The sequence below is a fragment of the Leeia speluncae genome, from assembly GCF_020564625.1.
In the GTDB taxonomy this organism is placed as follows: Bacteria; Pseudomonadota; Gammaproteobacteria; order Burkholderiales; family Leeiaceae; genus Leeia; species Leeia speluncae.
In genome coordinates, this window is record NZ_JAJBZT010000008.1 from 1 (window position 1) to 57671 (window position 57671).

The following is a 57671-nucleotide window of genomic DNA, read 5'->3' on the forward strand; positions in this document are numbered from 1 at the left end:
GGTTCATTATCGAAACTTGGTTGCATGAGTAAAAAGGCCGCTTTCGCGGCCTTTTTACATTATTTCAGTACAACCGAGCTAATATCTAACCGTCCAAACGGGCTCACTTTAAATCCACTCACGTTTGGGGTTGTCACCGCTGCATTGAGTGGGTGCGCTAGCGGAATCCATAGCCCTTGGTCACGAATAATCTTTTGAGCAGCAACATACAATTTTGTACGGGTAGGGATATCCGCTGTTTTTTGACCATCTTGAATGAGCTTTTCTAGTTGAGGATCGCAGTAGCGTGCAAAGTTAGTGCCTGATTGCACCGCGGCACAACTAAATTGTGGGGTTAAGAAATCATCTGGGTCTCCGTTATCGCCAACCCAACCCATAAATAGCAGGTCGTGTTCACCGGCTTTGCCGCGTTTGATTAGCTCACCCCATTCCAACGTTTTAATTTCTGCTTTAATACCAATTTTTGCTAAGTCTGCTTGCAGTAGTTCTGCACCCGCCTTTGGATTTGGGTTGGTAAAGGCTGAACTGCTTCTTACCCAAAGTGTAGTATCAAAGCCATTTGGAAACCCTGCTTCAGCTAACAGCTTTTTCGCTTTTGCTGGATCATAAGGATAATCTGGCAGATCTTTTGCATAACTCCATGTGCTTGGTGGGTATGGGTTATTCGCAGAAGTAGCTGTACCGTTAAAGACCGTTTTTAGATAGGTATTCTGATCGAATGCCAGGTTGATCGCTTGTCTAACTTTTGTGTTATCTAACGGTTTGTGTTGGGTATTAATCGCTAAAAATGCGGTACCAAATGAACTTGTGGTAACAATTTTTACCGCTTTATCTGCTTGTAAGCCTAACCATTCCTGAGGCTTTGGTGACAAGGCAATTTGGCATTCATTCGCTTTTACTTTTTGAACACGTACTGCGCTATCTGGCGTAATGGCTAAAATGAGCCTATCTACATTTGTTTTTTTACCAAAGTAAGAAGGATTGGCGACATAGCGTACCACCGCATCTTTCTGGAATGATTTCAGTACAAATGGACCGGTGCCAATTGGTTTGCTATTTAATTGGATTGCATTGCCAGATTTGAGTAGTTGGTCTGCGTATTCTGCAGAGTAAATAGAGGCAAATCCCATCGTCAACTTACCGAGGAAGGTGGCTTCAGGTTTCGATAATTCAAATCTGACGGTATTGTTGTCTACTTTTTTAATTGACTTAATTAAAGCCGGTAATTGAAAGGATTGGGCATGTGGAAATCCATTCGGGCCGACAATCTTGGCCCATGGATGATTTGGATTAATCATTCTTTCAAATGAAAAAATCACATCATCCGCTTGTAATAGTCTTGTCGGTTTAAAGTAGTCTGTCGTTTGGAAACGTACATTTTTTCTTAAATGAAAGGTGTAATTTAAACCATCAGCACTGACTTCCCAACGTTCTGCAAGGCTTGGTACTACCTTACTTTTAGTAGCGTCAAAATCGACTAAGCGATTAAAAATTAGATCTGCAGAGGCGTTGGTAGTCGTTAATGAGTTGTATTGCACCACATCAAAGCCTTCCGGGCTTGATTCTGTGCAAATAGTAAGTGGTTTTGCAAATGCAGCAGAGGAAAGGCTAAAAAGGGCAAGGCTAATTGCGGTGATACGGAGTCTCATTCTTTGGATTCCTATCAATGATAATTGGATGACCGATTCACTGAAATGATCGGATTGAGTAATGAATATTTTATAGGCTAATGAATGTAACGCAAAGAACAGAATACGAAATGCATATTCCATTTGGCAAGAATAGTTGAGGAAAGTTTGATAAAGAGGAGAAGGCTCCTCTTTATCAAATATTAGAAATAGCGAATTACGTGGGTTTAACCGGTTGTGAATAAACGGTAATCGTAAAGGTTTTGCCTTCCGTTCTCTCAAATTTTTGAATTTGCAAAATCTGAGGCTGGGTTAGCACATGATCATGTGATAGCAGTAATACACCATCAGGTGTTTTCAGATCATCCGCTAGTTTCATTCCCGGTTGTAAATCTGCTGAGCGAATAATCTTTGTACCGGCTGCGAGTAAGGCATCTGGTTCTTGAAGAACTAGCTCAAATATTGCAACCACGGAAGGATCGTAACGGACTTTCTTATTTTTTTGTAAAAAGGCGAGTGCATCTTCAGGAGATAGCGAATGGCCAATGAGTGTCCCATTTCTGAGTGATTCGAAATCACTCACCACTGCTAAAATTCTCGCCCCAATAGGTATATTTTCTCCTGCTAAGCTATCAGGGAAGCCTTTTCCATCATATCGTTCGTGTTGATGGCGAATTAACTTTGCTGGGTTAGTCATTTGCTCGATCGGCATTAAGGCCATTTGTGCCTTTTCAGGATGCGTAGCAAATACTAATCGTTCTTCGGGTGTTAGTTGGTCAAATGGTTTTTTCAGAATTTCGTCTGGTAGGCTGATTTTTCCAATGGCATGGAGCAACCCTGCGATCATTAGTTCTTGTGCTTGCGCCTCGCTCAATTGCATTTTTCTCGCAAGACGACGGCCAAGTTCGCCAACACGATTCGCATTACCCGCCATTGCTCCTTCTCGCATTTCTAAGAAATTGGAGAAGACTTTAAGCATGGTAAAGAAGTTCTTTTTCAGCCTTTCTTGGGCATTTTCCAAGAACAAAACAGTTTGTCTCAGCTCTTCAGTTCTTGCATTGACCTCGCGCTCTAAATTCTCGTTTAAATGACGAAGTTTTTCATTCTGCGAATGGGTTAATGCTTCTAACCGAGCTTTTTCTTTTTCTAATTGTTGGTACTCTAACGCTTGAGCAACCGTGTGGAGTAAGTCTTGTTCTTCCCATGGTTTGGATAAATAACGATAGACCCCACCATCATTAATGGCGGCAATCGTAGAGGAAAGCTCTGAATAACCGGTTAGAAGAATGCGTAACACATTCGGCCAGCGTGTTTTTACTTGTTTTAAAAACTCAGCGCCAGTCATATTTGGCATTCTCATATCAGAGATAACCAAATCTACGGATTCTTCTTCTAGAATGCTTAGTCCCATTGCACCGCTTTCTGCTGTCAGGATACGATATCCGACAGGGCGAAATAACCGGCGAAGAGAGGACAGAATATTTACCTCATCGTCGACAAGTAAAATGGTAGGAACATTTTGTTCCTGACTTGCACCAGCAGCGGTTTCTGGTACTAAGGTTTCCATGATCCTTTACTCCATTAAAATGGCATCAACTTGATGACTAATCACTTCTAACTGATTTTTCCAATTAGCCATTTTCTCTTGGTCTAATCCAAGAAAGCGAATTAAATCCCCCGGAAGTTGATCAATCGGAGAAAACGTTTCTGCAGCGGTTGGACAGGTGTAGTATCCCACCAACTCTTCAGCACAAAATACAACGCCAGCGACCGGTCCAATGGTTGCTGCTTCACCCACATGATGACTTTTAATCGCCTGAATGATCGGCTCTGGGAAATGCCAGTTTAATGCTAATTGTGAGCCTAATTCAGTATGATCAAATCCAAAGAAAGATTGCTCCTTCGCTAAAATCCCTGGGCCGTGGCATTCCTCATGAACCAAGCTCACAAATTGATCAGGGAATTCTGTAAACAGTACTAACGTACCAACATCATGCAATAAGCCCGCAACAAAGCTAATCTCTTTCTGACAGCCCGTTTTTTCGGCCAACCATTCTGCACAATACGCAATCATCAGATTGTCTTTCCAAAAGTGCATTAAGTCCTTTTGATCTTTTGCTTGCTGGCTGAGTGAAATACTAATAGCTAGTTTTTTCACGGTGCTCATGCCTAATACCAGTATAGCACTTTGAATACTGGCTACTTTAGACGACATCCCAAAGAATGAAGAATTAGCGAGCTTTAGCAATCTGGCGGATAAGGCGGGATCATTTCCGATTTGATGCGCTAAAGTTTCTAATGTGGTTTCTTCTTTGTCCAACTGTTGAATTAAGGAAATAATCACATGTTGCGAGCTAGTCAAAATCTGCTGTTGTTGGATGATTTCATCAATCGTTTTCATGATGAACCCTCCATGGGATCTGGCATGAGTACAAATAATCTTCCTCTAACCGATTGTTCGGTATGGGCTAAATCTTGTACCTGTACCCAAATTTTTTGCTGATTAATCATGATGGCGCTAGATTTTGCATTACTTTCCAGAGAAAGCATCTCTGAAGGTAATAGGGCGTCCGCTGATTGACCCGGCATGCTAATTTGGTTGAATATTTTTTCTGCACTCAAATTGGCTAATACAATATCGCCTTCCATCGAAACGCCGATTAAGCCAACCGGTAAGCTCTCAATAATCGCTTGCGTGGTTTCTAATGCTTCTACATTTATTTTGTTAAATTGCTCACTTAGCATCAGTTGCAATTCAGCTTGGGTAGATAGCAGCTCATTTGCTTCTAACAAGTCTTGTTGCAAAATCTTGTTTTGGATCAGAATGTCATGAATTCGAAATGCATCCGTCACGGTTGCACGTAAAAAGTCATCATCCCAAGGCTTGGTAAGAAATTTATAGATAGAGCCTTCATTAATCGCATCGGTGACCGATTTCAAATCGGTATAGCCAGAGAGAACAATCCGAATACTATCTGGGCAAATTTCTTTTGCTTTGGCTAAAAACTGTACGCCAGTCATGCCTGGCATCCGTTGATCAGAAATAATGACCCCGGGTTGATGGTCTTTTAAGATCTCAAGCCCCGCAGCCCCGCCAACAGCACGATGAATCTCATACCCATCTTGCCTTAGTAATCTATACAAGGCGGAAAGGATATTTTCTTCATCATCAACAAGAAGAATGGTCTGAGCCATTTTCGTTTCCTCAGGTGTTCTGTTGTTTTTCAACAGGGAGATTAGAGCTATCTAGGATGATATTTTCTGCATGAACGGGGGAAATATCGCCTGCTGTTTCAAAGCCCGCTAATAGTTTGCGCATTTCATCCGCTAGATTTTTGTTCTCTCGTTTAATGGTGATATCGGCTAAAACCTCTAAGACATGAGTAATTAACTCTACATCATTCCATGGTTTTGTCACAAAACGGCTAATACCCACTTCGTTGATTGCCCTTAAAATTGCCTGCATATCTGCTTGTCCAGACAAAATAATCGATGCAGTTAAGGGCTGAATCAGGTTTAGATTTCTTAAAAAATCGACCCCATTCATTTCCGGCATCCGATAATCCGAAATCACTAAATCAATTGGATGCGTTTTAGCGTAGGTGAGTGCCTCTACTGGCGAATCAAAAATATCCAAGCTAATTTGAAAAGCAGATTGATCTGCTTTGGTTAAAAAGCTTAGCTCTCGTTTAACCGCATGGAGTACATTTTTTTCATCATCAACCAGAATGACTTTATGCATTTTCTACTTCTCCTTCGGCTTCTTGTATATTCACTTCACGTTTGATGGGTAGATGAATCGTAAAGCAGGTGCCCACGCCCACTGTACTTTCTACATCGATATGGCCGCCGAGTTTCTTCATAATGCCAAAGACAAGAGACAAGCCAAGGCCAGTGCCTTGACCAACTGGTTTAGTGGTAAAGAAGGGTTCAAAAATTCGTTTGAGATTTTCTTCCGAGATGCCATTGCCTGTGTCTCGAATAGATAACCACACATGCTGATCATCTTTTATGCCGCTACTAATGGTAATTGTCCCAAAACTATCCATGGCTTGCGCTGCATTGACTAAGATATTCAGGAATACTTGGTTTAATTGGGATGGAATGGTTTCGATGCTAGGTAGTTCGGCATAATTTTTAATGACTTCCGCTTTGTATTTAATTTCATTCCAAACCACATTCAGTGTCGAATCCATCCCCTTGTGAACATCTACTACTAACCATTCTCCTTCATCTACATGAGAAAAGTCTTTTAGGTCCTGCACGATATGTTTAACACGTTGGATACCATCTTTTGATTCAGTGAGTAAGGCGGAAATGTCTTCCAATAAAAATTCTAAATCGACAGTCTTTTTCGCTTTCACTAAGGAGGCTTGAATGTCTGCTGGCAGTTGTTTCTCCGCCTCTTGGTATTCATCAATGAGCTTTTGAATATCCAAGAAATACTTGCCTAAAGTATTGAGATTGGAAGCCACAAAGCCGGTTGGGTTGTTAATTTCGTGCGCAACACCGGCTGCTAGCTGACCAATCGCTGCCATTTTTTCAGACTGTAACAGTTGGCTTTGTGTATGTTCCAATTGCTGGATTAACTTACGTTGCTCTTCTTGTTCTTTTAGTAGTTTCTTCTCGGCTTCTTTACGTTCGGTAATATCTCGAATCACCGCTACCGCATGCCATTGGCCATTACGCTGAGTTGAGGTAATCGATACTTCCACAGGAAAGGTTTCCCCTTGGTTATCTCTTGTGATCACCTCTACCGTTTTGCCTACTAAATTGGCCGAACCTGCTAAAGTAAGATCAATCCCCGTTTCTTTTTTGTTCCCTGTATCTGGTTGAATCAGGTCATTCAGTATCCGTCCCAGCGCTTCAGATTCGGTATACCCAAAGATGTTGCTAGCAGCAGGGTTCCATAACTCGATTTCGCCTTGTCCATCCATCATGATAATGCCGTCTAAAGCACTCTGAATCACACTCGATAACATTGCTCTCGAATCAATTAAGGCGTGTTCAGCACTTTGGCGCTCCAGCACTTCTTCAACCAAGGAGGCTTGAGTTTCTTTTAACTCTTTAATCAAATTATCTTGTTCTGCTTGCCTTGCCAATAATTCAGATTCCGCATGTTTGCGGGCAGAGATGTCTCTTAACATCATCTGCAGCATAAAACCTTCTTCTAAATGCATATTGTTGACGACCACTTCGGCAGGGAACCGGCTGCCATCCATTTTTTGAAATTCAAACTCAAAGCGGTGCCGCCCCTTACGGATGCAAGTCTTTAATTCTTTTAGGAATTTTGTGAAAGAATGACTACCATCTGGTTGATGTCTTGGGAAAAAATCTTTTAATTTTCTATTCAGTAATTCGCCCGATTCTTTCGCTGCAAACATAGATTGGGCAGCATGATTCACTTCTGCTACACCGTGGCGATTAATCACAAAAACGCCATCTAAATTAGAAAGAAACAGCATTTCAAATCGCTCGGCCATTTGCCAGATTTCCATCTGGGCCTGTTCTCTTTGTAATTCGGCTTCTGCTTTTTGTTGTTCTAGCGTTTTTTGCTTTAGGGCGAGTTCATCGATATGCCGTAGTAAGACATACACGCCACCCCAAATGAGCACCGTAAAGACAAGCAAGAAGAAAAGGGACTGGCTAACCGCGCCAATTAAGACATTTAAGATTAGCGATAATAAAATGATGACTAAATGATTAGCGGAGAGGTGCGATGGCAAACGCATGAGACGTCTCCTTTTAGGTATTTTTTCGTTCTCCATAGTTTTACTCTAGTAAACCCAATGGAAAAGTCAAAAAAAGCCATCAAATGAGACGCTTACATCAAGTTAGTCTACTGACAGATACTCTTTAAGTATTGTGCGGCATAAAAAATATCCCGCTCAATTGCTCGTTTAACGCCTGCAGGATAGTTTTGCTTTAATGCGGTCATTACTTCTGCGTGCGCATCATTCAACCCTTTTGCAAACTTAGGATCTTCAAATAGACGATTGGAAATTGGTCCAACTTGTAGCCAAACAGTTTCGATCAATTCAAGTAATAGGGGTGAGCCACTGGCTTTATATAGAATCAGATGAAAAAGCTCATTCGCATCCAAATAGGCTTTTGCGTCTAGTGTTTCTAATGCTTTGCCCATTTCCACACAAAGAGAGACAAGCGTTGCTCTTTCAGTCTCACTAATACGATGCGCACCTAATTCTGCTGCTTGCCCTTCAAGCATCATGCGAACTTGCAAAACATCTTCAAATTGAGCTTTATTGAGTGCTGGTACCGTCATGCCACAATTGGGAATATTCACTACCGCATGTTCTGCCGCCAAGCGTTGAAGTGCGGCGCGAACGGGCATTTGGCTGACACCTAATTCATCTGCAATGGTTTTGATTTTTAGCCGATCTCCGGGCAAATATCTGCCCACGGTCAACCATTGTCTAACCGTTTGGTAAACGTGATCTTGAATGCTATCCGCTTCATTTGTTTTCATAGAAAATTTGGATGAAAAATGGGCTATATATCGGTCGCGCAGAGTCTAGCGGTTTATGAAAAGCTTTGCATCAAAAAAAGCCCACTAAGTTTAGGTTTAGTGGGCTATCTAGACTAGCAAATTGCCGAGATACATTCTTCAAACGTTTGTGTTAGTCGATCCACATCATGTTCCGTGGTATCTGGGCACACTAAAATCATATTGTGAAACGGTGTGATGAGTAGCCCTCTATTTAGTAAGTAAAGATGAATAATATGTTCAAGCTCAGGAATTAATATTTTATCTGCCTCACTGCCATTTTTGGGCGGTGTATCGGTAAACTGGAATTCGGTTCTTGCGCCAATTTGTGTCACACACCAAGGTAGATTGTGGTTTTTAATCGCTTGATTTAGTCCTTTCTCTAATCGCGTTGCCAGCGTAAACATGTATTCATAAGCAGCGTCTGTCATGACAAATTCTAGATTTGCGCGCATGGCAGACATCGCTAGCATATTGGCCGTTAATGTCGTGCCTATGCCGCTATGTCCGGTCGGTGCATTCCGTTTTGCTGCTTCGGCCTGATTTGCTAAGGCTTGGCTAAATCCATAGACAGCACAAGGAACGCCGCCGCCAACCGGTTTCCCCACAACCAACATATCAGGCTGTAAACCATAGGCTTTTGTATAGCCGCCAGGTCCGGTACTAATCGTGTGGGTTTCATCAATTAATAATAAGGATCCATACTTTTTGATGATATTTTGCGCTTTCTGCCAATACCCGTCTTTAGGGAGCACCATACCAATATTGGTCATGGCTGGTTCGGCTAAAACGCAAGCAACATCACCTGCTGACAGCGCTTCTTCTAATGCTGCCAAATCATTAAATTCAACGACTTTAGTAAACTGGGTAAGATCGTATACTTGGCCAAGCAAGCTGTCTCGTTGTGTGGGAACACCATCAATCAAATCGACGAATACATCGTCTACTGTTCCATGGTAGCAACCATTAAAAATCAAAATTTTAGATCTACCAGTGGCTGCTCTTGCCCAGCGGATGGCAAACCGGTTGGCATCCGTTGCCGTCATCGCAAATTGCCAAAAGGGGAGACCAAAGCGCCTTGCTAATTCAGCCCCCACCCAGGCTGCATCTTCTGATGGCAACATGGTGGTAAAGCCTTTTTCGGCTTGTGCAATTAATGCTTTGGCGACAGGTTCTGGTGCATGTCCAAACATTGCACCCGTGTCACCTAAACAAAAGTCGACATAATCATGTCCATCTACATCGGTAAAGCGCGCTCCTTTAGCGTGAGAGACAAATAAAGAGAAGGGTGTAGACCAGTCATTCATCCAATGAAGCGGCACACCAAACATTAAATGTTTGGCTGTTTCTTGCGATAACGCTTTCGATTTTTGCATACGACTAGCAAAGCTCGCTTTTTCTGCCTCAAATAACTGACGAGCTTTATCCCAATTAATACCAACAGAAGTCATATTCATTTTCTACTGTCTCACACATGGAGTTGTAAATGTTCGCGTTCCCAGGCAGTGATGCCTTTTTGGAAGGTTTCATATTCTTTCTCTTTTACCGCACAAAAAGCTTCTACAAATTGCCGACCGAGAACTTCCGAGAGTTCCTCGCAATCCAGCATCGCAGACACTGCATCATCCAAGCTTCTAGGAAGCTCATAATCCAGATCATATGCACTGTCTCGCATCGGTTCCGACGCTTCTAAGCCTTCTACCATGCCTAAATAACCACACGCTAAGGTTGCCGCCATGGCTAAGTAGGGGTTCACATCAACCCCGGGGACACGATTTTCTAATCGCCGAGCTTCTGGGTCAGAGTTGGGAACGCGAATACCACAAGTTCGGTTGTCATAACCCCAACGGACATTAATCGGCGCAGCGGTAAAGCGAGATAATCTTCTGTAAGAGTTCACATATGGCGCAAACATAGGCATGGCATGCGGCATGTATTTTTGTAGACCAGCAATATAATTAAAGAAGAGGGGGCTTGCGGAACCATCATTTAAAGAGAAGATGTTTTTCCCTGTTTGGTTATCCACAATACTTTGGTGAATATGCATGGCACTGCCGGGTTCATGCTCCATTGGTTTTGCCATGAAGGTGGCAAAAATATTGTGACGATAAGCAGTCTCTCTGACGCAACGTTTAAACAGAAATACTCGGTCTGCCAAATCTAGCGGATCGCCATGAGAAAAGTTAATTTCCATTTGGCCTGCGCCAACTTCGTGAATTAATGTTTCAACGCCTAATTCCGCCTCATCACAAAAATTTGAAAGATCTTGGAAAAAAGGATCGAACTCGTTCACCGCATCAATAGAAAAAGACTGACGCCCAACTTCTGTCCTGCCTGCCCGACCAACAGGCGGTCTTAATGGCTCATGCGGATTATTATTTTGTGCGATGAGATAAAACTCCATTTCCGGTGCAACGACTGGTTTCCAGCCTTTGTCGTTATAAAGCTTAATAATTTTGCGCAATACTGCACGAGGGGAGAGGGCGACTCCTCTGCCGTCAAAATCAACACAATCATGAATCACCACGGCAACGGGTTCAATTGCCCACGGCGCTTTCCGAATGGTAGCTGCATCGGGTACGCAGACCATATCTGGGTCACTAGGGCCAACAAATCGATCTAAATCGGCAAATTCGCCATTGACCGTAATCATTAACACGGCCTTAGACATCTTCATGTTGTCTTCTGCAACAAAAAGATTTTTTGGCACAATTTTGCCTCTAGCAATGCCTGTCATATCGGGAATAACACATTCTACTTCATGAATTTGATGTTCTTGTAAAAACTGCTTGAGCGATGCTTCCATGATTCACCTAATATTTGATCAAAAAATTGGTTTGATCAAGAAAGCTATGTGCCTCCTGAAGCTGCTTTTTTCGCATTAACAAACTTTTTCATCTCAATATACTCGATACGCACTGTTTTTACTGTAACCAACATTTGATCAAATTGCAAATTTGATCAAATGTGTAAATGAGGGCAATAGCAGTGTTTGATCGAAATCAGAGTGGCGCACTACAAAGCATGATATGCTGCATTGCAATATGACTAAGGGGTAAATAGGATGGCTGCTAATCGCAAAAGAACAATTTGTGATCCAAACGGTTATTGTCCTGGCGTACGTTTGATGGCAAAGCTCTATAGGGCTTGGGATGTCAGGAATAGCGCCGGAAAAGTGGGTGAAAACAATGCAACAAATAAGGCTAAATCCACAGAATCTGCAGCCACTTCAAGCAAGGGTTAAGGCTTGAATATAAAGGATTTCTTCCATTCGCATGAAATATGCCATTGTAAAGAATGACAAGATGTCTTGACTCAAATTCTTACGCCACTTAACATGCGGCGATCCGTAATTATTTTCAAAGGGCAGGCCGCCGCATGACATTTCGCTCCCTGCTAGTACCAGCATCATTATTGCTTGTTACTGTTAATGTCCACGCCACAGATGTGGTTCCTGAACAAGACATCCAGCCTCCTGCGCCTATTGAGCATCGTCTCATTCCTCATAACTACCGTGTAGTGGGGGAAACTGACAGCGTACTAAATAACGCACTCCAAGATGATTTATGGGAACGTATTCGTGCTGGCTTTCAAATGCCATCTTTAGATGCGCCGATTGTGAAAGATCACGAAGCATGGGTCATAAATCGTCCAGATTATTTAAAACGAGTGACAGGCCGTGCTCGTCGCTATCTTTATTACATTGTTGATGCGCTAGAAAAGCGTGGCATGCCGACTGAATTGGCTCTGTTGCCTATTGTTGAAAGTGCCTACAACCCCACCGCTTATTCACCAGCACATGCATCTGGTTTGTGGCAATTCATCCCCTCTACCGGCAAGACTTATGGATTAGAGCAAACTTGGTGGTATGACGGCCGTCGCGATGTTGTCGCGGCAACGGATGCTGCGATTAACTACTTTGACTACCTCTATAGCCTTTTTGGTGACTGGAACTTGGTACTTGCATCCTATAACTGGGGTGAAGGTGCTGTTGGACGTGCGGTGCAGAAAAACCGTGATAAAGGTTTGCCGACTGATTTCATGAGTCTCAATATGCCTGCTGAGACGAGAAATTACGTGCCTAAACTCATGGCATTAAAGAATATTATCTCAGACCCATCTGCGTATGGCGTTAAGCTAGATCCTATTCCAAACCGCCCGTACTTTGTCACTGTCGCGCCAAATCGCCATATTGATACCAAACTTGCCGCTCAACTAGCGGATATGACTGTTCAAGATTTTACAGATTTAAACCCAGCGTACACAAAGCCTGTCATTGCGAGTAAAGATACTAGACGTATTTTAGTGCCCGTAGATAAAGCCGATAGTTTTTTAACTCGATTAGCAAACTATGATAAGCCGACTTTATCTTGGCAGGCCTATGGTACGCGCAAAGGCGAAAAGCTAACTGATATTGCAGATTCGCATGGCATCAGTTTAGATGAGCTGCGCAAATATAATAAACTTTCAACAAAAACCAAGGTAGCAACGGGCCAAATTTTGCTCGTACCCATGTCAGATGATGATAACAACCCACTGGCATTAGCAAGCGCGGCGCCAACATTGGCAAAGCCAGTCCCGTTAAAAACACAACGAAAAGGATTTAAGCCTTCTCTAGTGCCTGATCCTGCTGTTACTACTCCTGCCGTTATTGCGTTACAAGAAAAAGGGCAAATTGCTCCCGCTGTTACAGTGAAGGAAGAGCCTAAAACAAAACCTACAAGGGTATCTGTACAGGTGCTAGCGGCAACAAAGCCTGCAGAGCCTTCTACAAATGTGGTTTCTGTTACAAATACGGATAAGAATGCGGTAAGTAACACCAACAATAGCGCCGTTACTTTGGCTTCAACCAGTACCAATAAAGTGGAAAAGGGTAGTGTAAGCAAGAATTCAAATTCACCGGTTGTATTAAGCGACAGTGGAATGATCAGACCCGTTGCGAAAAGTGAATCGAAATCTGGTGGCATTATCATGGCGGTTGCCGCACCAAATAATGCAGGTATAAATAACCCGTCTAAAACCAGTATTTCTGATGGCAAGCCAACTGCTGATAATATCAATATGAACAATATGGGGGGCGTGCAAACAGTCGCTTACTCTTCAAGCTCATTAAGTGATAATCAAGCCAACACCGTTCCAAAAGCTGCGGATGTGAAATCAGCAGATGCCTTAGTGGTAGGTAGTCCAGATAATACTTCTGCAAACCAAATTGCAATGTTGCAACTAGACCAGAAAGAATTGCCACCTCAAAAATCAAAGGCTGGCGAGAAAAATTTAACGGTTGCTACAAGTTATACTGTTGTCCAAGGCGATACGTTATATAGCATTGCGAAACGCAATAATCTGACGACCGATGAGTTGGTTAAATTAAATAAGTTGGATGGTCATGGCATTCAACTCGGTCAAGTATTAAAGCTTTCAACTGGTAATCTTGCACAGGCTAAATCAGATAGTAATAAAAAAGAAGAAGACAGTAAGCCGTTAAGCGCTAAAGATAAAGCGAAGTTAGCAAACGAGTCTCATAAGCAAGCTGAGCGTGAAAAAGAGAAGTCGACTGTATATACCGTGAAACAAGGAGATACCCTGTATAGCATTGCTAGAAAGTACAAGGTAACGCCTGTTGAATTGAAAAAGTGGAACGATATCCCCAAAACTTTGCAGCCTGGGGATAAAGTGAAAGTGCTAATTACAAAGAGTTAATCACTTTGTAATGGAGTATTGGTGGTGTTGCTGCTGTAGCCTTTGCACAATGCCATCACGCTTTTTTCCGCTTCTTTTTGGAAGTTGACGCGTAGATTTCCAAGTTCTAGCAAGTCAAGTAAATCCCTAACTGCTTTCGTCGGGTTAGCTCTTTCCCATAAGCCTACTGTTAGCGCGTTTAATGCTAAGAGTAGGTGACTGCCTTCACCTGGTGTAATGCCAGTAATTTTCTTGTCCAACCAGCCACCACAGGTAATCAGCTTAGCAGCTAATAGTTGTTTGAACTCTAAGGTCTGGTTGAGTTCCGAAGCCTCTTCAAGCATCTTATTTAGAATACTTGCCATTGGAAGGTAGTGAGGGTTGCTATCATGGTAGTTCAAAATCCATCTCGCCAGTTTTTCTGGCGTTAGATCGCCACATTCAGCAAGGAAGACTTCAAGACTATCCCAGTAGGCAGTGGAATGGATTGTCACTAGGTGAAAATAAATTTCTTCGCGCGAAGCGAAATATAGATAAACAGTACCTTTAGCTAACCCCGCTTTTTCAGCAATATCATCTACTTTTGGTAGTTGATATCCACCCAAAAAAAGCTCTAAAGCAGCTTGAAGAATAGTCTGTCTTTTGACGATCTTAGAGGATTCGTCTCTTGCCCGTTTTTGCACTTTCGAATTCATGGTCGTTCCGGAAACTGAAATTCTTTTTTTGTATTTAAAATTTTATGTCCAATTTTAATTTGTAGCAGATATTTTAAGAAAGTCTAGAAAAAGTTTTTAAATTATTTCATTTTTATGTGATTGCGATAAAATGCAAATTGACGCTTACGTAATCGTGATGCGAATTCCTTATTGGTAACTGAGGTGAGTCATGGTCGATTTACATCATAATACGAAAAAACTCTTTACGATCTCTGATTTATCAAGAGAGTTTGATGTAACTACAAGATCGATACGTTTTTATGAAGATGAAGGGCTGCTCTCTCCTGAAAGAGTGGGGCGGAATCGATATTATTCTCCTAAAGAACGTGTCAGATTGATGCTATTGTTAAGAGGTAAGCGACTAGGTTTTTCTCTCTCAGATATCAAAGAGTTGTTTGATATCTATGATGCACCTGGCGAAGAACCGAACGCATTAGCCCATTCGATTCGCTTACTGCAGTCGAGAAGGACATTACTAGAACAACAGCGCAAAGATATTGATGCCGTTTTAAAGGAAATCAATAGCTTTGAACGCCAGTGTAAAAAGACATTAACGGCAATGGGAGGGCTGGAATTGTTAAATTCTAACAATTCCGCATAAAAGAGGGCTTGAAACATGGCGGCCCGCCCCTATCTCCTGTGGGTCAGTTGTTAATCCGTTAAATGGAAGAGTAGACAAATGAGCAGCAATAAAGAAACCCTAGGATTTCAGACAGAAGTTAAACAGCTTCTAAAACTCATGATTCATTCTCTTTATTCGAATAAAGAGATTTTCCTTCGTGAGTTAGTGTCAAATGCATCAGATGCAGTGGATAAATTACGCTTTGAGGCGATTGAGCGTAGCAGTCTCTTAGCGGATGATCCTGAACTGAAGATTTCTATCTCATTTGATGCGGAAAAGCGTACGCTAACCATAGCCGACAACGGTATTGGAATGAGTCGTTTAGAAGTCATTAATCACATTGGTACTATTGCCAAGTCTGGTACAAAAGAATTTTTCGAGAAGCTATCTGGTGACTCGCAAAAAGATTCTAATTTAATTGGTCAGTTTGGTGTGGGGTTCTACTCTGCCTTTATTGTGGCAGAAAAAGTTACGCTCACAACTCGCCGTGCGGGACGTCCTGCTGCTGAAGCAGTTAGATGGGAATCGCTAGGTGATGGCGAGTACACATTAGAAGATGTTGAAAAAACCGGACGTGGAACGGAGATCGTTCTTCATATGCGTGAAGGCGAAGACGAGTTCCTCAACGAATGGCGCTTGTCAGGCATCATCAAAAAGTACTCCGATCATATTTCATTGCCGATTCAGTTGCATAAACCAAAGCGTGACGAAAAAGGCGAGCTAACCGGTGAGCAAGAGGTCGAAACAGTGAACTCCGCTTCTGCCATTTGGACACGTAACAAGTCCGAAGTGACAGAAGAGCAATACATTGAGTTCTATAAGCATGTCTCTCATGACTGGGAGCCACCGCTAGCCTGGTCTCATGCGCGCGTAGAAGGCCGCCAAGAGTACACTGAACTTCTATATGTACCTAAACGCGCGCCATTTGATTTGTATGATCGCGATCATAAGCATGGCATTAAGTTATACGTTCGCCGTGTTTTCATCATGGATGACGCAGAAAAATTACTGCCAAATTATCTTCGATTCATGAAGGGGGTAATTGATAGCAATGATTTGCCTCTCAACGTTAGCCGTGAAATTTTACAGCACAGCAAAGATATCGATGCAATCCGCGCGGGTTGCGTGAAAAAGGTACTTGGCCTACTAGAAGACTTAGCAAAAGATGAGTCTGATGAAGGCAAAGAAAAGTATGCAACCTTCTGGAAAGAATTTGGTACTGTCTTTAAAGAAGGTATCGGTGAAGATTTTAGCAATAAAGAAAAAATTGCCAAACTTTGCCGATTTGCTTCTACATCGCTAGATAACGAAGATCAAGCTGTATCTCTAGATGCTTATATCGAGCGTATGAAAGAAGGCCAAGACAAGATTTACTATGTGACGGCCGACTCTTTCACTGCAGCAAAAAACAGCCCTCATTTAGAGATTTTCCGTAAGAAAGGGGTAGAAGTCTTACTGCTTTCTGATCGAGTCGACGAATGGATGGTGTCTTCACTGACCGAGTATGCAGGTAAAAAGCTTCAGTCTGTAACCAAAGGTTCTTTAGACATGGACGCGCTTGCTGACGAAGCAGAGAAAGCTGAGCAGAAAAAAGCGGAAGATGATCTAAAAGACGTGTTGGTGCGCGTGAAAGAAGTGTTAGGCGATAAAGTGAAAGATGTACGCGTTACGCATCGACTAACTGATTCTCCTGCTTGTGTGGTGGTAGATGACCAAGATATGAGTGGGCATTTAGAGCGCCTACTAAAATCGGTTGGCCAGCAAGTGAGTGGTGCAAAGCCGATTTTAGAATTAAACCCAAGCCATGCTTTGGTTAAACGATTGGCTGCAGATGGTTCAGATGACGCATTTAAAGAGTTGAGTTTGGTGTTGTTTGAGCAATCTTTACTGGCTGAAGGTGGTCAATTGACTGATCCTGCAGGCTTTGTAAAACGCGTTAACCAACTGTTTCTTTCTGGTTTGAACTAATCTGGCATCGTGCATCAAAGAAAAACGCCAGTTCTTCGGAACTGGCGTTTTTTTTTGTGTTTTTCTATCAATTAGGTATTTAATTTTTTACCTAATAATAAGATTGCTTCTCTATTGCTTGGTGAAAAAACAACCTCTGCAGCGGTCTCCCAATTTACCCATCGATAACTGATATGTTCTTTCGCCGCAAGGGTAACAGGTTTTGTTGTTGGCAATTTAAAACCAAAAACATGCTCGGTATTGGAGGTAACGCCTGGTGCGTAACGATGACGCCAAGTCTCATATATCTCGTATTGGTTTTGAATGTGCCAATTCGTTAATTCACCATCGTTAGGTGTAAACCCCGTTTCTTCCGCGAGTTCTCTTGCCGCTGTTTCCTCAATTTGCTCGCCGAGTTCGATGCTACCAGTCACAGACTGCCAAAAACCAGGTCGATCGGCACGTTCGATTAATAACACTTTAAGATCCGAAGTGTGTACCACGATGAGGGTAGAAATAGGTTGCTTGTAGGTCATATAACTAGTTTCTATTTTCGAATAATGACTTTTTTGAAGATTTTACCTTGTTGTTTTGCTGTCAGCGGAATATTTTTAGGCTAGACTAACTTTCTTACCTATATTTGGTAGATCGCTGGTTTTTTACTGATATTTTCTAGGCAAAATATCTCAGTCGGTTATAATGCTTGGCTAGAAGAAAAACGAGCGATAGCGACTTCTAGCGAAGTCGTTCCCCCCCACGACAATCAAAAATGCAGGAGCTAGCATGGATGAAGAGTTGCGCAAAAGCGCACTGGAATATCACCGTTACCCAACCGGCGGAAAGATCCAGATTTCCCCAACCAAGCCAATGATGACCCAGCGCGATCTAGCGCTAGCGTACTCACCAGGTGTTGCAGCAGCATGTGACGCCATCGTCGAAGATCCAAATGAAGCAATGACATTGACCGCTAGGGGTAACCTAGTTGCCGTGATTTCTAACGGTACTGCGGTATTGGGTCTTGGTAATATTGGCCCATTGGCTGGTAAGCCAGTCATGGAAGGTAAGGGCGTTCTCTTTAAGAAATTTGCAGGTATCGATGTATTCGATATTGAAGTAGATGAAAACGATCCTGATAAATTGGTCGACATCATTGCTGCATTAGAGCCAACTTTTGGTGGTATTAACCTTGAAGATATCAAGGCACCAGAGTGTTTCTATGTTGAGCAAAAACTTCGCCAACGCATGAAGATTCCAGTCTTCCATGACGATCAGCACGGAACGGCGATTATTACTGCGGCGGCAGTTTTAAACGGCTTGCGCGTAGTAGGTAAGGAAATCGGCAGTGTAAAACTAGTTACTTCAGGTGCTGGTGCAGCTGCTGTAGCTTGCTTGGATCTTTTGGTGGCGTTAGGTGTAAAACAGGAAAATATTCTTGTTTGTGACTCTAAAGGCGTGATTTACAAAGGCCGTGACGAAAAGCTAGATGCTTCTAAAGCGCGTTACTGCCGTGAAACCGATGCGCGCTCGCTAAAAGACGCGATTGCGGGTGCCGACATTTTCCTAGGTCTATCAGGTCCTAAACTAGTTACCCAAGACATGGTTCGCAGCATGGCTGACAAACCATTAATCTTGGCGTTGGCTAACCCAGATCCTGAAATCTTACCGCCATTAGCGAAAGAGGCTCGTCCAGACGCAATTATTTGTACTGGCCGTTCTGACTTCCCTAACCAGGTAAACAACGTACTTTGCTTCCCATTTATCTTCCGTGGTGCCCTAGATGTTGGCGCAACGACAATTAACGAAGAAATGAAGCTAGCGTGTGTTCGTGCAATTGCAGATTTGGCAATGGCAGAACAAAGTGATGTGGTTGCCTCTGCTTACGCAGATCAAACCCTATCATTTGGCCCAGAATATCTAATTCCAAAGCCATTTGATCCTCGCTTGATTATTAAGATTGCGCCAGCCGTTGCGAAAGCAGCGATGGACTCTGGCGTGGCGACTCGCCCAATCGCCGATCTAGATACCTATGTAGAGAAACTGACACAGTTTGTTTACCGCACAAATATCTTCATGAAGCCAGTATTCGCGGCTGCGAAAAAGGCGAAGAAACGTGTGGTTTACGCAGAAGGTGAAGATCAGCGCGTATTGCATGCGGTTCAGGCTATTGTGGATGAAGGTTTAGCACAACCAATCTTGATTGGTCGTCCTGCCGTTATCCAGCAGCGTATCGAAAAGTTAGGTTTGCGTATTCGCCCGGGTGAGCATTTTGAATTAGTGAACCCAGAGTACGATCCGCGCTATCGTGATTACTGGTCTCTATACTATGACATCATGCAACGTAAAGGTGTCACTGTTGCGGATGCTAAGCGTGAAGTGCGCCGCCGTGTGACTATGATTGCCGCATTGATGGTTCGCCGTGGCGATGCAGATGCAATGATCTGCGGTATGATGAGCCATCATCATAATCACTTGCAGACCATTCAAGATGTAGTGGGTTATGCACCTGGCGCAAAAACCATGGCAGCAATGAATGCTCTCATTCTGCCAACCGGTAACGTCTTTATTGCGGATACCTATGTAAACCATGATCCATCTGCAGAACAATTAGCAGAAATTACGATCATGGCTGCCGATAGTATTCGTCGTTTTGGTATCGTTCCTAAAGTAGCTTTGTGCTCTCACTCTAGCTTCGGTAGTATCGATTCTCCTTCTTCTCTGAAAATGCGTAAGGTCCTTGAACTAGTTAATCAACTAGATCCAGAACTAGAAGTTGAAGGTGAAATGCACGGTGACGCTGCATTGAGCGAAACGGTTCGTCAGATGACGTTCCCGAATTCTCGCCTAAAAGGTGCGGCTAACTTGTTGATTATGCCAACACTAGATGCGGCTAACATTTCATTTAACTTGTTAAAAACAAGTGTAGATGGCGTGACCATTGGCCCAATCTTGCTAGGTGTAGATAAGTCTGTTCATATCTTGACGCCAACTGCATCTGTTCGTCGTATTGTGAACATGACTGCATTGGCAGTAGTGGATGCAGTAGCAAAAGGCTAATCTAGCTTAGTCTGGCGCATTGAAAAACCCCAGCTTGCTGGGGTTTTTTATTTTCATTTTATGAAGACAAGGCATGATGGAATCTTATACTTCCGTTATACTTTATAAGTAGTTTGTTTTTTTATGCAGACTTGATTGATCCTCTCATCATTTTGCTTGTCAAATGTGATGAAGATGACGAATTCAAATTAGCGAGCAGTTTTCAAACGAAAGGGAGTATGTAATGGCTGAAGACCTAAATGACCCGTTCAAATTGTTTCGCGACATGTGGAAGCCGCTTGAGATGACTGGTGCAGCATCATCTGGCGTACCGCCGATGTTTTCAGTTGAAGATCTTGAAAAGAAGATTAACGAATTGAAAGTCATTGAAGGGTGGCTAACCGTTAACGTTAATATGCTGCAAATGAGCATTAAGACAATGGAAATGCAGAAAGCAGCACTGCAAACCTTGCAGCAAGCTGCAGCTCCTGCAGACCCAAATAAACGATAGTCCCAACGTTATTGATTGGGCGATATAGGCGTACATATGAGTATGTTTGTTGATACTGTTGAATTGCCTCCAGGCAAAATTCCAACATTACGTGTAATGACGATGCCAAAAGATGCGAACGCATATGGTTCTATCTTTGGTGGTTGGATGATGTCTCAAGTTGACATTGCTGGTGCTGCTGAAGCGACTAACCTAGCAAAAGGTGCGGTCGTGACCGTGGCGGTCAATGCATTTCAATTTAAAGAACCCGTTCATGTGGGGGATTTGGTTAGCTTTTATGCTGAGCCGCTACGTGTTGGTAGAACTTCTGTCACGATTAAAGTGGAAGTCTTTGCAGAGCGACATCCTGAAAATCCGATAGTGGTGAAAGTCACGGAAGCGACCCTAACGTATGTTGCGGTAGACGTACAAGGCAAACCGCGCGTCATTGTCAAACCGGAATAAAGATTTCGAGCCTTCTATCCTCTGTTTAAAATAATTCAATATGACGCTTACTGAACTACGCTATATTTTAGCGGTTGCAACAACAAGACATTTTGGGCGAGCTGCGGATGCTTGTTATGTTAGCCAACCCACCTTATCTGTTGCTGTAAAAAAGCTAGAAGAAGAACTCGGTGTTCAAATTTTTGAGCGTAATGGCGAGATCACGCTCACCCCTTTGGGCGAGCAAATTATTCAACAAGCGCAAAGAGTGCTTGAAGAGGCGGATTCTCTCAAGCAAATTGCAAAAGCCGGGCAGGATCAATTATCTGTTCCTCTTCGCCTTGGTGTGATTTATACCGTTGCTCCTGGATTACTACCCCATTTGATTCAAAAACTAAAGCCAATGGCGCCGCAGATGCCATTGCTGATTGAAGAGAACTACACCAGTAAATTATGTGAGCTTCTCCGGCAAGGAAAGTTAGATGCAATGATCTTGGCCTTGCCTTTCAATGATACCGGCTTTGAAATGGTGTCTATGTATGATGAGTCTTTTGTTGTCGCGACGCCGGTTAATCATAAGTGGGCGGAAGAGTCTGATCGTTTGCCCCCAGCTAAATTAGTTGAGGATGATGTTTTATTGCTAGGGCAGGGTAATTGCTTCCGTGATCAGGTACTACAGGTGTGTCCTGCGCTAAATAGAGGTGGTCAGGCAGGGTTACAACGTACATTAGAAGGCTCCTCTTTAGCCACCATTCGTCAGATGGTTGCTTCTGGTTTAGGGGTAACTGTCTTACCTGCTAACGAAGTAGCTGAAAACGAAGCTAGCTATAATCTAATGAACATCATTCGATTTGAGTCGCCTGAACCAACGCGTCGCATTGTGCTTGCTTGGCGCCGTCGTTTCCCGCGTCCAGATGCGATTGAGGTCTTACAGAAGGCCATCCGTCAGTGCCCTTTACATGGGGTGACTTGGATAGAGCCAGAGCCGACACTGAGTTAAGTGTTTGATATAAAAAACCAAAGGGCGCTATTTGCGCCCTTTGGTTTTTTAAAGCTGTTCACTTACTGCCAGACTATTTGCCCAGTCTTAGGTTATTTACTGCGTCGTTATAACAATCTAATAATTCTTCTTGTGAAGAAATAGAGATTTTCAGATCGTGCAGTAAGCCATTATTTAGGCGGTATACCCAACCATGAACCGTCAGAGGTTGGCCACGTTGCCATGCGTCTTGAACAACGGTCGTTTGGCAAGCATTTAATACTTGTTCAATAACGTTGAGTTCGCACAGACGATCGCTTTGCGTGATGATATCTGGTTGGGCAGACATCAAAATTTCGTGTTTTTGGTTGATATCATGGATATGTCGAAGCCAGTTATCTACCAACCCAACACGCTTACCTTGTAGGGCCGCATTGACACCACCGCAACCATAGTGCCCACAGACAATGATGTGCTTAACGGCAAGCACATCTACTGCAAATTGAATGGTCGATAAGCAATTTAAATCGCTATGGACAATCAGGTTTGCAATGTTTCTATGAACAAATACTTCGCCTGGCAATAAGCCAATCAGTTCATTGGCAGGAACACGGCTGTCTGAACAGCCGATCCAAAGGTATTCTGGTGCTTGCTGTAATGATAGTTTTTCGAAAAAACCAGGATCACGCTGATTCACTTTGTCAGCCCAGCGTTGATTGTTTTCAAATAAGGTGGTTAACGGTAATGACATATTTTTCCTCGATCGGGGAACTTTCATCCGGTTCGGGGGGGCTATGCTAGTGTAGCGACAGCCGGAATGAGCCCACAGGGTTGGTGTTTTTGTGGTAAATGAAACCGAAGTTGAACGCGATGGTAGGCGAGTTTTAGATACTAGGCAACCCTAAATGTAATAGGGCTTTTCAGTTGGCGCTCACTTTGCCTAAAAATGGCAATTGATTGTCGAATCTAGGAAATTTCATGTTTGGATGGCGTTTATTTTGGCGAGATTTAAATAAAAATCGCCTGATGGTGTTTACCTTGCTGGTTGCGGTTTGCGCAATGGCAACGATTCAATTTGTGTCAGCGAGACTAAGTGCAATTGTTGAAACACAATCTAGCGTGCTCTTAGGTGGAGATGCCTTAGTCAGTGGTGACAAAGCACTTCCTTCGTCACTTCAAAATAAAGCCCATGAAATGGGGTTAAAGACAGCCAATGGCTGGTTGTTTCCAACAATGGCACAGACTGAAAAAGATGCCATGTTAGTGAGTGCAAAAGCGGTAGAAAGTAGTTACCCCTTACGCGGAGAGTTAACTGTTCTATTGGCTAATGGAAATACGGTAGCCGCTCGTGCCCCTGCAAAAGGGTCTGTGTGGGTAGATAAAGCAATTCTAGATCGACTCAACCTAAAATTAGGTCAGCGCATTTATGTTGGAGATGCCGCGTTAAGCATTGCAGGGCAATTAATTAAGGAGCCTGATGCGCGGTTTAATTTTAATTCTTTGTCACCTCGCTTGATGCTTTCAGCCGCCGATTTACAGACCTCAGGTTTAGTGCAGGATCAAAGCCGTATTAGCTATGTATTGATGGTGGCAGGTGAGTCACCTGCAATGAAGGTCTGGAGTAGTTGGGCTAAGTTACATTTGCCACAAGGGGCGAGAGTCGAAGATGCGACCAATACCCGTGGCGATTTAAAACCTGTGATGGATAATGCGCAACGCTTTTTAAAAATGGCGGAAGTACTAGCAGTGGTGCTAGCACTATCAGCAGGGATGTTATCTGCAACGCAGTATGTGAATCGTCACATTAGGGTGTGGGCCGTATTGCGTACACAAGGCATGACTGCAGCTCAACTAACTAGGTTGTATTTAGCCCAGTTTATTGGCATTGGCTTTGTGGCTTCTGTTTTGGGTGTTGTTTTTTCTTTGGGTTTACAGCAATTAGTGATTTCCAGAATCGCCTCATTATTGATGATGGAGTTACCCGCTTTACCGGTTTCGGTTGTCTTGCAATCTCTAATTGCTGGCCTGTGTTTAATCTTAGTAGTGGCATTACCTGCTATCTGGCAGTTAAGAAACTTTACGGTGATTCAACTTTTAAGGCTCGACGCCCCCGTTTCCATTTGGAGTGGTGGTTTGCTTTTGGGCGGCGGATTATTAGCGATCATTGCGTATAGCATTTTGCATAATGTATGGATTACATTTGCCTTACTTGCCGGTTTAATCTTGTGGTGCGCGCTGGTCGGTGGGTTAGTTTGGGTGATAGCAAAATGGATATTGAAACTATCCAATCCATCCGCATTCACCTTACGTATGGCGATGAATAGTCTCTTACGCCAACCAGCCTTGGTTGCTATTCAAGCGGGGGCAATTAGTTTAGGGCTGATTGCCATCTTGTTAGTCAGCCTAACGGCGACGCGGTTAGTGGGAAACTGGGAAAGCAAAATTCCTTCTGATGCACCTAATCGATTTGTGATTAACCTTCAGTCCGATCAACTAGATCGTTTTAAGAATGCCTTCCAATCTGAACATATCACTGCGCCTACTGCCTATCCCATGATTCGTGGTCGGCTTCAGATGATTAATCAGCATGTCGTAAAGCCTACTGACTATGTTGACCAGCAAACGCGGCGCTTAGCAACTAGAGAGTTTAACCTTTCATGGATGTTAGAAACACCAAAAGGCAATAAGATCGTTGCGGGTAAAGCGTTTGATGAAACAACCCGCAATAGTTGGTCTGTGGAACAGGGAATCGCTGAAAAGCTAGGGGTTCAGGTTGGTGATACGCTGACTTATGATATTGCAGGCACAAAGGTTACAGGTAAAGTCGCGAACATTCGAAAATTGGATTGGACGTCTTTTCAGGTGAACTTCTTTGTGATTGCTAGCCCTGATATGTTGGCTGAGCAAATGACGAGTTATGTCAGTAGTTTTTACTTAGCTCCAGAGCACAGAAACGTGGAATTGACGCTACTAAAACAAATGCCAAATTTAACTGTCATTGATGTGAGCCGATTGCTAGCGCAAGCGAAGAGCATCATGGATCAATTAAGTGCTGCACTACAGTTTATCTTAGGCTTTAGCATTATTAGTGGGGCGCTGGTGCTGTGGTCTGCTTTGGCAATGGGTATACAGAAGCGTCAGAAGCAAGTCGCTATTCTAAAAGGTGTTGGTGGTACGCAGGGTATGATTGCGAGGCTTTTCTTGTGGGAATACCTTGTGCTTGGAGGGGTGACTTCATTGATTGCAGTGTTAGGAAATGAAGCGTTTGCCGCTTTTGTAAACGTGAAATGGTTGGAAGTGCCGTATCAACCGTCATCTTTGAGTTGGACATTGATTCCCGTGATTACTCTCGCGATTTTGCTGGTGGTCATGCCGCTATTACTCAGATTATTAAAGCTAAGACCTGCTGTGGTGTTTAGAAATAGTTAAATGAAAAAAGGGGGGAATTTCCCCCTTTGCTTATGTTAACTAGCGTGGATTACTTGGAATAATCATATAACGGCAAAATCCAGTATTGCAGTTAGATAATTGGGTCATAAATAGATACATTGGCTTTAACTCTTGCTCGCCTGTTTTGAGTTTGCAGGCCAGTAAGTAGGAAGGCTCATTAAAGTTTAAATCCCAGCATTTACTGATGCTCGGTTTCTGGGCGAGTTCTTTTTTGAGTTGAAATGGCCAAGAGCCGGGCGCGTGGTCATCCAGTTTCGTTTGATCTAAATTGGTGATCGCATAGCTTAATGCATTTTTTGCTTCCGCTACATTATCAACCTCATGAATCGCTTTGAGTTGATGTACCTCTGGAGGAATGGAAGGGTACTTGTTTTGGCCAAATGTCAGTTTACATTCTGTTGCAGTTTCGCATTTCAGATGAATGGTTGAGCGCTGGCCAGAAAGCTCTTGGAGTACTTCATATTCCCCAATAACACTATTGGTAGATGTTTCTGCATGCAGGGGCAAGCTTAAAAGTAGTGGTACAGAGAGGGTAAGAAATTTCATTTAATCGATAGGGTTATGCCAAAAGAATATTGTATCAATATTTATGACATTTGGCTTTTGTTATGTTGAAAAGTCGTTTTTGACTATGTCGATACCTCCTCACTATCAATGACCGACAGCTTATTTTCATATTCCGACATCCCCCGTCTTGGGTAATTGCTTCTATCAGAACACCTGTTTAGTATCAGGTAATTGTTATTTTGCTAGTCCTTCTTACCTAGAAAGTTGAATACCCATGAAAGAGCATATTTTTCTTCATCGCGAAGCAAATCCTACTCCAATCGTTGATCGTCCTTGGGCGGGTACTGTGGCAGAAGGCGAGCCACACACACTAACCAATAATGGGTACTCTTCTGCTGATGGTACTTTACACATGGGCGTGTGGGAATCTTCTGTTGGCGTATGGAAAGTAGACTACAAGGTTTGGGAATATTGTAACTTTCTGGAAGGCCATTGCATTCTAACGCCAGAAAATGGCGAGCCAATTCACCTAAAAGCAGGGGATGTATTTATTATCGAACCAGGGTTCAAAGGCCGTTGGGAAGTGGTAGAGAAAGTGAAGAAGTATTACGTGATTAAGTTGTAATTCTGATTTGTCTTTCTAAATGTTGACCACGAAGTAAGTTGTCGTGGTCAACATCATCTTGTGGCTTAAGAAAGCAGCATGTTGGTGGTTGCTTGATACGGCTTAGATTGAAAATAATCTTTGGTCGCCGTGTATTCTGGGCGTTTTTCTAGATAGAGCAGTGGGATATCTACTGGGCTAGGGAAGTTAATACACCCGCGTACCATGAGGCATCTGCGTGTTAGGGTAACTAAGGAGTCTGGGAAGCAAGACCATACAAATGCGGCAATACACTCTTTGCCGGTAGAAGCTGCTAGTTCTTCCACTACTTGATACAGTCTGCCACCATAGCCTTGACCTCGCAGTGCAGGATCTAGTGCAAATAGTTCTAGTACGACGCTGTCGCTAACTGGATATTGAAACCAGTTTCCAAATACTTCCATTACCCGTGGATGCAAATGCGGGGTGTAATCCGGCATTTCTCCTAAACGATCCAAGGTTGCAGCAATCACGCAGCCATAGATGCGCGCTTCATCCCCTTCTTTGACCAAGACTTTCGTATCTTCTAATCGTGGATTCACATACCACTGAAGCATAAACTCTTCGAAGGATTGCCCTAAATCGTTTCCTTCGACAAACTCTTTCCAATAACAGGTAATGCCTACATAAGAAACAATTTGCTTTGCATGTTCTGGCTTCGCAGGAATGATTTTGTACATGTTGAATAACCACCAGTGGAAAATTAATTTAATCGGTAAATTTGATCAATTTTACGGTAGGAATTCTGCGGATGAATATAATAAAACCGCACCACTTATTAGCGTTATACGACCTAATGGGAGTGGGTACATGACAAAAAAGCAATGGAGCCGTAGGTGCTTTTAGCGTTATCCCCAAATTTTAGCGATAGGGTGTAGTTTGCTGTAATTAAGGAAACAAACTCGTCGGCGGACAGGGGCGTTGGGTAGAGAGGTAATTACGGAAATGGGGTGTTAAAAACACCCCAATAGCGCTTAAGTAGATAAACGATAACCAATACCGCGAACGGTACTGATTTGTAAATTGAAGTCTGGTAGTAGACTTAATTTTTGGCGCAGGTGGCTAATATGAACATCAATGCTTCTATCGTATGGCCCCATTGGTTTTCCAAGCGCAGATTCTGATAAATCAGATTTGGAAACGACATTGCCGTCTGCAATTAGCAAGGCGCCGAGTAGATTGAATTCCGTTGCGGTGAGTTCGATTGGTTGCTTTTTCCAAGAGGCAATTCGTTTTTCTTGTTCTAAAGATAAATACCCTAAAGAAAGATTCGATTCATCATCCGTGCTGGATTTAGAGGAAGATCTTCTCAAGATGGCCTTGATTCGGGCGGATAACTCTCTTGGGTAGCACGGTTTAGATAGGTAGTCATCTGCGCCCATTTCTAAGCCAACTACTCTATCAATATTATCTCCGCGTGCTGTTAACATAATAACAGGCACTTCGCTTTGTTGGCGGATGTGGCGTAGTACCGTCATGCCATCCATTGCAGGCATCATGATGTCGAGCACCACTAAATCGATGGATTCCGATTTCAAAGTATCTAGACCTGCTTGGCCACTATTACGAATACTGATCTGAAAGCCTTCGCCTTCTAAATATTCTCCGAGCATGCCAGATAGCGATACATCATCATCAATTAGCAGAATGTGCAAAATTATTCCTTTCAAGCACTGCAGTGTATTTATTTTGCCTGAATAAAGGTTGTTCTTATTGTTAGAGCATCATAAACAAGTGCTTTTACAATTTCTTAACAGAGACTTTAGGTTGGCTTAACCCAAACTTGCCGCTGTCTTTGGCAAACTAGTTCATATATCAATTAAAAGTGAACAGGTTTAGAGACCATGCCAATAAGACGCGCAAGTATTATTAAATATTCCATTATTCTACTCGTCATTATACTGGCTGCTTGGTGGGCGAAACGCCAATTTTTTCCGAGTAATGCAGCGCCCGTTTATACAACCACTACTGTTCACTATGCCGACCTTGAAGATACCGTGCTTTCTTCTGGTGCAATTGAAGCGCTAGAACAAGTTAGTGTGGGTGCTCAAGTATCAGGACAGCTAAAAACGTTGAAAGTTTCCTTGGGTGATAAAGTGAAAAAAGGGGAGTTGATCGCTGAGATTGACTCCACCACCCAAGAAAATACCTTAAAAACCGCTGAAGCTACGTTAACTAACACCAAAGCGCAGTTGGCCTCTAAAGAAGCAACGTTAGAATCCGCAGAAAAAACTGCGTTACGTCAGCAAACCTTAGCCAAAGCAGATGCAACGGCAAAGACAGATCTAGAAACAGCAGAAGCCAATCTAAAAATTGCAAAAGCGGATGTTGCCGCAATTAAAGCTTCGATTGAAGAAGCAAAGGTGAGTGTAGATACCGCAAAAGCGAACCTTGGTTACACCAGAATCGTTGCGCCAATGGATGGCGTGGTGGTTTCGGTAGTCACAAAAGCGGGTCAAACGGTTAACGCGAATCAAACTACGCCAACCATTATTAAGCTAGCGCGTCTTGAAAAAGTATTAATCAAAGCAGAGATTTCAGAAGCCGATGTGATTCGCGTGAAAGCTGGTCAGAAAGTCTATTTCACTATTCTTGGTTTACCAGATCGTAAATTCTATACAACGATTAAGAGTGTTCAACCTGGCCCAACGAGCCTAGATAGTGACGATAGTAGTAGTTCAAGTTCGTCTTCCTCATCAAGTTCTAGCTCAAGCTCGTCTAGTTCTAGCGCTATTTACTATAACGCTGTGTTAGAAGTGCCGAACACAGAAGGCTTGTTCAGAATTGATATGACTACCCAAGTGAATGTGGTGTTAGCAGAGGCAAAGCACACGCTCACCATCCCAGCTTCTGCATTACAAAACAAGTTACCTGATGGCCGTTACGCGGTAGAAGTCTTGCAAGCAAATCAGCAAGTGGTTGAAAAGATTATTCGTACCGGCTTAAACAATCGCGTCAATGTACAAGTGCTTGATGGTCTGAAAGACGGCGACAAAGTTGTGTTGGGCGACTCGACAGGTGCGGGTAAATCTGAGGGATCGCGTCGTGGCCCTCCAATGGGGTTGTAAGCCATGACTCAGCCTTTAATTGAACTCAAAAATGTCACCCGCCGTTATCAGGCGGGGGACGAAGAAATTGCGGTGCTGAAATCGGTAAACCTTTCGATTCAAGCTGGCGAAATGGTAGCGATTGTTGGTGCCTCTGGTTCTGGTAAGTCTACCTTAATGAATATTATTGGTTGCTTGGATCAAGCCACCGAAGGTGAATACCGTATCAATGGCCGTGACACCCGGGAAATGCAGCCAGATGATTTGGCCGCATTACGTCGTGAGCACTTTGGTTTTATTTTTCAGCGTTATCACTTGCTTGGCGATTTAGATGCAGTAGGTAACGTTGAAATTCCAGCGATTTATGCAGGAATTGCGAAAGGTGATCGTGCGACTAGAGCAAAGGCGCTATTAGAACGCTTGGGCTTGGGAAATCGTCAAGGAAATCGGCCTGGGCAACTATCTGGCGGCCAGCAGCAACGGGTGAGTATTGCGCGTGCCTTGATGAATGGCGGCGATGTGATCTTGGCCGATGAGCCAACTGGCGCGCTAGATTCGCAAAGCGGTAAAGAAGTGATGGAAATTTTAAAGACCCTGCACCAGCAAGGCCATACCATCATTTTAGTGACTCATGATATGTCGGTTGCGAGCCATGCTGATCGTCGTATTGAGATTCAAGATGGCTGCATTATTAATGATACCCAAGCGACAAATACAATTGCGGCAAAGTCTGATAAGCAGGAGAGCATCAAAGCCGCGAAATGGTCTGCTTGGTTAGATAGATTCCGTGAAGCGATGCATATGTCTGTTAAAGCGATGTTAGCACATCGTCTACGGACATTTTTAACCATGCTTGGCATTATTATTGGGATTGCGTCTGTCGTATCTGTTGTCGCGCTTGGTGAAGGCTCTCGCCAACGCATTCTTAAACAGATTAGCTCGATGGGAACTAACACCATTGATGTGTTCCCTGGTTCAGATTTTGGTGACGAGCGTTCGGGCAAGGTACAAACCCTAGTACCTGCAGATGCTGAAGCGTTAGCTGAACAACCATTTGTCGATAGCGTCACCCCTTCCGTTTCTACGAGTGCATCGACTCGGTATCGCGATATTTCTGTTTCTACCACTATTAACGGGGTTGGTAATGGTTACTTCCGCGTACGTGGATTGAATTTTGCCCAAGGTAATAGTTTTGATAAGACCGATGAAGCGGATTTAGCACAATCAGCAGTGATTGATGACAACACCTATAAAAAGCTCTTTGGCGGCCAAGGCAATGTAATTGGACAAACCATTTTAGTTGGCAGTGTGCCTGCCAGAATTATTGGCGTAACCGAAAAGAAAGACAGTGGGTTTGGTAACAATAGCTCACTCAATATCTGGTTGCCTTACACCACCGTGATGGGGCGGATGACTGGTGGTAACTATCTAAAAAGCTTAACCGTTCGAGTGAAAGACTCTGTCTCTACGTCTGCCGCGGAAGATGGCATCGTGAAGTTAATGACACTTCGTCATGGTCGCAAAGACTTCTTCATTTTTAACACAGACACGATTCGCCAAACCATTGAGCAAACCACACAAACCATGACATTGCTGGTCTCGATGATTGCGGTGATTTCACTGGTTGTCGGTGGGATTGGTGTGATGAACATCATGCTGGTTTCTGTGACGGAACGAACCAAAGAAATTGGCGTGCGGATGGCGATTGGTGCAAGACAAAGCGACATCATGCAGCAGTTTTTAATTGAAGCTGTGTTGGTGTGCTTAATTGGAGGGTGTTTAGGGGTCGGTGCCGCACTAGGAATTGGATTTATCTTCGATCAATTCTCTAGCAGTTTCACGATGGTCTATTCGACTACTTCGATGGTTTCTGCTTTTGCGTGCTCCACATTAATTGGGGTGGTGTTTGGGTATCTACCGGCAAAAAATGCCGCGAAGCTAAATCCAGTTGATGCACTCTCAAGAGATTAAAAATGAAAATTAAATTAAAACAATTAGTTGCATCGCTTATTTTAGGTGGTTTGTTAAGTGGGTGTGCGTTGCCTAATCTACCAACCGGTACAAACCAAAGCGTGGAAACACCGAAACAATGGACTGCTACCACTGATACTCAATCGGTAAAACAAACCGAAGACTGGTGGTTGCAATATCAAGATAGCCAGTTAAACCAACTGATGTCCGATATGTTGGCTGCCAATACAGACTTGAAGAAGGCTGGTTATACCTTACGCACTGCTTGGTTAACTGCTGGGCTAAAAGCTGAAGATGAAACACCAACAGTGAGTGCTAGTTTGAATAGCCAAGCTAGCAGAGATTTAAAAACCGATGAAATTTCTCATTCACATGATGCGAGTTTGAATGTGAGTTACAGCCTTGATCTGTGGAATAAGCTTAAACACACTACCAGTGCTGCAGAGTGGGAGGCCAAAGCCACTGCTGAAGACTTGCAAGAAACGGCATTAAGCTTAACGAATACAACTGCCAAACTCTATTGGCAGATTGGATACCTGAACGATTTAATCGCTTCACAACAAGGGCTAATCAGCCGAAATGAAAAACTGCTGTCTATTAGCCAAGCAAAATACCGCGCTGGTGCTGTGACACAAGTCGATGTGGCAGATGTAGAAAGCAGCTTGGCGACGGCCAATAGCACGCTACTGTCTTTAAAACAGCAGCAAAGAACAGCCGCAAATTCTTTGTCTTTACTACTAGGTAAAGCGCCAACGGATAGTAATCAATCTTACGCATGGCATTTACCCGCTTTACAAGTAAAGACGATTCCAGCCGGCGTACCTGCCGATGTTCTACAAAATCGTCCTGATATTTTGGCATCTAGTCATCGTTTAGAAGCGTCTTTAGAAACGGTGAAGGCTTCTCGTGCCTCTTTTTTACCTGAAATTACCTTAACCGGCAGTGTAGGTTCATCTAGCACTCAGCTAAAGCAAGTGTTGAATAATCCGGTTGGCACGCTAGGGGTAGGGGTAACGTTACCATTTTTGCAGTGGGGCGAATTGAAAAAGAACTATGCGATTAGTGAAACCAGCTATTTAAGTGTGATTAATGATTATCGGGCAGTCATTCTCAATGCCTTTATGGAAGTAGATAACGCATTAACCGCCAGAACTCGTTATTTGGCTGATCAAACCAACTTGCAAAAGAACCTTACGGCTTCTGAGACTGCTAGCCGTATTAACCAAAACCGATACCAAGCCGGACAAATTGAAATGTCTACATGGTTGTCATCTGTTAATTCTTACCAAACCGCAAAAGATAATTGGTTGGAAAACCAATATGAACAGCTATCTGCAGAGGCAGATCTTTGGTTGGCATTGGGCGGCAAAGTAACGGTGCGGCAATAATTGCCGTTTTTTAGAATGGCTATATAAAACAAATATTTACATCATATATTTAAAGTTATTTATCGTTTTTTATTCGTCATAAGTTAGTCCGTTTCGCTTTTGATGCGTTTTTACAGAAATTGCTTAACACCCATTAACAAGCTTTTACCCAAAACCCCCTCTTTGCAGTGGGGTTATGGTCGATAACTTGCTTAGAAAGAGGCAGAGCAAGTCTCTTGCTTAATTCACGTTTGATTATCAGCAAACGTACAGGGTGGTAAGAAATAAGTAGTTCTGAAAGGAGTTAGTCATGGTTAGTAGTATCAGTAATAGCTGGTCCTCCTCTCAATTGATCAGTAATGTGTTCTCTAATCTAGATACCGCAAACAAAGGGTATCTGGAGAAATCTGATCTGGAGACCGCGTTTAGCAATATTTTATCTAACTCTAGTAGCACTAGTTCATCTGATACATCGAGTATTGATGACCTATTTAGCCAACTAGATAGCGATAGCGACGGCAAGGTAACTGAGTCTGAATTAAGCTCGGGCTTAGATAGTTTGTCTTCTGCGTTAGATAGTTCATTCAATTCAATGCGTATGCAAGCAGGTGGTATGCCTCCACCACCGCCGCCAAGTGGTTCACAAGGTAGCGAGGAAGAGGATCAAGGGTTTACCCAAGATGAACTGACCGCGATGGCATCGGATAGCAATACCGATAGCAAAATGGCTTCTACGTTTAGCAACATTGCTAGCAACTTCAGTGCAGCGGATACCAACGGCGATGGCCGTGTAACCCGTGATGAAGCCATGGCGTATGAGCAGCAAAATCAATCTAGTACTTCCAGCACCAGCGCAACTAGTTCGACAGATAGCACGAGTTCTACTTCAAGCACCACATCTAGCCAACAAGCCATGATGCGTCAATTGATGGAATTAATGCGTACTTACGGAACTAGTTCAGCTGAAACAGCAAGCAGCTCAACCGCTAGTTCGCTGATCTCTGCATTGGCCTGATAAGCAATTGTAGAGTCGTACTAAGGAGGCGGCCATCTGGCTGCCTCTCCTAAAGCACGCCCTGTATTGAATAACTGATAATTTAAAAGTGCAAAACGATGAAAATTCTATTAATTGATGATGATGTAAGACTAGTTGAAATGCTACAAGAGTACTTGGAGCAAGAAGGTTTCCAAGTAGATAGCGCAAACAATGGCGAAGAAGGCTTAGGCAAGTTCCAAGCTTTTCAACCGGATATGGTGGTATTAGATGTGATGATGCCTGTGCTAAATGGGATTGAGACGCTACGTAAACTCAGAACCTTTAGCCAGACGCCCGTTATCATGCTAACGGCCAAAGATGAGCCACTAGATCGTGTCATTGGTCTAGAACTTGGTGCAGATGATTATGTGCCAAAACCATGCATGCCGCGTGAGTTAGTTGCCCGTGTTCGCGCTATTGCTCGTCGTGTGAAAACAGGTAACACGCCAGATGAAGTGGATGTGATTGAGGTTGGGCCGCTAGCAGTGTGGCCAGGCAAGCGACAAGTGACTTGGAATGAGCAAGACGTTCAGCTAACCAGTACCGAATTTAACATTTTAGAAGTGCTTGCCAAGCATGCTGGTCACCCAGTGTCTAAAGAAGTGTTATCTGAAAATGGCTTAGGACGCCCATTAGCCCGTTATGACCGCAGTATTGATGTACACTTGAGCAGCATCCGCCAAAAGCTAGGTGTGCTGCCAGACGGCCGTTCATGCATTCAGACTGTATTCCGTCTTGGTTACCAATTAATTAAAGTTTAAAAGAATCTATATCGTGCAAATGGGTCGTTTATTCTGGAAATTTTTCTTTGGAATTTGGTTAGCGCAGCTGACTTCGATGATCGGGATAACAGGAACATTCTGGTTACATGAAAGAGAGCGCGCATTAGCCCCTATCTCTTTAGATAATAGCCCACCATCTCGATTGATGGTGCTAGCTACGTCAGAAGTATTACAGCATGCTGGCCTAGCCAGGGTAAAAACCTTGCTTGCGCAAGATGAGCGCAGCCCTGTGGTGGTGCTCGATCTAGCAGGAAATATTGTAGCGGGTTATTCTTTAGAAAAGCCAGATGCGGCCTTATTTAAGCACCTTACTTCGGAGTATCAGACCTCTGTCCCAGAAGGGTCGCAATCTATCTTGCTGACAAAAAGTAAAGAAGCTAGCTATTGGGTGATGGCAGCGAATTCGCAAAATAGTCGGCACGATGGGCCTCCAAACCGGGATAAAGGGCCAGATATCTTCCCATTGGTACCATTGTTTTTTGGGTTTGTGGCGAGTTTAATGTTTGCATGGATTTTGGCGTTTTATTTTTCTAAGCCAATCAAAGTGCTGAACAATGCATTTGAGACTTTTTCTAAAGGAAAGCTAGGTACACGCATTGGAAATAAGTTAAGACGCAAAGATGAGTTGGCAGATTTGTCGGTTTCTTTTGATCAAATGGCACAGCAACTGCAACAGTTAATGGATGGGCAACGACGTCTATTGCATGATGTCTCGCATGAATTGCGTTCGCCGTTAGCCAGGTTGCAAGCGGCGACTGGTTTGATGCGTCAACAGCCCGATAAAATTGAGCGCAGTATGGATCGCATCGAGCAAGAGTGCGAGCGCATGGATCAGTTAATTGGTGAGTTATTAACGCTCTCTCGGCTAGATACCAATGTGAATTACCAAACTGGAGATGAGCTCTGCCCATTGCAAGATCTGGTGCTCGCAGTGCTAAGTGACGCAAGTTTTGAAGCAGAACAAAATGGCAAAATGGTGCATTTGCAAGGAGAGGTAGTTGGTCATGTGAAGGCTAGGCCAGAACTACTACAACGTGCCATTGAGAACGTGATCCGTAATGCGATTCGCTATACCAAACCCGCTTCAACGGTGGAGGTAGAATTAAGCCAGAGTGACGATAATCAGCACTGTATTTTGCGTATCTTAGATGAAGGCCCTGGTATTCCAGAGGCGGAGCTCGAAAAGATTGGAACGCCTTTTTACCGGGCAAGTAATGTCACTAACCAAGATGGCTATGGCTTGGGGCTGACGATTACCAGACGGATTGTGACGTCTACGGGTGGAACGATTCGATTTGCCAATCGTCAGCATGGGGGCTTAATGGTTGAGATTGTATTCCCTGCAATTGCCTAGTAACGATAGGGAATTGACCAGCAAAGAGACTAGTCTGCCTGTTAAAGCTACTAGTCTCTTTGTTTTTTGCTATCTGCTAAACATCCCGTTCTGGCGGGAGAATCGGTTTTGCCGCGACATGAGTAGATAGCACAATTGCCGTAGACGTATTGCCAAACTGATTGAGGTCTTCAATTAGTTGTTGAAGGTGAGGGATGTCTTGCGCCAATACTTTTAGCACTGCGCAATCTTCTCCTGTCACCGTGTAGCAGTCTATTACTTCTGGTTTTTCCCTGACATAGGGTTCGTAAGGTCTACCTCTTTGGCTTGCTACGCGTATGACGGCAGTAATCGGGTAACCGAGTTTCGTTGGGTCAACCCTCGCTTGATACCCTAAAATGACGCCGTGTTGTTCAAGCCGACGAATGCGCTCAGAAACCGCTGGCTGAGATAAGTGAACTCGTCTGCCGATTTCTGCGTGTGACATACGTGCATCTTCTTGTAAGGCTGCTAGAATTTTTCGGTCGTAATTGTCGGGTAAATAGCTTTGCATAGGTTAAGAGACTCAATATCTGTAATTGTGTTAGACAAATTGTCTAAGCAATCAAAAAAATTTATGCTTGTTTGTGATTTTCATCATTTTGCCATTTCGCTCATGCTAGGATGAAATATTGAACCATTGAACCTTGTCGGAGCAAAATAAAGTGTTTGCATTAAAGCGTCTTAAAAGACGCTGTTACTTTGGTTGCTGGCTTCTAGCTGGAATAGTGTACGCGAATTCGTTGTATGCTGAACCACTACGCTTAGTGTATCCAAAATCTGCAAATGCCATGGATAAACGCTACGATTATTTTTGGTCTTTATTATCTGCCGCTTTAGAGAGTAATCGCATGATTTATGGTGATTACTCACTGCAAGCATCTGCTGAGCCGATGACCAATTCGCGCGCGCTTGCCGAGTTTAAATCGAATGCCTCGGTTAACATCATTGCTCGCACCACTTCTCAATCATTAGAAGCCGACTCAATCCCCATTCGCATTCCTTTGGAAAAAGGGCTAACCGGTTATCGCGTATTTTTGATTAACCAATCTATGCAGGTCCGCTTTAATCGGGTGAAGACCTTAGCTGATTTGCAATCAATCAGAATTGGACAAGATGCAAGCTGGCCAGATGTAAAGATCTTAGAAGCATCCGGCTTATCGGTGGTGACGGGATCGGATTATAACAGTTTGTTTTCAATGCTAGCGGCAGATCGATTCGATGCTTTTTCTCGTGGGGTAAACGAAGTCACAGACGAACTTATTCAGCAGGGGGGACATTATCCCAATATGACCATTGAAAAGCGCATTTTGCTGTATTACCCACTGCCTAGATATTTCTTTGTGCCAAAGACTTCTGCGGGTGTGCAAATGGCCGCACGGATAGAGGATGGCTTAAAGCGTTTAATTCGGACTGGTGAATTTGAAAAACGCTATAGGATTTACAAACGGGACATGCTGGCTGGTCTGAATGTGAAAAAGCGATTGCTAATCAAACTGCCTAACCCATTATTGCCAAAAGAAACGCCGCTCGATAAAAAAGAATACTGGGACATTACTATCCCATGATTGGATATCATTCTTTTGAATGAGTCGCAGATTACTTGATGTTCCTCTCTGCAATCAGTAAGCGGTAGAACGCGAGTCTGGAATCACTAATTTTTCCATCTGCATTCGCTGCTTCAATTGCGCAACCCGGTTCTACTTTGTGCCAGCAGTTGTGGAACCTGCACTCTCCGAGGTAAGGGCGGAATTCCGGAAACATGCCTGCAATATCGCGGCTATCAATATGGTGTAAACCAAACTCTTGCATACCGGGTGAGTCGATTAATTGACTTTCTTCATCTAGATGATAAAGCGTCGCAAAAGTTGTGGTGTGTTTGCCTGAATCTAAGGCTTCTGAGATCTCACCGGTTCTTGCTGCCGCTTCTGGAATGAGCGCATTCACGAGGGTGGATTTACCCATGCCACTCTGACCAACCAGTACCGAGGTATGCCCTTTTAGCAGGGCTAAAATTGGTGATACATCCTGTTTTGCCGAAATAGGTACGACGTTATAACCCAGCGCTTGAAAAGAGGACAGCGACTCAAAAACCGCTTGGGATTCTGATAAATCCATTTTATTGACCAAGATAGTCACAGGTAGGTGATTTACCTCTGCCGCTAAAATACAGCGGTTTAGCATCGCCTCATGGCAAGAAGGTACGCCAGCCGTCACAATCAGAATCTGGCTCACGTTTGCCGCAATGGTTTTGCTTCGCCATTCATCTTGTCGGTACAGCAAGCTTGCTCTTGGCAAGATTTCTTCAATAACGCCTTCATCCAGCGCCGTTTTTTGGATAAGGACTTTATCCCCGCATGCAACATCCGTTTTTTTACCACGAGTCACACAGCCAAATATGCCGTCTGCTGTCTCTACGCGAAACCGCCGACCAAAGCTTTGAATCACCAGTCCTTCTAATAGATTGGTATTGGCAGGGCGGTTACTTGGTTTTGATTTTTTGCTCATTACTTAGGCTTTTTTCTGATTCGCTTCAAGTGCCGCAATACGGAGTGATGCAGGTGGATGTGAATCGTAAAAAGCCGAATGCAATGGGTCTGGTGTTAGCGTGCTTGCATTGTCACGATATAGCTTTACTAGACCGCTGATTAAGTCTTTTGCGTCCGACTGGCTAGCGGCAAACGCATCAGCTTCAAACTCGTGTTTACGAGAGTAGTAGCTTGATAGCGGGCCTAGCGGCAATGTCACTAATGGCGCGACAATAAAGAACAAGAATAAGCCTAAGGCGGTATCTTGTTGGCTAACACCCAAGCCCGTATACAACCAAGGTTGTTCAACCGCCCAGCCTGCAATACCTAATGCGACTAAAGCAGAACCAAACATCCAGACCATGCGCTTCACAATGTGCTTATGTTTAAAGTGACCAAGTTCATGCGCGAGCACGGCTTCAATTTCTTCAGGCGTCAAACGCTCGATTAAAGTATCGAAAAACACAATGCGTTTATTGCTGCCAAAACCGGTGAAGTAAGCATTACCGTGGCTACTGCGTTTTGATCCATCCATGACAAACACACCAGAACTAGCAAAGCCACAACGCTTTAATAGGCCTTCAATACGTGCTTTTAATGCTTCGTCTTCTAATGGGGTGAATTTATTAAAGAGTGGTGCGATAAAAGTTGGGTAGACAGCTAGCATTAGCAAGTTAAAGCTTAACCACATTGCCCAAACATATACCCACCAGTAAGCGCCCATGCTTTTTAGTAACCACAATGCTGCGGCTAGGAATGGAACACCAATTAATGTACCAACCACTGCACCTTTAATTAAATCCAAGAAGAAGAGTTTGACGGTAAGGCGGTTAAAACCAAATGCTGCTTCAATACGAAAGGTTTTCCAAAGGCTTGCCGGTAGACCAATCACCCCTTGGATCAACATCACCACTACCATCGCAGCGACGGGGTGCCAAATGGGGCTAGAAAACCACTTTCCGGTGAGTTGGTAAACGCCAGACAATACGCCACCAATCGTTAAGGCTAAGGTCCAAACCACATCAACTAACAGCGTAAGGCGACTAAATTGCAATTTGGTAATTGTGTAGTCGGCTGCTTTTTGGTGATCTGCTAATGAGATATCCGTTGCAAAGGCTGAAGGCACTTCGGCTCTATGTGTTGCAACATGCCAAAGTTGGCGATGAGATAACCATAATTGTAAAAGCGCCGTGAAAATAACCAGGGCAATAAAGATGTACGAGAATGTGGTAAAACCTGACATGTAAGCGATTTCTAATCAATACAATATGAATAGTGAGATTATCCCACACCTAAGCATAAAACTGCGGAATTTCGACCAAAACCCCATCTCTAGGATAAAATGGTTACTGTAAGAGAATTAATTAAAGGAAGAAGTTCATGACTCAAGATGCAAACCACTTAATTTGGCTAGATATGGAAATGACCGGTCTGCTACCTGATAGCGATCGTATTATCGAATTAGCCGTGGTGATCACGGATAGTGAACTCAATACCGTTGCCGAAAGCCCTGTTTTCGCCGTACACCAGTCAGATGCCATTCTAGATGGCATGGATGATTGGAATAAGAATACCCATGGTCGCTCTGGTCTGATTGATCGTGTGAAAGCCTCTGTGTTGAATGAAGCAGAAGTAGAACGTCAAATGCTAGAGTTTTTGGCATCTTATGTACCTAAAGGTGCATCACCAATGTGTGGTAATTCGATCTGCCAAGATCGTCGCTTTATGGCACGTTGGATGCCAGAACTAGAAACCTGGTTTCATTACCGCAATCTAGATGTAAGTACCCTAAAAGAGTTAGCCAAGCGCTGGAAGCCAGAAGTCGCAAAAGGCTTAAAGAAACATGGCAAGCACGAAGCATTGGCCGATATTTACGAATCGATCGAAGAACTAAAATACTACCGCGAGCACTTTATTAAGCTGTAATCTTCTAACCTTGAAGACGAATGATCGAATTCCGATAGGGTTTGATCGTGATGCGATAGTGAACTGTGCTGCTATCAATAAAAATACCCTTGTGATTATATTTTACAGGGGTATTTTTTTATGAAGATCAAATTTTCTACTGTGTTGTCGTTTACATTAACGATGGCTGCCATGTATGCAAGTGCAGGTGAATTCACCTTATCTAGCCCAACCTTACAAAATAATGGTGTGTTACCCGCAAAACAATTTGCGAACACATTTGGCTGCACAGGGCAGAATATATCCCCCGCATTAAATTGGGTGAATCCACCCGCAGGTACCAAAAGCTATGTCGTCACCGCATATGACCCTGATGCACCGACTGGTTCTGGTTGGTGGCATTGGGTAGTTGCCAACTTGCCTGCTACTTCAACCGTACTACCTGAAGGGGCTGGTAATAGCATGCAAGGATTGCCTGAAGGGGCGATAACCATTGAAAATGATGCCAGACAAGCTAGCTTTTTGGGGGCGTGCCCACCGGAAGGTGAAAAGCATCGTTACATCTTTACAGTGCATGCACTAAAAGTCCCTAAGTTAGATTTGTCTGCGAATGCAACACCTGCACTAGTTGGCTTTATGGTGCATTTTCAGCAAGTTGGCGAAGCAAAGTTAATGGTTTGGGGGAGCCGATAGTTAGTTCGAGGACGGTTTAGGCCGATCGATATATGTGAAACCATTTGAAAAAAGCGAGAGTATGAATACGCCAGTACTAACCCACCGTGAAGGCGTGGGTATGACCGCATCGGTTTATCAGCACCAGGTATTGGCGTTCACTCGTCTGTATATCAGTCATCCTGTTTTAATTGTTGTTGAAGCGGGTGAGAAAGAGGTGAAATGGTCTAATGGTAGTTGCACAATTAAATCGGGCGAAGCAATTGCGATCGCGGGAAAACAAACTTTAGATGTCACGAATAGATTGCCCGATCAAGGTATCTACCGCGCGTATTGGTTGGTTTGGGATGATGAGTTGTTAGCTAAATGCAATGCTCAGCTTTCTGCACCGGTTTCAGCCATTCAGACTGCATTGCCTTTAGGTAAATTAACTATTCAAGCAAGTAGTGCTTGCCAGCGTGCTAGCCAAGCGGTTATGGATCAATCGCTTCCTTTGCAAATTGCTCAGCATCGGCTACAAGAGGTGTTTTATTGGGTAAAAGAAGCGGGCGGTGTGTTGCAAGGGGCTCTAGAACAGTCTGTTTCTGAGCGTGTCAGGTCGTTTATTGTAAAAGACCCTTCTCTAGATTGGACCGCACCCAAAGTGGCGCAGGCGCTCGCGATGAGTGAAGCAACCTTACGAAGAAAACTCGCTGCAGAGTCTACTTGTTTTAGTGATGTGTTAATCGATGTCCGGATGTCTTGCGCGGCTCAGTTATTGCAATGCACGGCTTTGCCCATTACACGAATCGCATTGGATGTGGGCTATGATTCGCCATCTCACTTCACCCAACGTTTCCGCCAGCGCTTTGGATTCTTGCCATCTGCCATTCGCGAAGCAAGTCCATCCGAATTATGAGACAATAAGCCATTATTGAATTACCGACAGTTCGGAGCATTAGATGGCTATTTTCCGCCAAAAAAAGACAGCAAAGAAAAACCAGCCAGATGTGTCATTAAAGGTTGGCGTGATTGCTGAGATTATTCGTGTCGCGTCTCGACTAGACGAAACCATGTTGCCTAAGTCGTATCGTGTCATTATTTTTGGTGCGATTATCAAGTTTTACCACGAGTTACCATTACGTGATGTGACTTGGCTAGAAGATCAACTAAATGCATTGGGCGAGCCAGACGACGCCAGCGAAGCGGTTGTCCGCATGGCTGAATTGCAAGCATGGGTAAAAGATTCGCCTCAGCTTGTACTTACCCTGATGATAGGCTTGGCCGCAGGTAAGGGGGATGAATTTGCTTGGGGTTTGATGAGAAACTAATCTTCTCATTCTTGAAGCTAATAAAAAGCAGTGCGAATGATCGTGCTGCTTTTTTTACGCCCATCCAATGCAATCAGCGTATGATTCCACTGCGTAATATATGCAAAAGGGTTAGTTATGGCGAGTGCAGTGATCGTGATTGATGTGCAACAAGCGCTGTGTGCTGGTGCAGAGGAGACTTGGCAAGCTGCGGATGTGATAAAGCGTATTAATGTAGTCACCCAATCTGCCAGAGAAAAAGGTGTGCCGGTTATCTTTGTCCAGCATGAAGAAGCGGAGGGTGAATTTGTCTACCAATCTGCAGGTTGGCAGTTGGCTGATGGATTGATCTCACATACCAATGAACCCATCGTCCGTAAAACCACACCAAATTCCTTTCATCTAACCCATCTACAATCCTTGCTCAAAGAGAAGGGGATTGATCACCTCATCATTTGCGGCATGCAAACCGACTTCTGTGTCGATACGACAGTCAGGCAAGCATTGGCCTATGGTTATCCCGTTAGTTTGGTCAGCGATGGGCATACCACGGTAGATAATGGCGTGCTCACCGCTGATCAGATTATTCGCCACCACAACAAGAATTTATCCTCTTTTGGTAGTTTTGGTGTGAGGACGACGTTAGTGAAGCATGACGAGGTATTTGCATCTTAATTCAGTGCTAAGGTCCGCAGCCCAATCACAATCTGAATCACCCCAATCAGCATGAGTAATATCCGTTTACAATTGCCTTGCGGATTACCTTGGAGTTTGGTTAGTAACACAACAACTAAGCTAAACCATGCTAAATCAACAACAAATGGCACAATGGCGAGTTGAATCGATGTCGCTAATGAATCTTTTACCGAGACAAATTGGCTAAAAATCGAGAGAAAAAACAGCATGAGCGGTGGGTTAATGGTGCCAATCGTTAGTCCATCCCATAATGGATGCATGCCTGAAGGTGTGGCTGCTTGTTTGGTGATTGGATGGTTCGCCGTTGGGATTTTTAATTTGCTGATTTCTTTGATCAGCATATGCGAACCAGACACCAGCAAGTAAGCACATCCAAGATAGGTGAGCCCTTGGTATAACACAGGGCTACTCTTAATCAGCACGGCAACGCCTGTGAGTGCGGCGAGGGTATTCAGCAGAATCCCCGTTGCATGTCCTATAGCGGCATATAGCCCGCGTCTTTTACCGCCATTACTTGCATGTTTAACAATCATCGCGAGGCTTAGCCCTGGCGTCATGGCACCGAGTAAGCAGGTGGATGCTAGTAAAAAGAGAGTTTGCGTATCCATCGATATGTCCTTCAAAACGATGGATTCAGTCTAATTCGTCTTAATGAATGCAGTAAACGTATGGCTGTTTATAGTATGTATGCGTTTAGGTAATGTCTTGTTGGTTGTTAAAGTGGGTAATGCCGTGAATAGAGCGGTTTAATACTTGGTAGACAAGGTTGCGAAACCATTGGTGTGCCGCATCCCAGTGATTTTTTTCATGCCATAAAATCCAATATTGATACGGCGGTACATTTTCTAGCGGAATTGGGCGCCATACCACGGGATAAAGTTGGCTGTAGTTAATCGCGATATGTAAGGGGAGGGTGAGTAATAAGTCGGATTGCTGAACGAGTTTGAGTGCCGAGGCGTAAAACGGGACATCAATTTTGATTTTTCGAGAGAAGTTGCCGGACTGTTTTCTTAGTTGAGTATCGATTCTGCTGTCTTTATCACTACCGCCGTTAATCGTGATGTGCAGTTCTTGCAGGTATTCGTCTAACGATAAGGTTTCTTGCTTGGCTAATGGATTATCTTTTCGCATTAGACAAACGGGTTGGTCTTCACCTAATGTTTTGCCATGTAAGCCAGCAGGAATTTCTTCTGAAATGGTGGTGATGAGATCTGCCTCCCCATTAAAGAGCACCGCGTAATCTTCTCTTTTCCATAGCTTATAGCTGATATCAATCTGCGGCGAATTGGCAAACGTATAAGCAATAATATCTGGCAGCATGTGTTCTGCGATGTAATCAGAACTAGATAGCACAAACTTACGAGTACAAGTAGCTGGGTCAAACGCTTCTAAGGCAATCACATTTTGTAGTTCATGCATTAGGTTGGGGAGTTTTTGCCCTATTTTCTCTGCCAGTGGGGTGAGTAAATAAGTGGTGCCTTCTCTGACCAATAGCGGATCACCAAAGTGTTGGCGTAGCCTTGCTAGCTGACGGCTAATGGCCGGTTGGCTAAGCCCTAGTTCAGCCGCAGCATGGCTGACGTTTCTAGTGCCTAGTAGGATTTGTAAGGTTTGTAGCAGATTAAGATCAAACCCTTGTAATTCTGGTGTGTTCATTGAACGATAATTATCAAGACAGAGCACTGACTTTGCCATAGCTAATTGGAAATGTCAGTTGCTTTGTGCTGGCAGGGGTCAATTAAAAAAAGGCATCTTTCGATGCCTTTTCGATGGTGCTTAGTAAGTAAATGCTAGTTTAACGCGTAATATCTTGAATCGCGTCTACCACCATGCCTGTACCCACTGCAATCATTAGTACATCTGAAGCAACCTGCACATAGCGGTAATTGCGAGGGGCGGGCGGTAACTGTTTCAGTACCACGACTGGCAATTCTGTGTAATGGACAGACCTAGGTAGTGGTTTACCTACTTGCCAGTAACGCGCTTGCCCTGGGGCCATGCAACCATTGTGTTTTTTGGCTAATCCTGGAGGGCAACGGCCATTTCTGGCTTCTTTACCGTAGTAGTTATAAATCACAACGCGTGAACGATCATCAAAACGATAGCGCTCTGGTTGACCTTGTTTTTTGTATTTCCAATCATCGTCTCTGCCGTGATGATTCCAATCTTGTTTATCAGCCATTGCCGGTGTTACTAGGCCTGTAGAAATGGTGCCTAGCATTAAGATGGCGATAGTAAGCTTTTTCATGATTGTTCTCCGGTTAAGTAGTAAAAGTCTTAACTTGCATTTGACAGGTACCACTATAAGCGGGGAGGGATGAATGTTAGCTGAACCGGCATGGGCAAAAAAAAGTCACCCCGATTGCTCAGGGTGACCCAACTGCCCACATGTTTCCACGTAGTTAAACTGTTTTAACGATTCTTGCGCCACCAGGTGCCTGAGAAGTAGGGAAGACCGCTACTTTAGAAACGTCTACACGTAAAGGTTGTTTTAGCGTGTGTAAGATCAGCTCTGCCAAATCTTCGGGATGAATAGATTCGTACCCGTCATATAGCTCTTGTTGGGCACCTTCTTGGCCAATTGCAGTTCTGTAGAGTTGTGTTTGTACACGACCAGGGGCGACCTCTGTCACTCGAACGCCTGTGCCTAGTAGGTCACAACGTAGGTTGTCACAGAACATAGAAATAGCGGCTTTGGTTGCACCGTATACTGCTGAGTTTGGATGAGGGTAAAGACCCGCAGATGAACCAGTGAAGAATAGATGTCCTCTGCCTCTTTGAGCCATTTCTGGTAACAAGGCATGGGTAAGATGCAATACAGATGTTAGATTTACTTCCACCATGTCATCAATATCTTGGCTGGTAATATCTGTGAACGCTCCACGATTAGTAAGTAAGCCGGCGTTATTCACTAGTACATCAATTTCTAGTTGCTTAGCTTTGACAAATTCAACAATCGATTGATGATTTCTGACATCACATGAAAGTGGAAGAATATTTGGGTGGCTAGCTAATGCTTGTAAGGCTTCTTCATTACGAGCAACGGCCACAACTTTTAAACCATTTTCTGCAAGTAGCAGTGCAACGGCTTTACCAATACCGCTTGAGGCACCTGTCACTAAAGCTGTTTTAAATGAATGAATCATGATGCATCCTTACGCGTAAATATATCCACCGCTGACAATGACGTTTTCACCAGTTGCATAGGTGTTTCTTGAACTGGCCATCATCACAATCCATTCTGCCATTTCTTCTGGCTCTGCAGCACGACCTAATGGGTTCGCTTTTGCTAGTTCTGGCAAGAAGCCTAGCTGCTTTGCACGCTCTGTCGCGAAACCAGCAGGAGCAACCGAGTTCACCAGAATCTGGAAAGGCGCGCAGGCATGTGCGAAGGATTTGGTCAGGCTTACTACCGCTGCTTTGGTGGCAGCGTAGTGAGCATTTTGTGGGTGTGCTTTAAATGCGTCGACAGACGTGACGTTCACAATCCGGCCGGTGACCATATCGTTACCTTCGAACTGGCGCATGTGTTTTACCGCAGCCACCATCATGTGATAAGTGCCTTTGATGTTAATCGCGTTTTCTAGATCCCAATCTTCGTCATTGATCTCGAAGATGTCTTTGCGGGGGTAAATAGCAGCACTGTTTACCAGACAATGCACACGGCCAAACTCAGCTGCAATTTGGTTAAAAGCAGCATGTGCTGAATCTAAACGAGAGATATCACCTGTGGCAGTTGCAACTTGGTGGCCCTCTGCACGTAAGGCTGCTGCGGTTTGTGCTAGTAATTCTTCGTTTTTGTCGATTAGGCCAATTTTTTTTGCGCCGTGCTTTAGCATCAATTTTGCTGTTACAAGGCCAAGTCCTGATGCGCCACCGGTAATGATCACTGCTTGTTCGTTCATGCTAACCCCTTCGTAAAAATATCTTGCTGTATGATGACTGATGTCATATATTATGCCGGAAATGCAGTGGTAGGCAAGTGTCTTGTGATGCTTGTTATTGAGAGAGTTGATGAATTGGTCGAGTAAAAATGGAAGAAGATATCCTTGAGTATGATGTGGCAATTGTGGGTGGTGGCCCAGCTGGACTGGCTACTGCGATTAAATTAAAACAGTTAGCTGCAAAAAATGGCACCGAACTGAGCGTTTGTCTATTAGAAAAAGCCGCTGAGATTGGCGGTCATATTCTTTCTGGCGCGGTGATGGACCCGATTGCCCTCACGGAATTAATTCCCGATTGGCAAGCGCAGGGCGCGCCTTTATCTGTTCCTGTTACTGAAGATCAGTATTTGTATTTAACCGAAACGGGTGCGACAAAACTACCTAACTTTCTCGTGCCCGCTTCTATGAATAATCATGGAAATTACATTATCAGTTTAGGCAATGTTTGCCGTTGGCTGGGAAATATTGCGGAATCATTAGGTGTGGAGATTTTCCCTGGATTTGCGGCGGCGGATGTTTGGCGTAACGATGCAGGTGCGGTGATCGGTGTATGTACTGGTGAAATGGGAAGATCCAAAAATGGTGCTGAAAAAGGGGACTTTGTCCCTAGCGTAAAGATTGCTGCGAAACAGACGATTTTGGCGGAAGGTTGCCGTGGTCATTTGGGTAAAAAAGTGATCGATTACTTTCATCTAGATGATGGAAAAGACCCGCAGACCTATAGTCTTGGCATTAAGGAACTATGGGAAGTGCGCCCTGAAGCGCATCAGCAAGGCTTGGTGATTCATACAGCAGGGTGGCCATTGCCAAGCGATACTTATGGTGGTTCATTTATTTATCACGGGGAAAACAATCAGGTCGCTATTGGGTTTGTGACTGGTCTAGGTTACAAAAACCCTTATCTAAGCCCATATGATGAATTCCAACGTTTTAAACATCATCCTGAAATTACAAAATTACTGGAAGGTGGCCGCCGTATTTCCTATGGCGCAAGGGCGATTACCAGTGGCGGGCTTCAATCATTACCTAAACTCTCTTTCCCGGGCGGTGTACTTGTTGGGGATGATGCAGGCTTTTTGAATGTCTCTCGTATTAAAGGTAGCCATGCAGCAATTAAATCTGGCATGTTAGCTGCAGAGGCAGTGTTTGATTTGATCGTTGCAGGGGATGCTAACCAAGCAATCGCTTATGAGGCCGCATTTGAATCGAGCTGGCTAAAAGAAGAGTTGCACCAATCTCGTAATTTTAAAGCTTGGTTAAGTAAAAATGTATTGTGGGGTTCAGTGTTGGCTGGTTTGGAGCTAAAACTCTTTAAAGGCAAAGTGCCTTGGACTTTGCATAACAAGTTGCCGGACCATCTAAAGACTGCACCTAGTTCACTTTATTCTCCAATTAGCTATCCGAAACCAGATGGAAAAATTAGCTTTGATAAGCCTTCTTCTGTCTATCTATCTGGCACAAATCACGAAGAAGATCAGCCAATCCATTTGCGTCTACGTCGTCCTACTGAGGCAATCTCTGTTAATTATGTAAAGTTTGCCTCCCCAGAGCAACGCTACTGCCCAGCTGGGGTTTACGAAGTACTCGAAGATGAGCGCGCACAGCCTTATTTGCAGATTAATGCACAGAACTGTTTGCACTGTAAAACCTGTGACATTAAAGACCCTGGTCAAAATATTGATTGGACGACACCAGAAGGAAGTGGTGGGCCCAATTACCCGAATATGTAGTCTTTGACGAAATGATTTTCTCTCCTCACTCAAATTGAGTGGACTTTACCCGCTGCCTTTGGGTGGCGGGTCCTTTTTTTCGGTGCTGAAACGATGTTAGCTAAAATCAATGTACAAGATGAATTGCCTGATTTACTCAGAGACTTTGTTTCTGAGCTGCTAAATATCGGTTTTTCTGGTGATGTTTCTTATGCATACGCAGACAGAATTGTCATGTCTACGGATAACTCGATTTATCAAGTAAAGCCACAATTAATTCTTTTTCCTGCTGTTATTTCTGATGTCGAAATGGTGATGAAATTGCTTGGGGAAGAGCGTTTCCGAGAAGTAAAGCTTGCACCACGTGGTGGTGGTACAGGGACAAATGGGCAGTCGCTAACAGAATTTGTGGTGTTAGATTTATCTAAACACCTAAATCAAATTTTGGAGATTAATGCTGAAGAAAAGTGGGCTAGGGTACAAGTTGGGGTGGTTAAGGACCAACTAAACGAGGCGATTAAACCTTTTGGGCTGTTTTTTGCTCCTGAATTGTCCACATCTAATCGTGCCACGATTGGCGGCATGATTAATACCGATGCTAGTGGGCAAGGCTCCTGCCTGTATGGCAAAACGCGAGATCATGTCTTGGCATTAAAAACAGTGTTTCTTGGTGGTGAAGTAATTGATTCTTTTGAAATTGATGCGAAAACCCAAGAACACTACCGTGCTCAGAAAAATATGGAAGGCTTATTTCACCGTGTGGTGGAAGATGAAATTCGCACCCATCAAGAAGAGATAGAGCGGATTTTTCCTAAGCTAAACCGTTGTATGACAGGGTATGACTTAGCGCATGTGATCGATGAGCAAAATCACTTTCATTTAAATTCTATTTTGTGTGGTTCTGAAGGCACGCTAGGCGTGATGGTCGAGGCCAAAATTAACTTGGTGAGCATCCCTAACTGTAGTGGCTTGTTTGTGGTGCGTTACAGTAATTTTGATGCCGCATTAAGAGATGCGCCCAAACTAATGGCGATCAACGCTGCCTCTATTGAAACGGTGGATTCCACCGTTTTTCAGTTAGCGAAAACCGACAATATATGGAATGACGTAAAGCATCTGATGCAAGAGTCAGTAGCAGGTGAAACACAAGCAATTAATTTGGTGGAATTGATTGCCGATGATTCGGATGCTTTATTAGAGAAAATGGTGGCAGTAGAAGACTTTCTCTCGTCTGGCGGGGCTGGTGCACGGCTTGGGTTTGATCAGACAACTTTAGCGAATGAAGTGAATAACCTATGGCAACTTCGGAAAAAGGCGGTGGGTTTATTGGGGGGATTAGCTGCCAATGCTAGACCAGTACCATTTGTCGAAGATACTGCGGTTCCTCCTGAGAATTTAGCCGATTATATCCAAGAATTTAGAGCGTTATTGGATGGCTATGGACTGAAATATGGCATGTTCGGCCACGTTGATGCTGGTGTGTTGCATGTGCGACCTGCACTAGATATGAAAGACCCAGATCAAGAAGGCATGATTCGCCAAATTAGTGATGCGGTGGTTGCCCTAACAAAGAAATACAAAGGATTAATCTGGGGAGAGCACGGTAAAGGATTTCGCTCTGAATACACCGAATCGTATATGGGTAGCTTGTATCCGGTATTAACCCGAATTAAAGCCTTATTTGATCCATTTAACCAGTTAAATCCAGGCAAAATTGCTTCGCCAGATGGTAGTGCACTTTATCAAATCGACCGTGTTTCTACCCGTGGTCAATTAGATAGACAGGTAAACCCGATTTTTCAAATGGCGTATAAAGACGCGATGAATTGCAATGGGAATGGGGCTTGTTATAACTATGATCTCAATGACAGCATGTGCCCTTCTTGGAAGGCAACAAGAGATAGAAAATACTCTCCCAAAGGACGTGCTTCATTGCTGCGAGAGTGGTTGCGGTTAGCCTCTAACAACGGGGTGCCAGCTGGTTCACTAACCGACGCTGAACAATTACAGCAAATGACGAAGCCTTTGCCCGTCCGCATGTTTAATAGTGTTGCTGAACATTTTTCTTCTCAAAAAGACTTCTCCACAGAAGTACGCGAGAGTATGGATAACTGTTTGGGCTGTAAATCTTGTGCTGGTCAATGCCCAGTGAAAGTCGATATTCCAACGGTTAGATCTAGCTTCTTTGCGGCGTACTACACGCGTTATGCACGGCCTATCAAGCATTATTTAGTCGCCAGTGTAGAAACGTTGATTCCTAAGTTTTCTCATGCGCCATTCCTATATAACGTCTTGACGCAAAACCCATTTAGTAAATGGGGATTTCGTCAGCTCGGGCTCGTGCATCAGCCGGCAATGTCGGGGTTTAAGCTCTCTGCCTTTATGAAACAAGAGGGCATTCAATGGGCAACTGTTGAGCAGCTTTCTGGCTTGTCTCTATCTGACAAGGAACGAAGCATTGTACTTGTCTTAGATGCATTTACTACCTACTTTGATTCTGCTGTTTTGATGGATGCGGTGAGGTTATTAAAAAAACTTGGGTATATGGTGTGGATTGCCCCATTTTCGCCAAATGGTAAACCACTGCATGTGCTGGGGTTTTTAGCGAAATTTAAACAAGTGGCCGAGCGAAATGCTTTGCAGCTAAATGCGTTGGCAACCATTGGCGTTTCCTTGGTGGGGTTGGACCCATCGATGAGTCTGACTTATCGGTCTGAATATCAAAAATCTGGATTAAACGTTGTCGCGCCAAACGTGATGTTATTGCAAGAGCGGTTGGTGAAAGACATCAATAAATGGCCGGACAAAGTACCTGAGCAAATGCTTCAGCTGCTTCCTCATTGTAGTGAACGCACAAATGCTGCGGCCACGCTGCCGATGTGGCAAACCATTTTTGCTCGCTTCGGGGTAAAGCTAACCATGCCAAAAACTGGCTGCTGTGGGATGGCGGGAACATTTGGCCACGAATTGAGCAACCGGCAATTGTCAGAAACGATTTATCAGCAAAGTTGGGCGCATGCGCTTCGGGAAACGGATGTCAATACGGTGATGGCAACAGGATACTCTTGTCGCTGCCAAGTAGACATTATGGAGCAACAATCAATTAGACATCCTGTTTCAGTGTTGTTGTCGATTGTTAATCGTTGATGCGGATCGGTGAGGGTATTTTCTCGCCATTATCTTTATAAATAAGGAAGTGTTATGTCTGGTATTGAGCGTTTGGAATTTGATACACGTATTCATCATGTAGTGAAACACAATGGTGTGGCTTATTTAACAGGCCAAGTCGGGACACCTGGTACTTCTGCTGGTGAGCAGATGAAAGAAATCTTGGCAAAGATTGATCGATTATTGAGTGTAGCAGGGACAAGTAAAGACAAGCTCTTGAATGTGATGCTTTGGCTTGATGATTTGCGTGATTTTGAAGAGGTTAATAAAGTGTGGGACGCATGGGTTCCAATGGCGCACGCACCTGCGCGGTCAACCGGGCAAGCCAGAATGGCGAAGTCTGGTATGTTGGTTGAAGTGATTGTGACTGCTGCCGTTTAATTATCACAGCTTACAAAAAGAAACCCCGTCAATGTGTTTGCATTGACGGGGTTTCTTTTTAATGTGGATATTTATACTTTTGCTTCTAGTGCTTTAATCACATCAAACAAATCACCCACAACACCATAGTCACAATTTTGGAAGATAGGCGCTTCTTCATCTTTGTTAATCGCAAAGACCACTTCCGATTTGCTCATACCGGCTAAATGTTGGATCGCGCCAGAAATACCAGCTGCAATATAGATTTTTGGTGAAACAATATTCCCTGTTTGGCCGACTTGTTGTTCATTTTGGGCATAACCAGCATCTACCGCCGCGCGAGATGCGCCAACTGCTGCATTTAATTTTGCCGCCAATGGGTTTAGTGTTGCTTCAAAGCTTTCTTTAGAGCCAAGTCCACGACCACCGGACAGCACAATATCTGCATCTTTTAGTGAAACTGTGTCGGATTGAGATTTGTTTTCTGAGACGAACTGGCTCTTTTGGAAGCTAGGTGTAAAAGTAATGGTAGAAATGGCGGCTGCATCTTGTTGCGTATTGGCTTCTTTAAAGCAGCTAGTGCGAACCGTGATCACCTTTTTGCTATCTAGGCTTTGAATTTTCTGAACGGCATTGCCAGCATAGATATTGCGTTCGAAAGTATCATCTGAAAACACTTTGGTGATCTCAGATAATTGCATCACGTCTAACTTGGCCGCTAGGCGGGGTAGGGTGCTTTTTGCTAAAGAGCTATCTGAACCAATCACATAGTCGTAGTCTTTAGATAGCTGCACCAATAATTCGGTAAGTTGTTCAGGCAAAGGATGGGCAAAAGTTGCGTGCTCAACTGTAAAAACCTGTTTAACCGGATTAATCTGAGCAACGGATGTGGCTGCAGACTCGGTTTGATTGCCAACGACTAATACATGAATTTCTGCAGAGAGTGCGCTAGCAACCGTGATGACTTTTTGTGTGGCTTTGGCTAGGTTGTTGTTCTGAAGATCGGCAATAATTAATGCTTTCATTTATTTCACCTCTGCCAATACAGCTAAGAATTTGCTAACAAATGCATCTGTATCACGATATACAGTGCCTGATTTGCGCTTTTCAGGTTCATAGGTAGACAGTACTTTTAGTCTTGGAGATGCATCTATGCCTAGCGCTGAGATAGCAATTTCTTCCGCCGTTTTTTTCTTTGCTTTCATAATATTCGGCAAAGTTAAATAACGTGGCTGGTTAAGGCGTAAATCCACTGTAATTACGGCTGGAAGGTTAATTGAAATGGCTTCTAGTCCACCATCCACCTCTCTAGTCACGGATACCGTACCATTGCTTGGTTCCACTTTAGAGGCAAAAGTTGCCTGCGCATAATCTAGTAAACCAGCCAACATTTGACCTGTTTGATTACTATCGTCATCGATTGCTTGTTTACCCATTAATACAAGATCGATGTTCTCTTTTTCAACTAGTGCTCTTAGCGTTTTTGCAACCGCTAATGGTTCTAGTTGTGCATCTGTTTGAATCAAAATCGCGCGATCTACGCCAAAAGCAAATGCAGTTTTTAATACGTCAATTGCTTGAGCGCTACCGACCGTTACCGCAATTACCTCTGCGTCTACACCAGATTCTTTGATACGCACCGCTTCTTCTAGTGCAATCTCATCAAACGGATTGGCAGACATTTTTACATTAGATAGATCAACGCCAGAGCCATCCGGACTTACTCGGATTTTGGCGTTGTAATCTGCAACCCGCTTAACAGGAACGAGAATTTTCATAGCATCACAACCCTAAAAATGTAATCAACAGACTGGAGCGCAAGCTTGGGAAATACTGATTTATCAGCTAAAACTTTAATGAGATAAGTGCATAACCTTGCTTGACCACTTGTATGATAACATATATCATACATATATCAATCGCGTTGTATGATTCACTTGTGTCGATTTTGTTAACGAGGGGCGAGTAATGGCAAAGAAAAACTGCCGGGTTGGAGTGGATATTGGTGGCACATTTACTGATGTGGCACTAGAGCTTGATGGTGAAATGCATTCCACCAAGGTGCTAACTGACTACACGGCACCAGAACGGGCAATTATTAAAGGTGTTTCTAATATTCTTGAATCACTTGGCTTATCTTTTGCTGATATTGATGAATTAATTCACGGCACAACGTTAGCGACCAACGCGCTAATCGAGCGTCGTGGTGCGAAAACTGCATTTGTCACGACGGCAGGTTTCCGTGATGTGCTGGAAATGCGTACCGAAAACCGCTTTGAACAATATGATTTAAATATCACTTTGCCTTCTGCGTTGATTGATCGTGCAGATCGCTATGTGATTAAAGAGCGTACCGATGTACACGGCGATGTGTTGATTAATATTGATGAAGCGGAGTTAGCTAAATTAGTAGAAACCATTGCTGCTGGTGAGTACGAAAGTGTGGCGGTTGGCTTCTTACATAGCTATGTAAATGGCGCCAACGAGCGCTTGGTGCGCGATGCACTACAGAAACGCTTGCCAGCGGTTTCTGTGTCGATTTCTTCTGAAGTTTCTCCACAAATTCGCGAGTTCGAACGCTTTAATACCGTTTGTGCGAATGCGTATGTAAAACCAATTATCAAGTCTTACCTTGATCGCTTGGTAGATACGTTGCGTGCGCAAGGCGCGACTTGCCCTGTCTTCATGATTCACTCTGGCGGCGGCATTATTTCTGTAGAAACCGCTGCAGAATTCCCAGTGCGACTGGTGGAATCTGGTCCTGCCGGTGGTGCGATCTTTGCAGCGGACTTTGCACGGAAATACGACATCGAAAACGTCTTGTCGTTTGATATGGGTGGAACAACTGCCAAGATTTGTTTGATTGAACAGCAAGTCCCTAAAACCGCGAAAACCTTTGAAGTCGCGCGTACTTATCGCTTCAAAAAGGGCAGCGGCATGCCAATTTCTATTCCTGTGGTGGAAATGGTGGAAATTGGCGCGGGTGGCGGTTCGATTGCTAGCGTGGATGTAATGAAACAAATCCGCGTAGGCCCACACAGCGCGGCGTCTGAGCCAGGCCCTGCTTGTTATGGCCGTGGTGGTGATCAGCCAACCGTGACCGATGCCAACTTGGTTCTGGGCAAATTAGACCCAGCGAACTTTGCTGGCGGTAGCATTCTGTTATCGACAGATAACGCGATGACGGCAATTGATCGTGAAATTGGTAGCAAGTTAAACCTGGATGCGAAAGCGGCTGCTTTTGGTATCTGCGAAATGGTGGATGAAAACATGTCTAACGCGGGCCGTGTGCACGCGGTAGAAAGCGGTAAAAACATTGGTGATTACACCATGATTACCTTCGGTGGTGGTGGTCCGCTTCACGCAGCACGTTTGTGCGAAAAAATGGGCGTGACCTCTTTCTTGGTTCCCCCTGGAGCAGGTGTCGGTTCTGCCATTGGCTTCTTACGTGCGCCGTTTGGTTACGAGGCTGTACGTAGTGCATTTGTTCGCTTGTCTACATTCAATGCAGATGCGGTGAACAAAGTGGTTCGCGACATGGTGTCTGAAGCCGAAGGGTTTGTGAAAACCGGCATGTCTGATCTGACTCCAGAAGTAGAGTGCACCGCCTATATGCGTTATTCCGGCCAGGGTTGGGATATTCCTGTGCACTTAACGCAATTTGAGTTTTCACCATCGGATGTGGATAGCCTCAAAGTGCAATTTGAAGAAGCGTACACCCGTTTCTTCGGCCGTCCGATTGATGGCTTGGATATTGAAATTGTTAGCTGGTCTGTTAAAGCCTCAACCCCATTACCTCCAATCCAGAAACTAGCGTGGACAGCAGAGCAGCGCAAAGTAAACGCACCTGTTTCTCGTCCGGTATTCGATGCATCTAGCAGCCAGTTTCTGGAAGCGGGCATTTTCGATCGTGAAACCTTAAAGGCCGGCGATTGTGTTTATGGCCCCGCAGTGATTGCCGAGCGTGAGACATCTACGCTAGTGACTAAACCATTTAAAGCAATTGTTCAGGTAGATGGTTGTCTCCTGATCACTCGTCAATAACCGATTGTTGAAGGGACAAAAATGAGCAATTCCATGATTGATATCCACATGCAAGTCATGTGGAACCGCTTGATCTCTGTAGTGGAAGAACAAGCGCTTACCCTGATTCGTACCGCATTTAGTACCAGTGTGCGTGAGGCGGGAGATTTGTCTGCTGGTGTGTTTGACCAACAAGGTTTGATGTTGGCGCAAGCGGTGACAGGTACGCCTGGGCACGTCAATACGATGGCGGAATCCGTTGGCCACTTTATTCGTGATATTGGCCCAGAAAACATCTTCGAAGGCGATGTCTATGTGACCAACGACCCATGGAAGGGTACCGGCCACTTGCACGATATCACCATCGTGACCCCTTCATTTATGGATGGTCGTCTGATTGGTTACTTTGCATGTACTGCACACGTGGTCGATATCGGTGGCCGTGGTTTTGGCCCGGATGCGCGTGAACTGTACGAAGAAGGTTTGTTCATCCCGATCATGAAGCTGTTCGAGCGTGGTCAGGTAAACAAAGACCTGATCAACATTATTCGCAACAACGTGCGTGAACAAGACAAGGTAGTCGGCGATTTCTACGCGCTAGCGGCGTGTAACGAAACTGGCCACAAGCGTCTGATCGAGATGTTGAAAGAATTCAAGCTACCAGATCTAGAAACGATTGGTGCGTTTATTCTGGAACATAGCCGTAAAGCTACCTTGGAACGTCTAAAAGACGTGCCAAAGGGTGTTTACCGTAACAGCATGACGCTAGATGGTTACGATGTACCAGTGACTTTGGCTGTTGAGCTACGTATTGATGAAAACGGTATTGTGGCTGACTTTGAAGGCACCTCTGGCATGAGCCAGTTTGGCATTAACGTGCCGCTGCTCTACGCAAAAGCGTATGCATGTTATGGCTTGAAGTGCGCATTAGCACCAGAGATTCCAAACAACGCGGCGTCACTAGAACCGTTTGATACCGTCGCCCCAGAAGGTTGCATTCTGAATGCTAAGCGTCCGGCTCCTGTATCTGTTCGCCATGTACTCGGCCACTTTGTGACAGACCTCGTATTAGGTGCTTTATCTAAGTGCCTACCAGGCAAGATTTTGGCGGAAGGCGCTAGTGCACTATGGAACATCCACGTGAGCGTGAAACCGGTGG

At 44.0% G+C, this 57671-nt stretch carries 52 protein-coding genes (1 of these 52 running past the window's edge); 27 read left to right on the forward strand and 25 right to left on the reverse strand.

Annotated features, from left to right (window positions below; genetic code table 11):
• Positions 1–59 precede the first annotated feature (59 nt).
• The 9 genes from LIN78_RS13685 to LIN78_RS13725 form a co-directional block, all read right to left on the reverse strand.
• The gene (locus LIN78_RS13685) at positions 60–1649 is read right to left on the reverse strand and encodes an ABC transporter substrate-binding protein (protein ID WP_227181404.1); all 1590 of its coding nucleotides are present in this window, start codon (positions 1647–1649) and stop codon (positions 60–62) included.
• Between the two features lie 196 nt (positions 1650–1845).
• The gene (gene nosR / locus LIN78_RS13690; protein WP_227181405.1) at positions 1846–3195 is read right to left on the reverse strand and encodes a response regulator c-di-GMP phosphodiesterase, NosR family; all 1350 of its coding nucleotides are present in this window, start codon (positions 3193–3195) and stop codon (positions 1846–1848) included.
• A gap of 6 nt (positions 3196–3201) precedes the next feature.
• The gene (locus LIN78_RS13695; protein WP_227181406.1) at positions 3202–4029 is read right to left on the reverse strand and encodes an HDOD domain-containing protein; all 828 of its coding nucleotides are present in this window, start codon (positions 4027–4029) and stop codon (positions 3202–3204) included.
• Positions 4026–4823: a response regulator gene (locus LIN78_RS13700; RefSeq protein WP_227181407.1), complete on the reverse strand. Its 798-nt coding sequence runs from the start codon at positions 4821–4823 to the stop codon at positions 4026–4028. Before LIN78_RS13700 ends, LIN78_RS13695 begins: the two co-directional genes overlap by 4 nt.
• Positions 4824–4833: 10 nt before the next feature.
• Positions 4834–5370 carry a response regulator gene (locus tag LIN78_RS13705; RefSeq protein WP_227181408.1) on the reverse strand — a complete coding sequence of 179 codons (537 nt, stop codon included), beginning with the start codon at positions 5368–5370 and terminating at the stop codon, positions 4834–4836.
• On the reverse strand, positions 5363–7360 hold the full coding sequence (locus LIN78_RS13710; protein WP_227181409.1) for a PAS domain S-box protein: 1998 nt from the start codon (positions 7358–7360) through the stop codon (positions 5363–5365). The genes LIN78_RS13705 and LIN78_RS13710 overlap by 8 nt, the downstream gene beginning before the upstream one ends.
• 107 nt (positions 7361–7467) lie before the next feature.
• Complete coding sequence (locus tag LIN78_RS13715) at positions 7468–8115, reverse strand: GntR family transcriptional regulator (protein WP_227181410.1); 648 nt, start codon at positions 8113–8115, stop codon at positions 7468–7470.
• Between the two features lie 113 nt (positions 8116–8228).
• Positions 8229–9584 carry an aspartate aminotransferase family protein gene (locus LIN78_RS13720; RefSeq protein ID WP_227181411.1) on the reverse strand — a complete coding sequence of 452 codons (1356 nt, stop codon included), beginning with the start codon at positions 9582–9584 and terminating at the stop codon, positions 8229–8231.
• 17 nt (positions 9585–9601) lie between these two features.
• Entirely contained in the window at positions 9602–10939 is a 1338-nt protein-coding gene (locus LIN78_RS13725) for a glutamine synthetase family protein (protein WP_227181412.1), read from the reverse strand.
• 258 nt (positions 10940–11197) lie between these two features.
• On the opposite strand from LIN78_RS13725, the gene LIN78_RS13730 reads away from it, so the two are divergent.
• Positions 11198–11377: a hypothetical protein gene (locus tag LIN78_RS13730; protein ID WP_227181413.1), complete on the forward strand. Its 180-nt coding sequence runs from the start codon at positions 11198–11200 to the stop codon at positions 11375–11377.
• A gap of 134 nt (positions 11378–11511) precedes the next feature.
• Positions 11512–13833, forward strand: coding sequence for a LysM peptidoglycan-binding domain-containing protein (locus tag LIN78_RS13735; RefSeq protein ID WP_227181414.1), 2322 nt, complete (start codon positions 11512–11514; stop codon positions 13831–13833).
• Here the strand turns inward: LIN78_RS13735 and LIN78_RS13740 are convergent.
• Positions 13830–14507: a TetR/AcrR family transcriptional regulator gene (locus LIN78_RS13740; RefSeq protein ID WP_227181415.1), complete on the reverse strand. Its 678-nt coding sequence runs from the start codon at positions 14505–14507 to the stop codon at positions 13830–13832. The two genes, LIN78_RS13735 and LIN78_RS13740, sit on opposite strands and share 4 nt — an antisense overlap.
• 190 nt (positions 14508–14697) lie before the next feature.
• On the opposite strand from LIN78_RS13740, the gene LIN78_RS13745 reads away from it, so the two are divergent.
• Together LIN78_RS13745 and htpG are read left to right on the forward strand one after the other, a co-directional pair.
• Complete coding sequence (locus LIN78_RS13745; protein WP_227181416.1) at positions 14698–15129, forward strand: MerR family transcriptional regulator; 432 nt, start codon at positions 14698–14700, stop codon at positions 15127–15129.
• Between the two features lie 78 nt (positions 15130–15207).
• Positions 15208–17118, forward strand: a complete 1911-nt coding sequence (gene htpG / locus LIN78_RS13750; protein ID WP_227181417.1) for a molecular chaperone HtpG — start codon at positions 15208–15210, stop codon at positions 17116–17118.
• Between the two features lie 71 nt (positions 17119–17189).
• Here the strand turns inward: htpG and nudB are convergent, their stop codons facing one another.
• Positions 17190–17633, reverse strand: a complete 444-nt coding sequence (gene nudB, locus LIN78_RS13755) for a dihydroneopterin triphosphate diphosphatase (RefSeq protein ID WP_227181418.1) — start codon at positions 17631–17633, stop codon at positions 17190–17192.
• Positions 17634–17880: 247 nt separating this feature from the next.
• Between nudB and LIN78_RS13760 the strand changes: the two genes are divergently transcribed.
• The 4 genes from LIN78_RS13760 (at position 17881) to LIN78_RS13775 (ending at position 22064) form a co-directional block, all read left to right on the forward strand.
• The gene (locus tag LIN78_RS13760) at positions 17881–20151 is read left to right on the forward strand and encodes an NADP-dependent malic enzyme (RefSeq protein WP_227181419.1); all 2271 of its coding nucleotides are present in this window, start codon (positions 17881–17883) and stop codon (positions 20149–20151) included.
• A gap of 223 nt (positions 20152–20374) precedes the next feature.
• Entirely contained in the window at positions 20375–20641 is a 267-nt protein-coding gene (locus LIN78_RS13765; protein WP_227181420.1) for a PhaM family polyhydroxyalkanoate granule multifunctional regulatory protein, read from the forward strand.
• A 36-nt stretch (positions 20642–20677) separates the two neighbouring features.
• Positions 20678–21085: an acyl-CoA thioesterase gene (locus LIN78_RS13770; RefSeq protein WP_227181421.1), complete on the forward strand. Its 408-nt coding sequence runs from the start codon at positions 20678–20680 to the stop codon at positions 21083–21085.
• Between the two features lie 40 nt (positions 21086–21125).
• On the forward strand, positions 21126–22064 hold the full coding sequence (locus tag LIN78_RS13775) for a hydrogen peroxide-inducible genes activator (RefSeq protein ID WP_227181422.1): 939 nt from the start codon (positions 21126–21128) through the stop codon (positions 22062–22064).
• A 73-nt stretch (positions 22065–22137) separates the two neighbouring features.
• On the opposite strand, the gene can is transcribed toward LIN78_RS13775, so the two are convergent.
• Positions 22138–22794, reverse strand: coding sequence for a carbonate dehydratase (can, locus tag LIN78_RS13780; RefSeq protein WP_227181423.1), 657 nt, complete (start codon positions 22792–22794; stop codon positions 22138–22140).
• A 227-nt stretch (positions 22795–23021) separates the two neighbouring features.
• On the opposite strand from can, the gene LIN78_RS13785 reads away from it, so the two are divergent.
• Positions 23022–25472, forward strand: coding sequence for an ABC transporter permease (locus LIN78_RS13785; protein WP_227181424.1), 2451 nt, complete (start codon positions 23022–23024; stop codon positions 25470–25472).
• Between the two features lie 39 nt (positions 25473–25511).
• Here the strand turns inward: LIN78_RS13785 and LIN78_RS13790 are convergent, their stop codons facing one another.
• Positions 25512–26039 carry a hypothetical protein gene (locus tag LIN78_RS13790; RefSeq protein WP_227181425.1) on the reverse strand — a complete coding sequence of 176 codons (528 nt, stop codon included), beginning with the start codon at positions 26037–26039 and terminating at the stop codon, positions 25512–25514.
• 235 nt (positions 26040–26274) lie between these two features.
• On the opposite strand from LIN78_RS13790, the gene LIN78_RS13795 reads away from it, so the two are divergent.
• Entirely contained in the window at positions 26275–26625 is a 351-nt protein-coding gene (locus LIN78_RS13795) for a cupin domain-containing protein (RefSeq protein WP_227181426.1), read from the forward strand.
• Between the two features lie 65 nt (positions 26626–26690).
• On the opposite strand, the gene LIN78_RS13800 is transcribed toward LIN78_RS13795, so the two are convergent.
• Together LIN78_RS13800 and LIN78_RS13805 are read right to left on the reverse strand one after the other, a co-directional pair.
• Positions 26691–27323 (reverse strand): GNAT family N-acetyltransferase, encoded by a 633-nt coding sequence (locus tag LIN78_RS13800; protein WP_227181427.1) that lies wholly within the window; start codon positions 27321–27323, stop codon positions 26691–26693.
• Positions 27324–27617: 294 nt separating this feature from the next.
• Entirely contained in the window at positions 27618–28301 is a 684-nt protein-coding gene (locus tag LIN78_RS13805; RefSeq protein ID WP_227181536.1) for a response regulator transcription factor, read from the reverse strand.
• Between the two features lie 186 nt (positions 28302–28487).
• Between LIN78_RS13805 and LIN78_RS13810 the strand changes: the two genes are divergently transcribed.
• The 6 genes from LIN78_RS13810 to LIN78_RS13835 all read left to right on the forward strand — a co-directional run bounded on the left by LIN78_RS13810 (position 28488) and on the right by LIN78_RS13835 (position 36200).
• Positions 28488–29711, forward strand: coding sequence for an efflux RND transporter periplasmic adaptor subunit (locus LIN78_RS13810; RefSeq protein ID WP_227181428.1), 1224 nt, complete (start codon positions 28488–28490; stop codon positions 29709–29711).
• Positions 29712–29714: 3 nt separating this feature from the next.
• The gene (locus LIN78_RS13815; RefSeq protein ID WP_227181429.1) at positions 29715–31661 is read left to right on the forward strand and encodes a MacB family efflux pump subunit; all 1947 of its coding nucleotides are present in this window, start codon (positions 29715–29717) and stop codon (positions 31659–31661) included.
• Between the two features lie 2 nt (positions 31662–31663).
• Entirely contained in the window at positions 31664–33049 is a 1386-nt protein-coding gene (locus LIN78_RS13820) for an efflux transporter outer membrane subunit (protein ID WP_227181430.1), read from the forward strand.
• Positions 33050–33338: 289 nt separating this feature from the next.
• Positions 33339–34043: an EF-hand domain-containing protein gene (locus tag LIN78_RS13825; RefSeq protein WP_227181431.1), complete on the forward strand. Its 705-nt coding sequence runs from the start codon at positions 33339–33341 to the stop codon at positions 34041–34043.
• A 98-nt stretch (positions 34044–34141) separates the two neighbouring features.
• Entirely contained in the window at positions 34142–34825 is a 684-nt protein-coding gene (locus LIN78_RS13830; protein ID WP_227181432.1) for a response regulator transcription factor, read from the forward strand.
• A gap of 19 nt (positions 34826–34844) precedes the next feature.
• Entirely contained in the window at positions 34845–36200 is a 1356-nt protein-coding gene (locus tag LIN78_RS13835) for a HAMP domain-containing sensor histidine kinase (protein ID WP_227181537.1), read from the forward strand.
• Positions 36201–36276: 76 nt separating this feature from the next.
• Here the strand turns inward: LIN78_RS13835 and LIN78_RS13840 are convergent, their stop codons facing one another.
• On the reverse strand, positions 36277–36732 hold the full coding sequence (locus LIN78_RS13840; protein WP_227181433.1) for an Lrp/AsnC family transcriptional regulator: 456 nt from the start codon (positions 36730–36732) through the stop codon (positions 36277–36279).
• A gap of 277 nt (positions 36733–37009) precedes the next feature.
• Between LIN78_RS13840 and LIN78_RS13845 the strand changes: the two genes are divergently transcribed.
• Positions 37010–37786 carry a transporter substrate-binding domain-containing protein gene (locus LIN78_RS13845; protein ID WP_227181434.1) on the forward strand — a complete coding sequence of 259 codons (777 nt, stop codon included), beginning with the start codon at positions 37010–37012 and terminating at the stop codon, positions 37784–37786.
• Positions 37787–37817: 31 nt separating this feature from the next.
• Here the strand turns inward: LIN78_RS13845 and rsgA are convergent, their stop codons facing one another.
• Together rsgA and LIN78_RS13855 are read right to left on the reverse strand one after the other, a co-directional pair.
• Positions 37818–38726, reverse strand: a complete 909-nt coding sequence (rsgA, locus tag LIN78_RS13850) for a ribosome small subunit-dependent GTPase A (protein WP_227181435.1) — start codon at positions 38724–38726, stop codon at positions 37818–37820.
• A gap of 3 nt (positions 38727–38729) precedes the next feature.
• A complete protein-coding gene (locus LIN78_RS13855) occupies positions 38730–39989 on the reverse strand; it encodes a M48 family metallopeptidase (protein ID WP_227181436.1) in 1260 nt (419 codons plus the stop codon).
• 137 nt (positions 39990–40126) lie between these two features.
• Between LIN78_RS13855 and orn the strand changes: the two genes are divergently transcribed.
• The 5 genes from orn to LIN78_RS13880 all read left to right on the forward strand — a co-directional run bounded on the left by orn (position 40127) and on the right by LIN78_RS13880 (position 43287).
• Complete coding sequence (orn, locus tag LIN78_RS13860) at positions 40127–40672, forward strand: oligoribonuclease (RefSeq protein ID WP_227181437.1); 546 nt, start codon at positions 40127–40129, stop codon at positions 40670–40672.
• Positions 40673–40792: 120 nt separating this feature from the next.
• The gene (locus LIN78_RS13865; RefSeq protein WP_227181438.1) at positions 40793–41344 is read left to right on the forward strand and encodes a YbhB/YbcL family Raf kinase inhibitor-like protein; all 552 of its coding nucleotides are present in this window, start codon (positions 40793–40795) and stop codon (positions 41342–41344) included.
• A gap of 61 nt (positions 41345–41405) precedes the next feature.
• Positions 41406–42221 carry an AraC family transcriptional regulator gene (locus LIN78_RS13870; protein WP_227181439.1) on the forward strand — a complete coding sequence of 272 codons (816 nt, stop codon included), beginning with the start codon at positions 41406–41408 and terminating at the stop codon, positions 42219–42221.
• 43 nt (positions 42222–42264) lie between these two features.
• Positions 42265–42633: a hypothetical protein gene (locus tag LIN78_RS13875; protein ID WP_227181440.1), complete on the forward strand. Its 369-nt coding sequence runs from the start codon at positions 42265–42267 to the stop codon at positions 42631–42633.
• A 117-nt stretch (positions 42634–42750) separates the two neighbouring features.
• Complete coding sequence (locus LIN78_RS13880) at positions 42751–43287, forward strand: cysteine hydrolase family protein (protein WP_227181441.1); 537 nt, start codon at positions 42751–42753, stop codon at positions 43285–43287.
• On the opposite strand, the gene LIN78_RS13885 is transcribed toward LIN78_RS13880, so the two are convergent.
• The 5 genes from LIN78_RS13885 to LIN78_RS13905 all read right to left on the reverse strand — a co-directional run bounded on the left by LIN78_RS13885 (position 43284) and on the right by LIN78_RS13905 (position 47213).
• Positions 43284–43916 carry a LysE family translocator gene (locus LIN78_RS13885; RefSeq protein WP_227181442.1) on the reverse strand — a complete coding sequence of 211 codons (633 nt, stop codon included), beginning with the start codon at positions 43914–43916 and terminating at the stop codon, positions 43284–43286. The two genes, LIN78_RS13880 and LIN78_RS13885, sit on opposite strands and share 4 nt — an antisense overlap.
• A gap of 85 nt (positions 43917–44001) precedes the next feature.
• Complete coding sequence (locus LIN78_RS13890; protein WP_227181443.1) at positions 44002–44964, reverse strand: LysR family transcriptional regulator; 963 nt, start codon at positions 44962–44964, stop codon at positions 44002–44004.
• Between the two features lie 139 nt (positions 44965–45103).
• The gene (locus tag LIN78_RS13895) at positions 45104–45556 is read right to left on the reverse strand and encodes an RcnB family protein (protein ID WP_227181444.1); all 453 of its coding nucleotides are present in this window, start codon (positions 45554–45556) and stop codon (positions 45104–45106) included.
• Between the two features lie 154 nt (positions 45557–45710).
• Entirely contained in the window at positions 45711–46454 is a 744-nt protein-coding gene (locus LIN78_RS13900; protein ID WP_227181445.1) for an SDR family oxidoreductase, read from the reverse strand.
• Positions 46455–46463: 9 nt separating this feature from the next.
• Positions 46464–47213, reverse strand: coding sequence for an SDR family NAD(P)-dependent oxidoreductase (locus LIN78_RS13905; protein WP_227181446.1), 750 nt, complete (start codon positions 47211–47213; stop codon positions 46464–46466).
• A 128-nt stretch (positions 47214–47341) separates the two neighbouring features.
• On the opposite strand from LIN78_RS13905, the gene LIN78_RS13910 reads away from it, so the two are divergent.
• The 3 genes from LIN78_RS13910 to LIN78_RS13920 all read left to right on the forward strand — a co-directional run bounded on the left by LIN78_RS13910 (position 47342) and on the right by LIN78_RS13920 (position 52510).
• Positions 47342–48982, forward strand: a complete 1641-nt coding sequence (locus tag LIN78_RS13910) for an electron transfer flavoprotein-ubiquinone oxidoreductase (RefSeq protein ID WP_227181447.1) — start codon at positions 47342–47344, stop codon at positions 48980–48982.
• Positions 48983–49075: 93 nt separating this feature from the next.
• Positions 49076–52108: a D-2-hydroxyglutarate dehydrogenase YdiJ gene (gene ydiJ / locus LIN78_RS13915; protein ID WP_227181448.1), complete on the forward strand. Its 3033-nt coding sequence runs from the start codon at positions 49076–49078 to the stop codon at positions 52106–52108.
• A 54-nt stretch (positions 52109–52162) separates the two neighbouring features.
• Complete coding sequence (locus LIN78_RS13920) at positions 52163–52510, forward strand: RidA family protein (RefSeq protein ID WP_227181449.1); 348 nt, start codon at positions 52163–52165, stop codon at positions 52508–52510.
• A gap of 71 nt (positions 52511–52581) precedes the next feature.
• On the opposite strand, the gene LIN78_RS13925 is transcribed toward LIN78_RS13920, so the two are convergent.
• Both LIN78_RS13925 and LIN78_RS13930 read right to left on the reverse strand, forming a co-directional pair.
• Positions 52582–53514 (reverse strand): electron transfer flavoprotein subunit alpha/FixB family protein, encoded by a 933-nt coding sequence (locus LIN78_RS13925; RefSeq protein WP_227181450.1) that lies wholly within the window; start codon positions 53512–53514, stop codon positions 52582–52584.
• Positions 53515–54267: an electron transfer flavoprotein subunit beta/FixA family protein gene (locus tag LIN78_RS13930; protein WP_227181451.1), complete on the reverse strand. Its 753-nt coding sequence runs from the start codon at positions 54265–54267 to the stop codon at positions 53515–53517.
• 190 nt (positions 54268–54457) lie between these two features.
• On the opposite strand from LIN78_RS13930, the gene LIN78_RS13935 reads away from it, so the two are divergent.
• Both LIN78_RS13935 and LIN78_RS13940 read left to right on the forward strand, forming a co-directional pair.
• Entirely contained in the window at positions 54458–56533 is a 2076-nt protein-coding gene (locus tag LIN78_RS13935) for a hydantoinase/oxoprolinase family protein (protein ID WP_227181452.1), read from the forward strand.
• A 21-nt stretch (positions 56534–56554) separates the two neighbouring features.
• A protein-coding gene (locus LIN78_RS13940) for a hydantoinase B/oxoprolinase family protein (protein ID WP_227181453.1) crosses the window boundary here: on the forward strand, positions 56555–57671 show its 5' portion. Its footprint extends 536 nt past the window's final position; only the first 1117 of its 1653 coding nucleotides appear in the window; it begins with the start codon at positions 56555–56557; the stop codon falls past the right edge of the window.

Excerpts from the sequence above, each read along its gene's own strand:
- LIN78_RS13715 (WP_227181410.1), bottom strand. The coding sequence starts at position 8,115 with ATGAAAACAAATGAAGCGGATAGCATTCAAGATCACGTTTACCAAACG.
- LIN78_RS13800 (WP_227181427.1), bottom strand. The coding sequence starts at position 27,323 with ATGTACAAAATCATTCCTGCGAAGCCAGAACATGCAAAGCAAATTGTT.
- LIN78_RS13785 (WP_227181424.1), top strand. The coding sequence starts at position 23,022 with ATGTTTGGATGGCGTTTATTTTGGCGAGATTTAAATAAAAATCGCCTG.
- nosR (WP_227181405.1), bottom strand. The coding sequence starts at position 3,195 with ATGGAAACCTTAGTACCAGAAACCGCTGCTGGTGCAAGTCAGGAACAA.
- LIN78_RS13730 (WP_227181413.1), top strand. The coding sequence starts at position 11,198 with ATGGCTGCTAATCGCAAAAGAACAATTTGTGATCCAAACGGTTATTGT.
- LIN78_RS13870 (WP_227181439.1), top strand. The coding sequence starts at position 41,406 with ATGAATACGCCAGTACTAACCCACCGTGAAGGCGTGGGTATGACCGCA.
- LIN78_RS13775 (WP_227181422.1), top strand. The coding sequence starts at position 21,126 with ATGACGCTTACTGAACTACGCTATATTTTAGCGGTTGCAACAACAAGA.
- LIN78_RS13845 (WP_227181434.1), top strand. The coding sequence starts at position 37,010 with ATGGATAAACGCTACGATTATTTTTGGTCTTTATTATCTGCCGCTTTA.
- LIN78_RS13880 (WP_227181441.1), top strand. The coding sequence starts at position 42,751 with ATGGCGAGTGCAGTGATCGTGATTGATGTGCAACAAGCGCTGTGTGCT.
- LIN78_RS13825 (WP_227181431.1), top strand. The coding sequence starts at position 33,339 with ATGGTTAGTAGTATCAGTAATAGCTGGTCCTCCTCTCAATTGATCAGT.
- LIN78_RS13735 (WP_227181414.1), top strand. The coding sequence starts at position 11,512 with ATGACATTTCGCTCCCTGCTAGTACCAGCATCATTATTGCTTGTTACT.
- LIN78_RS13905 (WP_227181446.1), bottom strand. The coding sequence starts at position 47,213 with ATGAACGAACAAGCAGTGATCATTACCGGTGGCGCATCAGGACTTGGC.
- nudB (WP_227181418.1), bottom strand. The coding sequence starts at position 17,633 with ATGACCTACAAGCAACCTATTTCTACCCTCATCGTGGTACACACTTCG.
- LIN78_RS13875 (WP_227181440.1), top strand. The coding sequence starts at position 42,265 with ATGGCTATTTTCCGCCAAAAAAAGACAGCAAAGAAAAACCAGCCAGAT.
- LIN78_RS13840 (WP_227181433.1), bottom strand. The coding sequence starts at position 36,732 with ATGCAAAGCTATTTACCCGACAATTACGACCGAAAAATTCTAGCAGCC.
- LIN78_RS13935 (WP_227181452.1), top strand. The coding sequence starts at position 54,458 with ATGGCAAAGAAAAACTGCCGGGTTGGAGTGGATATTGGTGGCACATTT.
- LIN78_RS13760 (WP_227181419.1), top strand. The coding sequence starts at position 17,881 with ATGGATGAAGAGTTGCGCAAAAGCGCACTGGAATATCACCGTTACCCA.
- LIN78_RS13770 (WP_227181421.1), top strand. The coding sequence starts at position 20,678 with ATGAGTATGTTTGTTGATACTGTTGAATTGCCTCCAGGCAAAATTCCA.
- htpG (WP_227181417.1), top strand. The coding sequence starts at position 15,208 with ATGAGCAGCAATAAAGAAACCCTAGGATTTCAGACAGAAGTTAAACAG.
- LIN78_RS13710 (WP_227181409.1), bottom strand. The coding sequence starts at position 7,360 with ATGCGTTTGCCATCGCACCTCTCCGCTAATCATTTAGTCATCATTTTA.
- LIN78_RS13885 (WP_227181442.1), bottom strand. The coding sequence starts at position 43,916 with ATGGATACGCAAACTCTCTTTTTACTAGCATCCACCTGCTTACTCGGT.
- rsgA (WP_227181435.1), bottom strand. The coding sequence starts at position 38,726 with ATGAGCAAAAAATCAAAACCAAGTAACCGCCCTGCCAATACCAATCTA.
- LIN78_RS13910 (WP_227181447.1), top strand. The coding sequence starts at position 47,342 with ATGGAAGAAGATATCCTTGAGTATGATGTGGCAATTGTGGGTGGTGGC.
- LIN78_RS13790 (WP_227181425.1), bottom strand. The coding sequence starts at position 26,039 with ATGAAATTTCTTACCCTCTCTGTACCACTACTTTTAAGCTTGCCCCTG.
- LIN78_RS13740 (WP_227181415.1), bottom strand. The coding sequence starts at position 14,507 with ATGAATTCGAAAGTGCAAAAACGGGCAAGAGACGAATCCTCTAAGATC.
- LIN78_RS13725 (WP_227181412.1), bottom strand. The coding sequence starts at position 10,939 with ATGGAAGCATCGCTCAAGCAGTTTTTACAAGAACATCAAATTCATGAA.
- LIN78_RS13900 (WP_227181445.1), bottom strand. The coding sequence starts at position 46,454 with ATGATTCATTCATTTAAAACAGCTTTAGTGACAGGTGCCTCAAGCGGT.
- LIN78_RS13745 (WP_227181416.1), top strand. The coding sequence starts at position 14,698 with ATGGTCGATTTACATCATAATACGAAAAAACTCTTTACGATCTCTGAT.
- LIN78_RS13890 (WP_227181443.1), bottom strand. The coding sequence starts at position 44,964 with ATGAACACACCAGAATTACAAGGGTTTGATCTTAATCTGCTACAAACC.
- LIN78_RS13820 (WP_227181430.1), top strand. The coding sequence starts at position 31,664 with ATGAAAATTAAATTAAAACAATTAGTTGCATCGCTTATTTTAGGTGGT.
- LIN78_RS13700 (WP_227181407.1), bottom strand. The coding sequence starts at position 4,823 with ATGGCTCAGACCATTCTTCTTGTTGATGATGAAGAAAATATCCTTTCC.
- orn (WP_227181437.1), top strand. The coding sequence starts at position 40,127 with ATGACTCAAGATGCAAACCACTTAATTTGGCTAGATATGGAAATGACC.
- LIN78_RS13830 (WP_227181432.1), top strand. The coding sequence starts at position 34,142 with ATGAAAATTCTATTAATTGATGATGATGTAAGACTAGTTGAAATGCTA.
- LIN78_RS13685 (WP_227181404.1), bottom strand. The coding sequence starts at position 1,649 with ATGAGACTCCGTATCACCGCAATTAGCCTTGCCCTTTTTAGCCTTTCC.
- LIN78_RS13815 (WP_227181429.1), top strand. The coding sequence starts at position 29,715 with ATGACTCAGCCTTTAATTGAACTCAAAAATGTCACCCGCCGTTATCAG.
- LIN78_RS13705 (WP_227181408.1), bottom strand. The coding sequence starts at position 5,370 with ATGCATAAAGTCATTCTGGTTGATGATGAAAAAAATGTACTCCATGCG.
- LIN78_RS13810 (WP_227181428.1), top strand. The coding sequence starts at position 28,488 with ATGCCAATAAGACGCGCAAGTATTATTAAATATTCCATTATTCTACTC.
- LIN78_RS13920 (WP_227181449.1), top strand. The coding sequence starts at position 52,163 with ATGTCTGGTATTGAGCGTTTGGAATTTGATACACGTATTCATCATGTA.
- ydiJ (WP_227181448.1), top strand. The coding sequence starts at position 49,076 with ATGTTAGCTAAAATCAATGTACAAGATGAATTGCCTGATTTACTCAGA.
- LIN78_RS13895 (WP_227181444.1), bottom strand. The coding sequence starts at position 45,556 with ATGAAAAAGCTTACTATCGCCATCTTAATGCTAGGCACCATTTCTACA.
- LIN78_RS13855 (WP_227181436.1), bottom strand. The coding sequence starts at position 39,989 with ATGTCAGGTTTTACCACATTCTCGTACATCTTTATTGCCCTGGTTATT.
- LIN78_RS13865 (WP_227181438.1), top strand. The coding sequence starts at position 40,793 with ATGAAGATCAAATTTTCTACTGTGTTGTCGTTTACATTAACGATGGCT.
- LIN78_RS13695 (WP_227181406.1), bottom strand. The coding sequence starts at position 4,029 with ATGAAAACGATTGATGAAATCATCCAACAACAGCAGATTTTGACTAGC.
- LIN78_RS13795 (WP_227181426.1), top strand. The coding sequence starts at position 26,275 with ATGAAAGAGCATATTTTTCTTCATCGCGAAGCAAATCCTACTCCAATC.
- LIN78_RS13720 (WP_227181411.1), bottom strand. The coding sequence starts at position 9,584 with ATGACTTCTGTTGGTATTAATTGGGATAAAGCTCGTCAGTTATTTGAG.
- LIN78_RS13925 (WP_227181450.1), bottom strand. The coding sequence starts at position 53,514 with ATGAAAGCATTAATTATTGCCGATCTTCAGAACAACAACCTAGCCAAA.
- LIN78_RS13765 (WP_227181420.1), top strand. The coding sequence starts at position 20,375 with ATGGCTGAAGACCTAAATGACCCGTTCAAATTGTTTCGCGACATGTGG.
- can (WP_227181423.1), bottom strand. The coding sequence starts at position 22,794 with ATGTCATTACCGTTAACCACCTTATTTGAAAACAATCAACGCTGGGCT.
- LIN78_RS13835 (WP_227181537.1), top strand. The coding sequence starts at position 34,845 with ATGGGTCGTTTATTCTGGAAATTTTTCTTTGGAATTTGGTTAGCGCAG.
- LIN78_RS13930 (WP_227181451.1), bottom strand. The coding sequence starts at position 54,267 with ATGAAAATTCTCGTTCCTGTTAAGCGGGTTGCAGATTACAACGCCAAA.